Genomic DNA, 45,066 nt, shown 5'->3' with positions numbered 1-45,066 from the left:
CTCAATAAAAGCAACAACTATTTTCAATCTCAAACAGAATTCGGATCTAACTGCTATGAAAGAGTGACAGGACCTGCAAGTGTCCGGAACTTCAAAACACTTGAACTGATAGTTTAATAGCATACTTTGTATGAGTCTTGCGCTAAACACAACGATATGGCGATCATCTACTCTTAAGAAAGGGCAGTGTCCTCTGAGTAGGGTAGTCGCCATATCTTTACTCTGTAATTCGTCAAAATAAGGAGGAGTAAGAGTGAAGACAATCATGGTTATAGGGGCCGGACAAATGGGGGGAGGAATCGCCCAAGTTGCCGCCCAAGCCGGTTACTCTGTCATTGTAAATGACATTAAGGATGAATTTGTCGTGCGGGGTCTCGGTATCATCCAGAAAAACCTCAGCCGCAGTGTCGAAAAAGGAAAACTTACTGCTGAAGATCGAGAAGTTACTTTAGGTCGCATAACAAAATCGACATCCCTGCAAGACGCAGCAGCAGCCGACTTAGTTATCGAAGCAGCTGTGGAAAATATGGTCATAAAATCCAAAGTTTTCTCACAACTCGACGTTATTTGCCCAGAACACACAATACTTTCGAGCAATACATCATCATTACCCATCACTGAGATAGCAGCATTCACCAAACGTCCGGATCGAGTGATTGGCATGCACTTTATGAATCCCGTTCCAGTGATGAAGCTCGTTGAGGTTATTCGCGGCTTGGCCACCAGCGATGAAGTGTATAAAACGATTGAAAGTCTCAGCCTTAAAATGGGTAAAACACCAGTGGAAGTCAATGATGCCCCTGGATTTGTCGCTAACCGGATATTAATTCCCATGCTCAATGAAGCGGTATATACTCTATATGAGGGTATTGCCACGGTAGAAGCGATTGATAATGTTATGAAGTTAGGCATGAACCACCCTATGGGTCCGTTAGCATTAGCTGATCTGATCGGCTTGGACACCGTTCTATCTATTATGGAAGTCCTTCATGAAGGATTAGGTGACAAATATCGTCCGTGTCCTTTACTACGTAAGTACGTTAAAGCTGGTTGGCTCGGAAGAAAAACCGGTCGTGGTTTTTATAAATATGAATGAGACTAATCTCGTTAAATGATGGTTATATAAGCATGAGAACGAATGTCGTGCTGAACATAAACGTTTGCATATTCAGATAAATGCAGATTACCAGCATGGTCAAGCAAACTTTTCACTTGTAGCGGAAAGGTTTTCAACAATTTTCGATAAAACATGATATGGAATTTTTCAAGACGATGAAACATGCCTCTGATTCTTACGAATAATCAAGTAATCCGTATTGATAATGAAAGGATGAGGAGTACATGGACAAAATAAAAAAAATTATAAGGATATTTCACGAATATTTGCCTGCTAATATTAATGATTATACGCAATTGGATTATGCTACAACAACAGCCTTTGCCATTCACTCTATTTTTAATCAAAAACAGGTAGTTGCAGTTGCTGATGTGGAAAAATATTTACATTCCTGGAGAACAAATTGATCATAAACTGAAAGCTGGTGATAAGCTATTCCGGATTCAGTTATGCATTTGGCAATTTGTAACAAAAAACGGGTTAGTATTAAAAAGGACGCTTCACTATTTGGTTTTCCGTATATTGGAATAGCTTATCCTATTTTTAGCAACACCAGAAGCGTACTTGGTGGCTTGATTATTTGTGAGAACATTCAACATCATGAGGACTTAGCATTAACTTCTAAAAATCTAACACAAATTACAGGGCAAATTGTGGATACTGTAAAATCTTTGGAAAATGTAAATACTACATTGATAACATCTGGTAAAAAACTGTCAATCCAGTCAACAAGTGCATTGGAAAAAGTCAAATCAATCGATTAGATATTGCATTTTATAAAAGGAATATCTAATCAAACCAATATAATCGGGTTAAATGCATCAATTGAAGCAGCGAGAGTTGGGAAAGCGGAAGGGGATTCGCAGTTGTTTCTGGCGAAATCCGAAAACTAGCCACAGAAAGTTTAAATTCGGTAAATATTATCACGAATACTTTGAATAATATTCGCTCTTTCACTGAAAAAGTAAACTCTGAAGTGAATACATTAGGTAATGATGTTGCTTATCAAGCTGACGTTATAAATCAAATTAGTGTTATTACACAACAATTAAAATCAATTGCATTATTTTTGGTGAGCAGTCCTAGAAAATTACAAGTGATTAGATCACTATATTCTTAGAGGCGATCTTTTACTATTGCCTGAGGTAGTGAAAAAATTATTACTGAATACAGTCTTATCCATTACGGAGGTTCTCCATGAAGGTCTAGGCGATAAATATCGCCCCTGCCCGTTACTCCGTAAATACGATAAAGCGGGCTGGCTTGGTCGTAAATCTGGTCGTGGTTTTTATAACTACGAGGCCTAGACTAGACTCTGAGCGCATTCAATCATCTTGAATCAGGTCTAGGGCGGAATTCCTCTCTCAGGCAAAGAAAAGATAGTATAGTATTGTTAGTGATTCGCGATAACAAGGAGGTTAAAGAGTGGAGTATACCAATCTAATCGTAGAACAAAACGGTGCTATCGCCGCCCTAACCATCAATCGACCGAAAGCCTTAAATGCCTTAAATACAGACACGCTGACGGAACTGTCCACTGTGTTCAATAAGCTAGGGAGGGATTCCAGTGTTAAAGTGGTCATACTTACAGGTAGTGGAGAGAAAGCCTTTGTCGCAGGCGCAGACATAGCTCAAATGAAAAAATTAAATGCACTGGAAGGACGACGGTTCGGCCAATTAGGTCAAGCAACCTTTCGCAAGCTTGAACTTCTGCCTCAGCCCGTGATCGCCGCCATCAACGGATTCGCTTTAGGCGGTGGGTGCGAGTTAGCCATGTCCTGCGATCTTCGTTTAGCGAGTGAAACTGCAAAGTTTGGTCAACCAGAAGTAACCCTAGGACTTACGGCTGGATTTGGAGGCACTCAGCGTTTACCCCGCTTAGTCGGTACAGGACTCGCCAGCGAGCTGCTCTTTACAGGCGACATTATAGATGCCCAAGAAGCTTATCGGATTGGCTTGGTGAATCACGTCTATCCTTTAGACGCTTTTATGGAAGAAGCACTAAAGCTTGCGAACCGAATTGCAGGGCGTGCACCTGCAGCGGTACAGTTAAGCAAAAGTGCTATCCATCGTGGGATGAACATGGACCTTGATAGCGCGCAAGCCTACGAAGCAGAGGTTTTCGCACTGACATTTAGCACACAGGATCAAACAGAGGGCTGTTCAGCCTTTTTAGAACGACGTAAACCTGTTTTTGAAGGTCGCTAATATGAAGCAGAGTTACTTTTCGCAAAGAGTCGATCAAGACGCTTTGTTAAATCGGGCAAGCGTATTAGAATTTGAGTTTATTTGAGAGCATTGAATAATTGTGAAGGAGATGGATATAATGAGAGACGTTGTCATCGTGAGTGCGGTGCGTACACCTGTCGGTTCTTTTTTAGGTTCATTAGGTCAAATACACGCCGCAGAGTTAGGTGCACTGGTCATCAAAGAAGCTATGAAGAGAGCAGGGATTACCCCTGACCAGGTTGACGAGGTTATTATGGGTAACGTATTACAGAGTGGTCAGGGGCAAAATCCAGCACGTCAAGCGTCCATAAAGGCCGGAATTCCTCAGGAAGTTCCATCCTGGACGGTTAATAAACTATGCGGATCAGGAATTAAATCAATTGTTTGTGCTGCGCAGACCATTATGGTCGGGGATGCTGATATTGTGATTGCTGGTGGTATGGAAAGTATGACCATGGCCCCTTATATACTTCCCAAAGCACGTGCCGGATATAGGATGGGTAATGATACCATTGTCGATTCCATGATTTTGGATGGATTAACAGATGCTTTCTCCAACATTCACATGGGTGTGACGGCTGAAAACATTGCGGAGCAGTTTGGTATCTCCCGTGAGGAACAAGATAATTATTCAGTGATGAGTCAAAATCGTGCGGAGGCTGCCATCAAAGCTGGAACGTTTAATGAAGAAATAGTCCCTGTATCCATTCCCCAACGTAAAGGAGATCCAGTTGTTGTTTCCCAGGATGAATTTCCCCGTTTTGGCGCAACCTATGAGGCCCTTGCCAAGCTACGGCCCGCTTTTAAAAAGGATGGAACCGTTACTGCTGGAAATGCTTCAGGGATTAATGACGGCGCTGGCGCTGTGGTTGTCATGGCGAAAGAAAAAGCTGAGGAACTGGGCTTAACTTCTCTTGCTACTATAGTATCTTGGGCTTCAGCTGGCGTAGATCCGAAAATTATGGGAACAGGCCCCATCCCAGCAAGCCGTAAAGCCTTAGAAAAAGCAGGGTTAAAAATCGAAGATATCGATCTCATAGAAGCCAACGAAGCGTTTGCTTCACAAACTTTGAGAGTGGGGAAAGAGTTACACCTCGATAGAGATAAGACAAATGTTAACGGTGGGGCGATTGCCCTGGGTCACCCCATTGGTGCTTCTGGAACGCGAATACTCGTGTCATTGCTGTATGAAATGAAGCGTAGGAATGCCCATCGTGGGTTAGCAACACTATGTATCGGCGGAGGACAAGGAATCGCGTTGATTGTGAAACAATAAAAAACCGAGAGTGAACTCGAACACAAATTTCCGATCTGAAGTATAATTTAGTTAGTTATACCTCAGCTGAATTGATGTGATTCGGATTTAAATGCTGATTTTAGATTCGCCTCCGCCAATACAATAGGAGATTATGACAGTCTATATCATCGGAGGAGAAGGTGTCATCAACGCCACCGTAGAAAGCCAAGTCGCTCAGATAACTTCGTTAGACAAATAGAATATTGTGAAAATTGCTGGAGCAGACCGCTATGAAACCTCTCTGGCCGTAGCAAAATACTTCAACTTATCCGGGCAAAGTGTCTGTATAGCCACAGGAAATAATTTCCCAGATGCCCTGGCAGGAAGTGTCTATGCAGAAAATCACAATGCCTCGATTATTCTAGCGGACGGCAGCTTATCCGATCAGGTCATGAATTATCTCAAGGCCAAAATGACCGGAGCTACCTTATTCGGCGGAGAGGCTGTTGTTAGTAAAGACATTGAGCAGCAGCTTGGACAATTGATCGGAAAATAGAAAAGAGTAGACTATCAGTGACAACTTTGTAAGTACGCTAACAAACAAGTACATCCATTGTGATTAGATTTTATTTTAATCACAATGGGTGATTTTTGTACAAGCATAGGATGGGCAAGAAGCAAGCTTCAAAGATGCGTTAGTCAGTTAACTTTTAGCTTTGGTACTGGCGGAGATGAGAATTGGACATACAGGGTTTTCAACAGTGTCAGTTCGCCTCCGCCATTGAAAACCCTAACTCTAATTCATCTTTGTTTTCAGGATGATTTACAATAACTGAATCTATATATTTTTGAAGGACCTGCTTTTTATCTTCGGCATTATCGGAGAAAAGAAGGTCCTTTTTTAATCTTTAGGATTTTAATAATCATCGATTTGTCAAAGGGGCTGTATGTCATGACTCAACTTTGGAGGCTTACCAGGTATTGCCCTGAGTGTAGACGTACTTAATTAGGCGTAGGAGGGCGTTTCTATATTTGAGACTATTTTGCGGTTGTTCAGCCGGAGGTAGCAGCAACGGAAAAGCTAAAAAACAGTTTATATTTTTTTACGGTCCTAAAAATTTCTTTATTTTTTCTTTATGGTTTAGACTTCTATTTTTACACTGTTTTAATGGGTATTAGGTTTATAATTAGCCTGCATTCCAAGTAAAAATTTTCAAGAAGGGTAAGATAAGGATCAGCTAATTTCGTTAGCTTTATGAAAGGGGATCAACATGTTTCGTCTTAAAAACATCATCATAGGCAAACCGTTGCATAATTCATCACTTGCCCATGAGAAATTGACTAAAATTAAAGCATTAGCGGTGTATTCCTCGGATGCACTATCTTCAGTAGCCTATGCTTCGGAAGAAATACTCTGGGTTTTAGCACCGATAGGGGCTTTTGCCCTATCCTTTTCGCTTCCCATCGCTGGAGTAATTCTATTGCTTTTAGCTGCGCTCATTTTGTCCTATCGCAAAACTATTTCCGCCTATCCTTCAGGTGGAGGAGCCTATATTGTTGCTAAAGACAATTTGGGTCAGATCCCTGGGTTGGTGGCTGGGTCTTCTCTCGTGATTGACTATATACTGACGGTCGCAGTGAGTATTGCGGCAGGTGTAGCCGCTATTACTTCGGCGTTCCCCAGTCTTCTCCCTCATACGGTAGCTTTATGTTTGGTTTTCGTTTTAGTGTTAATGATTGTAAATCTTAGAGGCATTAAAGAAGCGGCTACTGTCTTTACTTTGCCCACGTACATTTTTATTTTTTCTCTTCTTACTTTAATCGCAATAGGTATTTATAAACGCACATTTGGGCTACCGATTCCCTCGGCTCCGATTAACCTTGTGTTGGGTTCAGCCCCTCAAACCTATATTACCCTCTGGATTCTATCAAAAGCATTTTCTTCAGGATGTACAGCCTTAACAGGGGTCGAGGCAATAAGTAACGGTGTCCCCAATTTTAAAGAACCCCGTTCACGAAATGCCGCCATGACCCTTGCAGCCATGGGAATCATTATTGTTTTCCTGTTCGGTGGAGCAACTTTTTTAGCTCAGACTCTCCACGTGACACCGAATCCTGACGAGACGGTCATATCACAAATTGCTCGTCTCTTAACGGGTAGAGGGTGGTTTTACTACTTATTACAGGCAAGTACCGCTGCTATTCTTATCCTCGCAGCAAACACGAGTTATAACGATTTCCCTTTAGTCTTTAGCCTCATTGCCAAAGATGGATATGTGCCACGCCAGTTTTCTGCTCGTGGCGACAAATTGGTCTTTTCCAATGGTATTGTCGCTTTATCGATTTTTTCTGCAGTACTGCTCGTTGTTTTTCACGGGGATACACATGCTCTAATTCCTCTCTATGCTATAGGAGTTTTTTTATCATTTACGTTATCCCAGGTTGGGATGGTGATTCACTGGTACAAATCAAAGGAGGCGGGCTGGCGAACAAATATTATGGTCAACGGATTTGGTGCAACATTGAGCGGAATTGTACTCCTAGTTTTAGCAACAACAAAGTTTGTTCATGGTGCTTGGATAGTAATAGTTTTGATACCGCTCTTGGTTTTGACACTTCTGAAAATTCACAAGCACTATTTAGATATCGCTAAAAAATTAAGAGTCGATGATGACCATATTTGCGAACATCCTGAGCATATTAAGGTGATTGTTCCCGTTGCAACGTTCACTAGAGTCGTTGTGAATACTATAGAATATGCTACATCAATTAGTAATGACGTTACTGCAGTGCATATCGTACTCGATGAAGAAAAATCCGAAAAGTTAAGAGCAAGATGGGATAAATATTATCCGAATATCCCTTTAGTGATGACGATTAGTCCTTATCGTGCCTTTCTGGCACCTCTTTTGGATTACTTGGACGGTATAGAAAAATCGATGAAACCTCATGAATTGATCATGGTACTGATCCCGGAATTTATTACACATAAATGGTGGCAGTATTTTCTGCATAACCAATCCGGTTGGATCCTCAAATCAGTGTTGTTTTTCAATAAAAGTTTTGTCATTGCCAGTGTGCCCTACCATTTAAGTGAGCCACAGAAGAAAGTCGTGGCTGAAAAATAGTGACATTGATTTACATCTGGAATGGACATGGCAAAATTCACATGGATTATGAAAATGCAGATACAATAAACTACGAAGGGTAAATGTGTTAAGCTTAAATATGGCTTTAGATATGCAATAAATCGGGTGAGGTTTGAATGGTAAAAGAAAATCGAATAGATCCTGATGAACTGATGGCCAGTCTTGAGAAAGAGGGCTACGGGAAACTTACAATTTTCTTAGGGGCAGCCGCAGGGGTCGGTAAAACTTATGCTATGTTAGAAGCAGCCAAGGACAAATTGTCGGAAGGCCTAGATGTGGTTGTGGGGATCGTAGAAACTCATGAAAGAGCAGATACTGAACTGATGCGTGCAGGGTTACCAACTGTTCCGACGAGACATCAGGAATATAAGGGCAAGGTTTTTGGCGAAATGGACTTAGATGCTATCCTTGCTCGTTGCCCTCAAATTGTCTTGGTCGATGAATTAGCCCACACCAATGTAACCGGTTCTCGGCACAAAAAACGTTACATGGATGTTAAAGAATTATTGGCAGCGGGCATTAACGTTTATACCACCTTGAATATCCAACACTTAGAGTCCTTAAACGATATCATAGCTCAGATTACAGGGGTTACTGTTCGGGAGACTGTTCCTGACCAGATTCTAGAAACTGCGTCCCAAATTAAGCTCATCGATATACCACCTGAAGAGTTAATCCAAAGACTTAAAGAAGGTAAAGATGCAGGACTAAGCCAGACATCGAACGCAGAAAGGGGAAAGGAAAGAGGGAGCGGTTCTCAACGACGGCGTTCATTCTCAGTTATCCCTTATTTTGCGTCTCTTTTAATGATGATAGTGATGACTTTGATCATTACCCCTATAAGTGCCTTTCTAGGAATCGCTAATATTTCAATGCTTTATCTTCTACCTGTTTTATTAAGTGCGGCTCGATGGGGAAGATTACCGGCTGTGGTTACTGCCACAATGGGAGTGATAACCTTTGATTTCTTTTTCGTGCCACCTATTTTTACGTTTACAGTTGCAGATTTACGTTATCTACTGAGTTTTACGATCTTTATGTTGGTGGGATTGATGACCGGGACTTTATCCGCTCGGTTAAAAGAGCAAATCAATTATTCACGACAGCGGGAGAATAGAGTTTCGGCACTTTATGCCCTAAGTCGAGATATTGCTGCAGTCGATAAATTGGATGACGTCTTAGAGAGTATTGTCAGTAATATCGCGGGTACCCTAGAGGGGCAAGTTGTGTTGCTTTTGCCCAATGAAAAAGGTAAATTGGTATTAAAAAATGGTTTTAGATCGAATAGCTTCATAAATAATAGTGAACTAGCAGTGGCTAGCTGGGTCTTTGATAAAGGACAAAAAGCGGGTAAAGGAACGGAAACTTTAGGTACCGCTGCAGCACTATATTTGCCTCTGAGTACAGAACAGGGAGTTCAAGGGGTTTTAGGAATTTGTTTTAATGCCCAAGAAGCGCAAAATGATCCTGAACGTCTTCGTTTATTTAGAAGCCTTTATTGGGTTAGCGGCTATGGCTATCAATAGGATCAAATTAGCAGAACAAGCAAGACAAACCCATACGTTAATAGAGTCTGAGCGGCTACGCACAGCGCTCTTTAATTCACTTTCACACGATTTGCGTACCCCTCTGGCCTCGATTATTGGTGCAGTCACAGGGCTGATCGAGGATCAAAATGCCGTATACAGTCCAGAAGCTCAACAGGATTTATTACAAACAATTTTGCATGGCGCTGAACGAATGAATCGGTTTGTCAATAATCTGTTAGATATGGCAAGGTTAGAAAGTGGCATGCTAAAATTAAATAAAGATTGGTGCGATCTTCAAGATATCATCGGTGTCGCTGTTAATAATCTCGGAGAGGCCTTAACGAGCCGTCCCTTGGACATAAACGTCCAGCCAGAATTGCCTTTGGTACGGGCAGACTTTATTTTAATTGAGCAAGTACTTATTAACTTATTGGACAATGCGCTCAAGTACTCCGAACAGGATAGCAAAATAGTGGTATCTACCCAGAAACGAGGAAAGCAGGTTGAGACCGCAGTCGCTAATCGGGGTCAAGGTATCCCGGAGACGGATTTGAGTAAGGTCTTCGATAAATTTTATCGCCTCAATTCCCCCCTTCAGGTGAGTGGAACGGGGCTGGGGTTAGCGATTTGCAAAGGGATCATAGAAGCACATGGTGGTGAAATATGGGCCGAGAATAATAAACTCGGTGGAGTTACTATAACGTTTACAATACCTTTATCTAGTAAATCTCTAGGGAGAGTTCCTGTTATGAATGAAGGAGTATAAGATGGAAAACAAGGGGCCACGGATTTTAATTATCGATGATGAAACACAAATTCGGCGGTTTTTGAGGGTGACCTTGACTGGGCATGGGTATGTTGTGAAAGATGTTGGGACGGGTAAAGAAGGCCTTGATGTGGTAGCTAAGTTCAGCCCGGATTTGGTTGTTTTAGATTTAGGCTTACCTGATATTGACGGACTAGACGTTGTTCGCCAATTACGGGAATGGTCCAAAGTGCCCGTCATTATTCTTTCAGTCAAAGAACATGAGACAGATAAGATTGCAGCTCTAGACGCCGGAGCAGATGACTATGTGACAAAACCCTTTGGTATGGGTGAATTGTTAGCCCGTATTCGAGCGGCAATGCGTCATATTGCAGGAGCCGATGAACAGCCTGTTTTGCAATTTGATGATTTGATCATTGATTTAATACATCGTCGAATCACAGTAGATGATAACGAAATCAAACTTACCCTCACTGAATATGAAATAGTAAAAAATCTAGCGATTAATGCGGGTAAGGTTATTACCCACAGGGCGTTACTTCGTACTGTTTGGGGCCCGTCTTATGAAAATGAAGTACAGTACTTACGAGTTTATATTGGTCAGATTAGGCGCAAGCTGGAGCGCGATCCATCTCGCCCAAGGCATATGATTACTGAACCAGGGGTAGGGTACCGTTTGCTCTAGAAGTGATCTCTAGTTTTAATGGCCTTTAGCGTTGCATCAACGTCTTTAATTAAGTAGTTCATAAATCCCGATTATAATAAGTACCGCTCCTGAAATCACCTGGGACAAATGTTCAAATCGATCGGAAGCAGTTTTCCAACCGATCAAGTATCCTATGCTAATTGAAATCATACTAAAGATAAAAACTGAAATACCTGATGAAAGAGGGTCCATTCCTGTAAGTCCAGCTCCAACCCCAGTAGCAATACAGTTAAACGATAAAGTTAAACCTAAAACCATCGCCTCCTTAGTTGAGATAAAACCATTCGCGTCAAAATCAGCGACAGAAGGTTCTTTAGTAATTTGGACAACACAACTCAAAGCCTTGATTGGAACAGAGTAAGTCTTCATAACTGGAATGGCGGCTGGTAAACTATTGCTTGTTGATGTCTTATGTACCATTACCCAAATTCCTATGGCAACAATCATTAACGCCCCTAGCTCACCCGCTACAGCAATATATCGGCTAAGAAGATGTCCTGTTAAGACGGAAATGGCTGTAACTATGCCTGATAATAAGGCTATGGAAAAATTAGAAAAAAAAGGAACACGGATTTTTTGAACTCCATAACTAATACCCACTCCAAGGTTATCCAGGTTTGCGGCAAGACCCAAAAAGAGTGCTGAAACTATATGCATTAGTGCCTCCTCCTTGAACAATAGTAATTCTGGTTTTCGACCCATACTATTCAAGGAACGAGGCACTTGTTAATCTGAGTTATTTAGCTTGCAAGTGGAAGCAGTAATACAAATGGATGGTCTGCTAGAGCATTATCAGATTTAGCCAATAAACTTTAGCAGTATTCACTACTTATCCTTCCAGTTCTTATCCTTAAACTTAGACGGTCCATCACGTTGAGAAGGGCGATGGGGATGCACTATCAGAAATCAATTAAAGCGGTTTCTTAACCAAACCAATATCGGTGATTTTTGAATTAACAACGATATTCACTTCAGCCTTTGGGAATTCCTCCGCCCAATTTCCTTTTATTTTTTGCCATTCCTGCGGAAATTTCCGATTTAACTCAGTCCCAAACCCTAAAATATCGGTATCGTATTTTTCTTGGGCTTTATCAACAATGCTCCTGATTTCTTTTTCTATTACCTCACACTGACTCTTCTTTAACTCCATAAGCTTCTCTGGATTGCCCAAATCTGGTAGACACGCCTGCTCAGCCAAACGAGATTCCACATTGACAGTAATCGTAAATTTCAATTTGCCATCGCTTATATCCGATTCGATTTTCCGGTCAGCCCTTTTAATTTCCATGGAAATTTTTTTATTTTCCTCATCCGGGCAGGGAATGGTAATTATCCCCGATTTAACTTTACCTTGGCTCCACAAATATCCTCTAGTTTCTATAGGATTCAGCCTTCCGATGAGCTTATCTCTCTTGAAGACCGCAGCACCGTTAAGAAGCAAGGTTTTTTTAGGATTATTAGGGTCGAGTTCAATGTTACTGAGGACAGCCCCTGGCGAATCGTAAGCTAGCTGCTTCATAATGTCGAGTAGTGTGGTAGCTACTGTTTTTGATGATGCACCAAAATCTTTAAGCATCATATCAAGCTGTTTTGCCGACAGACTCTCCAAAGTGGATTTAGCTTCAAGGATATCGGCTGCTTCTCCCGGAGTGACTAATACCCAAGTAAGTGGACGCATTTCGGCGTCCCGGTTGAAAAGATCGAGAACCGGAAGGATTCCCTCCCTGGCTATCTCATTACCAAGAATGATAGCAGTATTGTGCGGATAATACAATTTGCGCCCAGACTTTAATATAAGATTTCTTACGGCATCAAAGACGGTACCTCCAGTGCTACTCATAATAACACTGGACCTTTCGCCTCCAGAACTGCCTCCATTACTTGATGCCTGGGAATCAGAGGTGCGTGCAATTTGAACGGAAAATTTGATTTCATTATTTTCTCCTTTGTCAAGAGCAACCAGCGTAACTATTGCGCGTCCCTCTAATTCCTTGCGGTCCCAACAACCGGTTATAAACAAAGGAATCCCTAAGATTAAAAATAAATAGATTACCCTTTTTCTTTTTTGCATGGTTTAACCTCATTTTTTCTTTGGGGATGGCCTGGTTGAGCGTCCTCTAATAGAATTCCAGGTTCCTAAAAGCCGGGGACGGGTATTCAATGCCCAAGTAGGAGCTTTAACTAGGACATCCTGCAAATCGTCTAGATTTCCTGGAGCCAGAGGGGACAGGTAGGGGATCCCAAAGGAGCGTAGTTTTATTAAATGAATGAAGAGGAACAGACTCCCCATCAAGAGGCCGAATATACCCAGAAATGAAGCACAAGTCATGAGAAAGAGGCGACTAAGTGGAATAACATCCCCTAAAGATGGGATGACGAAACTGGCGATACCGGTTAAGGCTACAAAGATAATGACTGTATTACTGACCAAGTTCGCCTTTGATGCAGCTTCACCAATTACTAAGCCCCCGACAATACTAACCGCTTGCCCGATCGGACGAGGCATGCGAACTCCGGCCTCCCGTAATATTTCAAAGATCATTCCCATGCTAAAAACCTCTATGTATGCAGGGAAAGGTACCCCTTCTCTAGATTTGGCCATGCTAATTAACAAGGGTGTCGGAATTAAGTCCGGATGAAAACTCTGGGTAGCAATATACACTGCCGGAAGGAAAAGAGCAATTACTATGGAAGCAATCCTAAGCCAGCGAACAATAGTAACAAAATATGGCCGAGAATAATAATCCTCTGAGCTTTGCAAAGCTTCGACCAAGAGATAAGGAACTGTCAAGGCAATAGGAGTTCCATCTACTAAGATGCCAATGCGTCCTTCTAGTAGCTTCGCGGCTAGAATATCCGGTTTTTCCGTATTACCAATCGTGGGAAAGATTGAGACTGGCGCATCCTCAATCAATTGTTCGATATACCCGCTTTCGAAAATTCCGTCGATATCAATTCTTTGTAGACGGTTTCTTACTTCATTGACTAATTTTTCGTTGACAACTCCGCTTAAATAGGCAAAACAGACTGTTGTTCTCGTTCGAGTCCCCAGATTCAGTTGTTCTAAAATTAGATTTTCATTAATAATTTTCCGCCGTAATAAAGAGAGGTTTACCCCCAGACTTTCAGTAAAGCCTTCCCGGGGTCCCCGCACAACAGATTCGGTAGCTGGTTCTTCTATCGCACGACCTTCGAACCCTTTACTATCGAAAGTCAAGGCTGAATTAAAACCGTCAAGGAGCAAAGCCGTATTTCCTCTTAAGATGCTGTCAATAATATCTTGAAGCTGGCTAAATTCCTGCACTCTGTTATTGGGCACTGCATAATCCCTGATGAAAGTGAGCAAGTTATGCTGATTAAGCTCCTGCCATGGTTCTTCCCTTGTGAAATCAAACATTAAGGGTTTTAAGATAGTTGCATTCATCGATTCAACTTTAACTAGACCGTCGATATAGATTAGGGCCGCGCTCTTATTGGGGTCAAAACCAACCTTAAATTCACGAAAAACGATATCTACACTACCCTGAAACCGCTCTTTCAGAACGGTAAGATTGGTTGTCAAGAGCGAAGTAAGTTTATTCATTTCAGTTTCAGGTTTATTAGAGGGAGGACGGTTATCATTCTCTCTTTTCGGTTGGCCGAAAGCTGGTAATTTCTTTAGTTCTCTTAGTTTTTTTAGTTTCGTTAACAATTTTGCGCTACCCCTTTCCCCAAATTCATGTCTTCTTTATTCCGTGACGAATTAAGCTGACAATAAGCAACATCATGATCAGGAAATCTTCGATAAATATAGCCAAGTAAGGGAAAATTGACTCCGTAAACTGATTCATTTCCGTAATATTGCTAAATACAAACACCGATAGGATTAGCATGATAACTCCGAAATATGGCGTCAAAGTCTGATACCTTTGTATTTTGAAAATCTGAGCTAGTCCCAGAACGCTTGAATAATAGAGTATGACCAGGCCTACAAAAGCACCAGCAATCTGAAATATGATTACTAAAGTTTCAATGCGCTCAAAAAAGTCACCAACTTTAATGATCTGAGCAAGGCGAAAAACTGGATATATTTGTTGGTTGCTATAACTTGTACCGAAAATAGTGATTAGGGACATCAATGTCATAATTGTCAGAACGGTCACACCGCCGATAGCAATCAATTTTGCTTTAAGACTTTCTTTAGGGTTGTTATGATACGCCATAAATATCCCCATTGTGATGCAGATCCCATACCAACTAATGGGTTGAAGGCTAGACTTTAGTAATTCCCAAACGTTATGTTGAAAAACTGGTCGCAAATTTCCTAGTTCGACCCGATTCAGGCTAAATGTCAAAATGATCATTAAAGGAATAAGCATGAGTGGAGCAATGACTTCGCTCAGCCTTGCAACTACCTCTAACCCGGCATTGACTGCATAGAGACTAACCAAAAGCAGAATAAAATTGATGACTAGTTCTGGAGTGTCTGTCAAGAGTACTGTATCAACAAATTCACTGACGGTTTTTAAGATTATCAGTGTCATGTACCCAAAAAACAGGACATATAAAAGGCCTGTAATCTTGCCCAGCCATGGGCCCAGAATTGTCTCGCTGTATTGAATCATCGTTTGCTGAGGATACCTCATACCGAGGATAAAGTAAATTATAGCAAGCAAAGCATCTAAAACTAACGTTATAAGCATTACTTGCCAAACGTCTTGTTTACTCTGTTCAATCAAAATTCGAGGTAAACCAAACATAATTGTACTTAACAAAAGAGAAAATAGCATTAAGGTAAATTGTCTGGTTGATATTTTCCCGTTTTCTAACATTTTATACTCCCATATTTTATCAGGTAGAGGATTATTTTATTGTAACCTTTCTGAATTTTTCTATGTAGGTAGGGCTATTAACAATTAATCAGTTAATTGGCCCTTACGCATGGCATGGAAATCATCATCTTGGTCTCCGCAAAACGGGGAAGCAAGAGAACCGTCCCTCCGCTTCCCTCAATAGATTCGTTTCACCCCGGTAACTTCGGCGCTCAAAGAATCCAATGCGACAAGGTCATCGGCGTTAAGCTCTTTCAACGATGTCTTTCCGAGAGAACGCATTCCTTCTTCCATTTCTAAAACCATAGATGTTATTGTGTTGACCACACTTGTGGCAGCCTGATCGATATCAAGTTTAGTTTTGGCAGGGGAATCGTAAAACACCAATGTAGTGGGAGGTTCCCAAGGTATCACTTTACTGACTTGGTTATGGGTTAGGGAAAGAAGGGGGACTGTCGCCATATAGATGGCATCCGCACCTAAAGCAATAGCCTTGAGACACTCCCCAGGAGTAAAATATCCCCCGGCCACGATCAAACTTACCCGGTCACGTACACCTTGCTTATCTAAAAAACGCACGGCGCGAATCAAAGCGAAGAGACTGGGAATGCCAAAATCATCTTGTTTAATCGGGGTTGTCGCGTGGGAGCCGCCTTGCGCACCATCAATAATGATAGCATCAAAACCCAAATGGATCGCGGCCGCCAAGTCGTCCTCCAGATGTCCGGTTGCCATAAGTTTTAACGCAATAGGGATACCGTTTGAACGTTTACGTAGACTTTTCATGAAACTAGGCCAATCGCTTTGTTTTTGAATGCCAGGAGGTGCTGGAAAGGATATGGCCGGTTCATCAGGGGCTAATCCTGAAAGCTCTTGCGCACGACCTTGAAATTCTACGGCCTCTACACTAACAGCACCCATGTCTGCTCCTTGCCCCATTTGAACTTCCAACATATCGGCAGAGTCAATTTGTTCCTGAGTTCTTGCCCCCCATGCCCAACGTGAAATTTGCAAGGTGTATTTTCCTGCTTCCGTGCGTTCTTCTGGTAAAAAAGGACCTTCTCCGGAACACGTGGATGTTTGCAGGGTTTTGGCTGCTCTGGCCAAAGCCCTTTTGGCTTCCTCACTAAGTGCAATACCATAGGCCATCGCCCCAATCATGATGGGAATATTGATGACCATCGGCTTGTCAGCTTTTGGACCAATTGTTACCTGCATGTTCAGCTGGGCACTTTCAGGCAAAGAGAGCCTCGTCATTAAGTGGGGAGCAAACATAAGGTTGTCGAACCCGGGAAAATGCTTAGGAGAACCGAGAGGCCGTGTGATGATTTTCCCACTCTGCGCTCGAAAACCGTTTTCCAGGATGTTTAACACCGAAATACGTTTTCCGGCTGGCCACACTTCCATAAGGTTCTGAGTGTATTTGTCCGAAAGTAATTTGCCGACAAAATCGCTGATCTGCTGGCCCACAAGATAACGTAAAACTGGTTTGATGATAAGTATGAGTACTAGGAACAACTGAAGGGCTAGCAATAGTATTAAGAGAAACAACCAGAACGAGCTCGTTATCGTAATCTGCATTTCTTGACCTCATAACGTTAAGTTTCGTGGCGTTGCTATTTCTTAGATTTCGTTGCCTGCCAGGCCTTAAAGATATGCCAAAACAGTAATAGGTCGCCGAGAGTATACATCGCCCCACCCATTGCTCGAATAATCAAATACGGGTTAAGGAGCAAACTCACCTCCATAAAGTCCATACCTAAGATTCGCCAGAGATAAGTCTCCATAAAACCGGCTACTAGCAGGGCCGAGGACATTGTGATCAGCCCACTGTTAAGTAAAATTACAGCCAGTACTCCGCCCCGATAGCCTTTGAGGGTGGGTTCACTACCCCGGCTTAGGACGTAATAACACCCCGCCAAAACCGCAAAACCGAGGGTGCCAAATAAGGCCAAATGGGCATGACCGGATGTAATATACGTCCCATGCATGTAAAGATTGATCCAGGGTATGGAAATAAACAGGCCTAAAAGGGATGCACCGGTTATATGATAAAACACACTGCTGAGCAGCAACCATAAGGTAAGTTTCTCCCTCTTACTCCTAATTTTACTGGATTTTAAACCTTTATAGGTCATATGAACCAACATGCCTACGGGAATAACCTCCACTAGGCCGAGCAACGAACCAAGGACTAACCAGATAGAGGGAAAACCGATCCAGTAATAATGATGCCCGGTGCCGTACAAGCCTCCGACGACAGCCAAAACGGCCTCCAGATAAAGCCACTTTTCAACTTGAGCACGAGGGGCTAGACCTGAAACAATGTAGAAGGTAGCAATGAAACCGGCGGATGTTAGTTCAAAGGCCATTTCCTCCCATAAGTGAACGACCCAGAACTTGGTTGCTTCATCGGTGATCGGATTGCTATAGGTTATGGTGTTCGGCAGCAATAGTAGCAGCAGAAAGATAATTCCCACCGTCATTGTCGCGGCAGCAGGTGTTATATTCCTCTTATCCGTCAGCAAAGTTCGGATAAGGTTATAGGAGGCAAGGGCCAGAGCTAAACAGATGCCAACATAAAAGATGGGCAATCCTTCAAGAAATTCTCGACCATTACCAATCCGCAGAGCCAGGGTTCCAAAGATAGATAAGCTAAATAACATCGCAATCCCATACTGCCAGCGGGCCAGACGGGGGGAATAGATCTCCCTATTGAGTTCAGCAGTGGTAAAAAAGTAAACCATACCCATGGTGCCGATGAGGGGCCAAAGGTCAGCCAGAGCAAGATGGATTGATCTACCGTACTCAAAGGGGATCGGTGAAGGTAAATCGGGTATCACCAAATCCATTGCACCCAGCAAAGCCACCACACTTTGCAGGGCAAATAAACTTACGGCTGAAAAACAATACCTACGGCTGATCTTTTGGGCGATAAATTGCCGTTTTTGACCCACGGATTTTTCGACCTTACCTCTAAAGGAAAATAACTTAAATAGCTTCATGAGTCCTTCTCCACTTTTTCTCGCTGGGGAGGCCACCCTAAAGTCGGTATGGTGTGAACAAACTCCAGGTAGTGCACTAAATTCTCTGCATCTGCTTCATCGAGTGCTGGGTGATGGGTATATTTGTTGGGGCGCATCACTGGCGGCTGCACAAGATAGTTAATGAGGTATGATGGAGTCTCCTTAGCTGTGATATGAGTTAAATCGTCCCCTACATACCCGCCATTTCCAAATAGGGTGTGGCAACTCACGCAATTATGCCTTTGCCAGACGAGTTTGCCGGCTACGGCCTGTTCAGGTATGGGAGACGGAAGCCTTGCTGATATCAGTGTAACCCCCACAAATAATCCAAAGGATAAGGCACTTAGCAACAACAAAGTTCGCAACTTCAAGAGGTTCCCTTCCAATTCTGCTCAAATATATTTATGGTAGTGTTTACCAAAGCTATAAAACTATACAGCTAAACAGCTATAATGAAGAGTTCGATTAATTAACGATTGGGTATCCTCCTGAAAAGAATAACGCTCTTTAATATTGACAAACTATTCTTATCAATTTATTCTCTCTTGATCATATACACCCCATCCCATCCCTGTATTACTTATACCCACATCTTGATTCTACAAAAGTAGGGTTTAAAGAAGGATTTTCGCACCGGAATCAGGAATAAGTCATCTTCAGCAGAAGTGGGTAAGAGATGAGAAAATTAACGAATCATACGGGGAAGGAGATGAAACATGGAAATTGTAGTTGGGGTTACAGGGGCAACGGGAACGATTTACGCAATGAATTTATTGAGGGCCTTAAAAGATACAGGTAAGGTGAATACTCATCTTATTATGAGTGACTGGGCTAAGGAAAATTTGGAGATAGAAACGAATTATTCCTTAGAGGATATAGAAAGTTTAGCTACTGTAGTCTATGATAATAAGAACTTAGGGGCAAAAACATCGAGCGGATCCTTTATTACGGATGGAATGGTTATTGTGCCTTGTAGTATGAAAACTCTGAGTTCAATAGCTCATGGATATGATGATAATCTCATTTCAAGAACAGCGGGTGTAATGATCAAAGAAGGAAGAAAACTAATATTGAGTCCTAGAGAGACTCCTCTAAGCCCAATCCATATTGAAAATATGCTAAAGTTATCAAGAATTGGGGTTAGAATGGTTCCGCCAATGCCGGCTTTTTATAATCACCCTCAGAGTATAGAAGACTTGATAAATCATCATGTTATGAAAATACTGGACCAATTTGGAATTGATTATGATAGAGTTAAGCGGTGGAGTGGGGGAAAATAAAATGGTTTCCGATAAAAATCGCATTCTCATCATGACTGCTGTGTCAGCAGAAAAGGATGCTGTGCTGCGTGGGCTACATGCTAATCAAACTATAGACGTCTTGGTAGCGGGTGTGGGTCCCGTGGCGGCCGCAGCGAACACAGCGAAGGTATTGGCAACAAGTAAATACAGATTGGTGATAAGTACGGGTATCGGTGGGGGCTTTTCTGGTAGAGCTGAGGTCGGTACCCTCGTGGTAGCAGATGAAATTGTTGCTGCTGACCTGGGAGTGGAGACTCTGGAAGGGTTTAGTAGTTTTGATGAGTTGGGCTTTGGCTCCACCAAGGTTCAAGTTGATCTTAGCCTCGTCAATCGAGTGACCGGGGCCTTGCATGAAGCGAAGCTGCCAGTCAGTACCGGCCCAATAATCACGGTATCCACGGCGACCGGTACGGCTGTCAGTGCTGCAGAAAGGTCCGGACGGGTGCCGGGAGTTGCCGCTGAGGCGATGGAGGGGTATGGGGTTGCCCTAGCAGCCCATATTCATGGAGTACCTGCTTTGGAGATCCGCGCCATCTCAAACCAGGTCGGCCCACGGGATAAGAATGCATGGCGCATTAAAGAGGCTTTGGACGTTTTGGAAAAAGCTTTCTCAGTATTGGAGGAGTTACTATGAAAATCGCCTTCTCACCTTGTCCTAATGACACCTTTATTTTTCATGCTTGGGTACACGGACTCATACCAGGGGCACCGAAGCTTGACGTTACTTACGCAGATATAGATATCACGAATAGTTTGGCAGCCGGCTCGAACGGACCGGATGTGGTGAAAATTTCATACGCAGCACTACCTTGGGTGCTGTCAGAGTACGCGTTGCTACCCTGTGGGGGTGCGTTGGGTAGAGGTTGTGGGCCACTTGTATTGACATCAAATGAAGCAGCTGCGGATAAGGGACCAGCGGTACTGGCTGGACGACGGGTGGCTGTACCGAGTGAACGCTCCACCGCCTACTTACTGTTTAGGTTGTGGGCAGCTCAACAGGTTCCAGGGGGCGTTGGTGAAATTGTGGTGATGCCCTTCCAAGAGATTATGCCCGCGGTACGCGATGGGGCAATCGACGCCGGGCTGGTAATCCACGAGGCACGTTTCACTTACCCTGAGTATGGTCTAAGGCTCCTGGCCGATTTAGGAAGCTGGTGGGAGTCTGACACCCATTTGCCGATTCCACTGGGCGCGATTATTGCTCGTCGGTCAATGGATTTGGAGGCTATCGCGACTTGGATTCGGGCGTCACTCCAATATGCGTGGGCACATCCGAAGGCGTCCCAGGACTACGTGCTCCAACACGCCCAAGAGTTGTCCACTGAGGTAGCGAACGCTCATATCAATCTTTATGTAAATGAGTTTTCTGAGAATTTAGGTGAAAAAGGGTATGAGGCAATTACTGCCTTACTTAGTCGGGCCATGCAAGAAGGGATCGTACCAAAGTTTGATTTGGCAGCACTGAAACGATAGGGGAAGCGAGGGGACGGTTCTCTTGCTTCCTTTTAAGGAAGCAAGAGAGCCGTCCCCATGCTTCCCCCCTAGTTTATTAGGGAAGACTCGTCGCTCTGAAGCTGAGAAAGTTTGTTTTTAAACCATTCAGTATGTAAGTTTTCGTCGATAAAGTTGTACTCAAGTTGCTTAATCAGTTCGCTATGCCCGTGCTCTTTTTGTTTGAGGGTATTGATCAGTTCCTTATAGTCCTTCATGGCTTTGTTCTCGATCATGATGTTGATTTTAAGCACGTCCTCTAACCCTGTGAGGCTAATTATCTTGCCAGCTATACTCCCGATCAAAGGAGAGAGAACATCCCCTAAAGGGCTAGGATTTGCTCCAAGTTCTTTAATCATATGAGCTATATTATCGACATGTTGCTGTTCAATGTAGGAGACGCGCTCAAAGACTAAACCTGAGTAACGTTTATTAAAGGATGAGCTTTGAGAAGTATAGAAATCGACCTGATTAAGCTCTAGACTGTAAAACCAGTTAAGACGAGTAATTAATTTCTCCTTATCCATTCTCTATAACATCTCCTTCGAAAAAAGTCTAATAATAGTGTGGGTTTTCTGAAATTCTTTATGTATTCGAAACTGGCAAATTATCCTTCTTGGCATGATAATTGCAATGAGTCAATAGAATTAGGGGCTTATTCACAACAGAAGATGGAGGAAGAAAGACATGAAAATGTATAGCGAAAAACATCAATGGGTAGAGCTTGAAGGGGAAACTGCTCGCATGGGGATTACGGAATATGCGGCGAAGCAATTAGGGGATATCGTCTTCGTGGAACTTCCGACGATAGGGGATCAAGTCACAGGCGGGGATTCTATAGCACTGGTCGAGTCGGTTAAGTCCTCTTCAGAAATCTATACACCGGTAAGTGGGGAAATTCTGAGAGTCAATGAACAGCTGACTGATACCCCAGAACAGTTGAACGGTGATCCCGAAGGGGAAGCTTGGATTGCTGAACTCAAAGTAGCGAATGCCGAGGAACTAGATGAGTTGATGACCGAGAAAGAATATTTAGCTAGCCTTTCTAACTGAGGCGGAACTAGTCCTGAGCATAACTGAAAGTGTCACAGGGCTAGTTTTTATTTTGTCTTAATTTTTGCCATCGGATAGATCGAGGATTATAATTAGAGGAAATTAAAGTGTTCAATTTGAATTAGAGGAGAAGTTATGAAAGTTAAGCAAGTTATGCTAGCGAATCCTCGGACCCTTCACTGTAGTAAAACATTACTAGATGCCAGTCATTTATACAGGCAAACTAAGGTTAACTGCGCTCCAATTGTGGATGATGAGGGCAATGTTGTGGGGATCCTAACGGTCTTTCGCTTGATCGAAGCGATTGAAGAGGGTGCGACCTTTGATACTAGGGTTGACCAAATCATGGATACTAATCTGCAAATTATTGATGAAGATACCTGCTTTAAAGATATTTGTGAACAGACGATAGATAGGCTGTTGATTTTTAATAAGAAGCAAAAACTTACAGGAGTATTAACTCGGATTGATCTGATTAATAAGGTCCATGGAGCACTGGAAAATACCGAGCACAAATTGGCCGAAGCCTTTGAGAGCAACCAGGAGTTGAGGAGCATTATTGAAGCTTCCTATGACGGCATCATTGTGGTCGATAGCCAGGGCCTGATTCAGATCGTCAACAAAAGTTTCTTTCGGGTACAGGGCTTTCACGACGACCCAACGGGAGATTCCGTAGAACAGCTCCTCATCGTTTGTCGTGATCTAGTCATTCAGGTGTATCGGCAGGTTATGGCAGAAGGAAAAGTTGCTTTTGCCAGATACAAAGGAAAAGACCTGACTGAATTAGGGATTACAGGAAGCCCCGTTCTAGATGAACAAAATCACCCGGAAAGGGTGGTTATCAGCATCCGAGACTTTACTGAGTTGAATCAATTAAAACTTCAAACTGCGCGTTTTTCACAAGAACTGAAATCACTTAGGGCTAAGGAACAGAAAGATTTGATCTACCATAGTTCGGCAATGGAACGGGTAGTCAACGAAGCTTTGCAGGTATCTGGGGTGGATTCCACAGTTCTGATTACCGGTGAGTCCGGGGTAGGTAAAGAGGTTATAGCCAGAACCATTCACAGAAACAGTCCCAGGGCAGAGGGACCATTTATCCAAATAAATGGTGGAGCGATACCAGAGAACCTACTAGAATCTGAGTTGTTTGGGTATGAGAAGGGAGCTTTTACCGGGGCTAACAAGGAAGGAAAACCCGGTATGATGGAACTAGCCAACGGAGGAACTCTACTGTTGGATGAGGTGGGCGACATGCCCTTGAACCTTCAGGTGAAATTATTACGAGCGCTCCAGGAACAGGAAATTTACCGGATCGGTGGGCGTGTTGCCATTAAGCTTAACATTCGAATTTTGGCAGCCACTAATAAAAACTTGGAGAACTTGGTAGCAGAAAAAAAGTTTCGAGAAGATTTGTACTATCGTCTCAATGTTGTGCCCATTGAAATACCGCCGTTACGGGAGCGAAAAAGCGACATTCTACCCCTGGCGAAGCATTTTTTGGATAAGGTTAACAACAAGTATCAGTTACAAAAATACTTTTCCTATGAGGTCTGCAAACTCTTCGAAGAGTATAACTGGCCTGGAAATATCAGAGAACTTGCTAACTTAGTGGAACGATTGGTGATCATGTCCGAACAGGATGCCATTTTCCCAGACCAGTTGCCTCCCTCTTTATTTGCCAAATTTTCTGCAAGCCCGATTCGAGTGGCTATTGACCAGCTCATTCCTTTAAAGGAGGCCCGTGAGATTGTTGAAACCGAGTTAATCGTAAAGGCCTTGAAGGAGTATCCCAGTTTGCGTCGGGCGGGGGAAGTCCTTGGGGTAGCCCATACGACCTTATTGCGTAAAGCCAGGTCCTTGGGGATCCCTTATAACGACTAAAAAAGCGGTGCAAAAATGCACGAAGTGGTGCAAAAGAGGAACGAGACTCGCGCGAACTAGTGTAAGCGGGAACTTTCACGATAATATCATAAATAAACTTGTTGCATGGTGCATAATGGCACCGTGCTTTTTTGTACCAATCAGAAAGTATAAGGTTCGGGTGGCATCAGTGCAACTAAGGCGGCCGCCTTCGCAAGGCTTGGCGCTAGCCAAGTTTTCTTTATGCTTTTTTCGGAGGTAAGAAATAATGGCATAGGAGTTGCATTAGTATTCACAAGAACAAGGATGCGCATTCTTTATAAAGGTGGTGGAGTCATACGTTTTTAATTTAAAATCCCTCATTTCGGAAATATTATCTTAGCAATCATGAGGAGGAAGGTTTATGAGCTCATATGGTGCGTGGATTATCGGTTTGGCCCTTGTCTATACCACAATCTTAATTATTTTGGGCAATATTGTTAAAAAGAAAGCCACGAGCGGAGAGAGTTACTGGGTGGGTGGGCGTAATTTTAAGCCTTGGATGGTTTTTGTATGTATTACAGGCTTGTTTTCTGGTTCATCGTTTATTTCAATTATGGAGTTATCGTATCTTAAAGGGATATCCGCAGGTTGGTATGGGATTGCAGAAATGGTTCATGTTCTAATTATCGCAGTGGTGTTAATTGGAACGTTCCGTAGACGCATGATGGTAACAGTCAGTGGTATGATTGGGGACACCTTTGGGCGGCTATCAATGGGGATTGCCGGGGCAATTACTGCTTTTACTTTTCCGATGTGGTCAGTAGCTACAGCATTGTCTTTTGCTTCAGCAGTCAGTGCCTTTACTAATATCCCCATTACCATCTCGGTTGCCTTTGCGGCAGTACTACTACTGATTTATCTACAGGCCGGTGGTATGTGGTCAGTGGTGATGACACAGACAGCCAACACGATTATGTTCTTTATCATGTTTATCATCGGTGGGATAGCCGTATTTATAAATCCTGGAATTGAGGGACTAAAGCATCTGGCAGTGATTAATCCGAGTATGTATAGTCCCACAAATGTAGGGCTGCAGGTGATTATTTCTTGGTTTGCTACGTTTATTATTAACGTATTGCTCGCTCAAGCTGCTTTTCAAATGGCATTATCCTGTCGCACTCCGGAAGAGGGGCGAAAGGGTATGTTGATGGCCTTTAGCGCAAATTTCTTGTTTGTCTTCTTTGGAGTTCTTTTCGGATTGGCTGCGCAAGTCGTGTTGCCAGGAGGGGCTCATGGTATGGTTATGATTCCAAAATATCTGGCAACGGTTTTACCTGCTCCGCTTGTTGGGTTGTTCTTCCTCGGTATTTGGGCCTGTGCCTTGGGGTGGGGAGCTTCGTGTCAGTTTTCGGGTGCTACCAGTTTAGGACGTGACGTAACTGGTGCCATTAATCCGTCGCTTAGCGACAATCAAAAAGTAACCTATACCAAGTGGTCCTTAGTTGTGCTGACTCTAATCATGATTGTGCTTGCTTTTCTGCGCAGTGACCAAGCTGCCTGGTGGAATGTATTTGCCTGGACCCTGCGAAATGGTGCAACCTTCGCCCCTGTAGTTGCGGCACTATTTTGGCCACTGGGGACAAAACGGGCAGCTGCCGCTTCTCTAGTCCTAGGCTTCATCTCCGGTTTAAGCTGGTATGCCCTGGGACATTGGGATCCCGTTAAATTTTATTACAACATTCACCCTGTATTCTTCGGAATGTCAGTCAATATGTTGGCCATGGTGTTAGTCACTCTCATAGAACAGGCAGGAAAGTACAAAGTCGGTGGCTCGCTTACAACCGTTCGTAAGAAGGCAGCGTTGATTGGGGCTCTCGTGGGAGCGTTGGCACTCTTATCCATCGCTATTGGATTCAATTGGTTATATACCAAGGGACTATTTGGGCTGGCGTTTTTCTTGGTTGTCTTAGGGGCTTTCATTATGACGCTTTCTCTTACGACAAAGGTGGAAGAGGGAATAGAAACCTCCGAAGAAAGTTGTGTAGCAAAGTAATTTATAAAAGGGAGAGGTAATTTATGTCACAAGTAAACGTTACTTGGGAAGGAAATATGAAATTTGTAGGTGCTGATAATAATGGATTTAAGGTCCCTATGGATGCGTCCGATATTTACGGTGGGAAAAACGAAGGCACAAGACCCATGGATTTAATGCTTATGTCTCTTGGTGGTTGCACAGGTATTGAGGTTGGCCATATTCTTAATAAAATGAGAGTGGCATATGAACGTTTAGACGTTGAAGTTAATGGAAATAGGGTGAAAGAACACCCCATGGTTTTTAGCGATATCCAGATGATATATCGGTTAAGTGGGGAGAGCATTCCGATCGAAAAGGTGACGAAAGCCATACAAATGGCTGAGCAAGTCTACTGTTCGGCGGCGAATATGATGAACAAAGTAGCAGAGATTACCTGTTCCATAGAGATTAATGGCACGGCCTACAAGTATGAACCGATTAGTCCAACCAAATAAATGAGGGATGAGCAGGAGGATTAGTCAGATAAATGACGAGCGAGATGTTTGATGTAATTGTTATTGGCGGCGGACCCGGCGGATATACCGCCGCCGCCAAAGCGAGCGCCCTAGGTGGTAAGGTAGCGCTTGTTGAAAAGGAAGCCTTAGGGGGGACCTGTCTGAATCAGGGATGTATCCCCACCAAGACCTTGTTAAAATCTACCGAAGTGCTCGAGATTGTTAAAAAGGCCAAGGAGTTCGGGGTGGAAACCGGCCAAGAAGAAGTGTCTTTGGAAAAAATGTTGGACCGAAAAAAGGCGATTATAAAACGTCTTAACACTGGTGTGGAATTCCTCATGAAGAGCCACAAGATTTCAATTTTCAAGGGAGCAGGAAGAATTACTGGACAAGGTGAAGTAACAATTTCCACCTTGTCCGGGCAGCTTATTCTCCGAACACGAAACATCATTATTGCCACAGGGTCCAAGCCGGCCGTGATCCCGGGCCTAGAACCTGATGAGCAATGGATTATGGATAGTGACCATGCGTTAAGCTTAGAAAGCATACCCTCCAGCCTCTTAATCATTGGCGGGGGAGCGATCGGTGTAGAATTCGCTAGTATTTATCAAAAACTTGGTGCCAAGGTTACCCTTGTTGAGGCAAGGGACAGGATTTTGCCTTTCGCCGATGAAGAGGTAAGTGGCGATTTGAAAAAAATGATGACCAGGGAAAAAATCGCGATTTTAACTGAAGCAAAGGTGGCTGAAATTAATAAATCTGAAGAGGGCCTCTTGGTGAATGTAGAGACACCGCAAGGGATCAAAAAGATTCAGGTGGACAAAGTTCTGGTGGCTGTGGGACGGCGTCCGGATTGCGAAAACCTAGGCTTGGAGGAAATAGGGATTCGAATGGAAGGGGAGAAAATTGCGGTTAACTCCAAAATGGAAACAAATATTCAGCATATTTATGCTATCGGGGATGTAATAGGGGGTATTTTACTAGCTCATGTTGCTTCTGCAGAAGGATCAGCGGCTGCTGTAAATGCCATGGGCGGTCAAAAACAAATGAACTATAGCGTTGTGCCCAGCTGTATTTATACTACACCGGAGCTAGCTACCGTTGGTATTACTGAAGAACAGGCTAAAAACGAGGGGATTAAGATCGTTGTTGGGAAGTCCCAGTTCATTAGTAGCGGTAAGGCTCTGGCCATGGGGGAAAATAAGGGGTTGGTTAAAATTGTTGCTGAGGCTTGTAGCGGCAAAATACTCGGAGTGCATATCCTTGGCCCTCAGGCCACAAGCCTTATTTCCGAGGGAGCACTGGCCATTAAGTTAGGGGCTACGGTGGAAGATATCGCGGACACCATTCATGCTCATCCGTCTCTCCCGGAAACCTTGATGGAAGCAGCGGAGCAAGCGGTAAAACTAATTTATAGTGGGAAATAACGAGGCTCGCCTCTACTCTACACGAACTTGCGTCTGCCTTGTTGTGGACGCGGACTTAAGCGAAGGTTCTCGCATTTTAGGGCGAGAACCTTCGCTTTAATTTCTTGCGGCATAACAGGCTGTTACTTGTTGTCCTGTCTAATTGCCTATTTCCCGGTCCACATATCGGTGACATAGCTATTAAAATAGCCATATGGAAGATAGAAATAACCTTTTTCTCCCCAGTTCTCGCCCCATGAATTTCGGCAAATTACGAAGCCTTGGCCTTTAAACTTAGCATCGTCATAACCCACAGCCAAGACAGCGTGGCCCCCTAAGAATTGCTCCCAGCGTTTCGGAAGGGGAACAATCCCGCTCTTTGCCACTTGGTCGGATTCAAAACTTTGGTAGACCTTAATACCAATAACGACTGGATAGCCTTCAGCTAAGGCGGTCTTGAGTGTGGTCAAGTTTGTCACTCTGTGATATTCGGAGATTTTAAACTCTGATGCATCCATGGAAGCCTTCTCAGGCGGTGTTTGCGTGAACTTTCGGATGTCATAAGGCCAATCTGCCTCCGGAGCGCACCCCATCTGTTGCAGGACTTTCATGCCGTCGCGTATAAGAGCTCCGGCATCTTCATTTACTGTGCCTTCTATAGTTCGCTCTTCCCAATAAAGCCACAAGCGGCTTAGCAAGGTAAGTTTACCTGCTCCGATCTCCCAGTATTCTCGTAAACCACTGGCAATTGCATTGGCAGTGCAACTTCCCAACTCTCCTTGGTCAACTACCTGTGAACAACCGGACCGGAGGTCTACACTCTTCGGTAGGACTAGTTTGGTTTTATAGAGAGTAGCCCGAAAAACTCTGTCACGTAGATCTTCAGTGTCAGGTTTTAGTTTGTAGACTCTTTTGGCCATTTTTCTCCCTCGCTATTCATCTTTGATTGAGTAGCGTCGAACCTCCAGCTCCTAAAGGGTCTCGACGCCAAGCCAGTATAATGTATTGTACGAATGGTCGTCCCCATTTGTGCATGGAAGTGGTAGAGGGTTAGCTAGCGATAAAATACGGTGTGACTTTTCTCACACCAAACCAATCCTCATAATCACAGTAACATACTCAGAATTGCTTTAAACTAACCTTAGTCGCAGTTGAGTTAAGCAAAAAATATTTAAATAAAATTTAGGAGGAAATTTGAAATGAGCATGTTTTGTTATCAATGTCAGGAAACCGCTAAAGGTTCGGGTTGTACACTTAGAGGGGTCTGCGGAAAAACCGAAAATGTTGCTAATTTGCAAGACCTTCTGATCTACACCTTAAAAGGGATCTCCATTTATGCTGTTCAAGCCCGTGAGCTGAACATTGTCCGCCCGGAAATCGATAAATTCATTATGGAAAGTCTCTTCAGTACGATTACAAATGCCAATTTCGATAAAAATCGTTTTGTGGAACGAATTCAAGAAGGCCTCACCCTCCGTGAAGAACTCAAGCAAGAAATCATTAAAGCTGGCGGAGCAATTCCAGCAGTCTTAAATGATGCCGCAACTTGGACTGCGTCTGCAGATGAATTCGAAAAGAAAGCTGAACTTGTTGGCGTATTAAAGACCGAAAACGAAGATGTTCGTTCACTCAGAGAATTACTGACTTATGGCTTAAAAGGGATTGCTGCTTATGCCGAACACGCCTATACTCTAACCTATAAAGAAGATGGGATCTTTGCGTTCATTGAAAAAGCACTGGCAGCTACTCTTGATGATACGCTCTCAGCTGATGCCCTCGTTGCCCTAGTCTTAGAAGCAGGGAAATACGGTGTCGATGTTATGGCCCTTTTGGATAAAGCCAACACCACGACCTACGGCAACCCTGAACTCACCAAAGTAAACATCGGGGTCAGAAACAACCCTGCCATTCTTATCAGCGGTCATGATTTGAAAGATCTTGAAGAATTACTCATCCAAACCCAAGGAACCGGCGTCGATGTCTATACCCACGGCGAGATGCTCCCGGCTCACTATTATCCTGCCTTTAAGAAATACGAAAACTTTGTGGGGAACTACGGTAATGCTTGGTACAAACAAGACAAAGAATTCGACTCTTTCAATGGACCTATTTTCTTGACCACCAACTGCCTTGTTCCTCCGAAAGATTCCTATAAAGATCGCCTTTACACCACCGGTGTTGTCGGCTTTGAAGGGATTAAACACATCGCTGACCGAGCAGATGGAAAGGCTAAGGATTTCTCAGCCCTCATCGAACATGCCAAGAAATGTCCGGCACCGACTGAAATCGAAACTGGCGAAATTGTCGGGGGATTCGCCCACAATCAAGTCCTAGCGCTTGCTGACAAAGTCGTGGATGCTGTGAAGACGGGAGCCATTAAACGCTTCTTCGTCATGGCTGGGTGCGATGGCCGCATGAAGAGTCGTGACTACTACACTAATTTTGCGGAAGCATTGCCTAAAGACACCGTGATCCTCACGGCAGGGTGTGCAAAATACAAATATAATAAACTTAACTTAGGGGATATCGGTGGTATTCCGAGAGTTCTCGATGCTGGACAATGTAATGACTCCTATTCTTTAGCAGTCATCGCCTTGAAACTCAAAGAAGTGTTCGGTCTCGACGATGTCAACCAACTCCCAATCTCCTATAACATTGCTTGGTACGAGCAAAAAGCAGTTATCGTTTTACTAGCCCTACTGTACCTGGGCGTAAAAAACATTCACTTAGGACCGACACTTCCGGCTTTCTTATCCCCTAATGTAGCGAAAGTCTTAGTGGAAAACTTCGGTATTGCTGGCATCACCAACGTTGAAGACGACCTCAAAATCTTCATGGCGTAATAATTAGCACAAATTAATTTAATACTCGAACCTTTAAAAAGGGACTGCCTTTCATTGAAAAAGGCAGTCCCTTTTTGCGTGCAAGTTTGTGCAAGTTTGGGGACGGTTCTTGGCTTGCATGCAAGCCGAGAACCGTCCCCAAACTTGCACTATTCGACCCGAAGTTGAGTAGCGCCTTGAGGATCTGTTTGGTCCAAAGAAAAAAATCCAAGCTTTATTGTACTTTCGTGTTTAAATTTAGAGAAAAAGATGAAAGTTTTGGTACACTTACTAAATCGAAGGGAGGAATACCGTGACGAGCGTCGAAAATAGTTCATTGTGAGAATAGATACATTTAGATTGCTGAGGAGTGTCGTCATGTCAGATGGGACAAGTTCAACTCAAGATTGGGAGCAGGCGATAAAACAAATCAAAGCTGTGATAGCTGCTCGAATCAATGTTAATAGTCATGGGGAAATCGAAGAAGTTCATATTCTGGCAGGTTCAGGACGAGCTCCTAAGCAGATTGTCAGGGATGTGGAGTCAATCCTAGCGGCTCAATTTGATTTACAAATTGATCATAAGAAGATCAGTGTAGCCCAATTAGGAGATGATGAGGAAGGAACCTCTGCCATCGTAGAGTCAACGCGACCCAAGTTGGTGGGAGTGACACTTAGAACCGTTAATGGGATGGCTGAAGTTAGGGTCGAATTGTTAACGGGAGACAAGCTTATGGAAGGGTTGGCTCAAGGCCCATCCTCAACTCACAACAAGTTGCGCTTATTCGTAGATGCAACAATAAAAGCACTTTCTCCTCTCACCTTGGATAAATTTCTTTTTGTCACAGAGGATGTTGTAATTACTCAATTAGCAAAGCATCAGATTGCTTTAGTTTCCATAACCATGATCGCCCCCACGGGTGAACAACCCCTTACCGGATGTGCTTTGGTCAGAAACGATGATCGGGAAGCTGTCGTTAAGGCAACCCTCGATGCCGTTAATCGGAAACTACGGTTTCTCAGAAACGATTAATCTGCTAACTTTGGCCGACTTACTAAACAATTAGATTTTGAAGTGCTCCCGGTTTAATTCCCTACATAGCGAAGCGGAAAAAACAGCGGAACGGAATAAGAGCGAAGCGGTTAAACTGTCCCTTGGATAAATAAAAATCAAGGAGGTTTACCGCAAATGAGCAAATTATTCAAAGCTATTACAGTTCTCGTAACTCTCGTTCTTGCAGGTGGAGCAACCTGGAGAATCTAGTTGTAAAGTAGTTGGCCAATATTTATAAGAGGTGGCTAATGGAAGGTTTACCGAAGAAATTTAAACCGTTTTTTACACTAGTAACTGTCTGTGGCGCAATAGTTTTGGTATGGAATATCATCCATACGGATTGGGATACGGCACAGCTGATTAATCTTTTAGTCTTTGGGACGCTTGCGATTGCCAGTGAATCCTTACCCGTTGCCCTACCGAAAGGGGGGTATGTAACGGTTAGTTATTGTATTTTCCTTTCTTCACTGATCTTGTTCCCTATAGGAGTGACGCTAACGGCAATGGCTTTGTCGGGCCTGATTATTTTTGGTAAGGTCGCTTCAGAGCAACCTCTTTTTAAGCGAGTGTTTAATGCGTCCCAATATGTCTTGTCCTTAGCTGCAGGATATGGGGTTATGAATTTTTTCAATTCTTCTTCGTCTCAATCAGATTTTAAACTCTTTATATTGTATATAATTGCGGCAACTGTTTACATGGCAATTAACACCATAATTGTGGTTATTGCATTAGGATTTATTTTATGTAAATCGCCGTGGTCAATATGGGTCAGTAATTTGCGTTGGGGCATGCCCAATTTTATTGCACTCGTTCCCCTTGGATTTTTATTGGCTTTGCTCTACAGAAATTGGGGTCCACTGGGACTTCTCCTACTCTTTATACCACTCTTAGCTTCTCGCCATTCTTTCCAACTCTATATGGACATGCGAGAAAATTATCTCAGCACGGTTGAAGCTTTGGTCCAGGCACTGGAAGCGAAGGACACGTACACAAGTGGACATTCTGCTAGAGTCGGGAAATTGGCAGTAGCTATAGGAGAAGCAATCAAAATGAGTGAAGACAAGATAGAGTCTCTTAAATATGCCGCCGTGTTGCATGATGTGGGCAAGATTGGGGTCAGCGAAGTAATCCTGAATAAAGAGGAGAAACTGCTGGATTCGGAGTGGGAAGCCATTCGCAGCCATCCGGTCATTGGTCAAACGATTATCAAAGGGATTAAATTTATGTTTGATATAGGACAAGTGGTCCGTCATCACCACGAGCGCTATGATGGGACGGGGTATCCGGATCGAATAAAAGGGGAAGAAATTCCTTTGGAATCCCGGATCATTGCTGTGGCAGATACGTATGATGCGATTACGTCCGATCGGAGTTACCGCAAAGGCAGTACACATGAGGAGGCCCTGGTTGAGTTGAAAAGAGTCGCTGGATCACAATTAGATCCGGCGTTGGTGGAAGTTTTCTGCAAAGTGGTTACCAGTGAATCGGCATCCCGAATGGTCAGTGCTGAGCAAGTGCAAATTGCTTAAGCGAATTTTTGGAAGCATAAGAGGTGAAGTATGCTCATAGAAACCTTGATTTTTGCTTTATTCATAAGCCTTTTACGCGGGGGAAAATTGAGCCGCTTAGGAGAACTCGCCCTGCGAGAATTTTGGTTGGTCCCTTTGGCTTTATTGATACAAAGTGGCGTCTATTGGGCCGCTGTTAGAGGAATCGGATTAGGTCCCAGTTGGCTTAGTCCAGCGCTTGATACAGTGTCCTATTTTTTATTGTTATTTTTTACCCTGAGGAATAGATCACTGCCCGGAATACGCTGGATTACCTTGGGGATTTTACTTAATACTATTGTAATCTTCCTGAACGGAGGATTAATGCCCGTGGATCCCTCCTTTCTTCCGGAGACCATCCGTGTAGCTCTCCTAGCAGGCCAGGGAACTCATGGCTTGATGACATCGACGACCCACCTGAGCTTTTTAGCAGATCGGTTTTATCTAGATATTCCGGGACTGCAAAAACAAGTGTTCAGCGTCGGGGATATCGTGATCGATATCGGCTGTTTTTTTCTAGTTTATAAAACAATGAGAAATCGTGACAACATTGCCATAGAAGTAAAAGGGAGTGAGGTATGAACCTCACTCCTTACAATGAATGAAAAGGAACTATTCGGCTTGCAAAAGATCTCGTATCACTTCCCCGGCTATCAGCAGTCCAACAACGGATGGAACAAAGGAAATGCTTCCAGGTATTTGGCGCTTTTCAATACTGATTTCATCATCGCTCGAACAGAGGCAGTCATTTTGAGAATCGGCTTTCATGGAGAGTGGGGTGAGTGGAAGGTCTGGGCAAGACACGACTTTAATCCCTGTTGTGATACCTTCTTTGCGTAGCAATTTGCGCATTGCCTTAGCCAGTGGATCTCCGCTGGTCTTGGAAATGTCGGTTACTCTATAATTCTCCGCTGTAAGACGGTTTCCGGCTCCCATACTTGAGATCAAGGGAATTTTACGGAGCGAACATTCTTTGGCTAAATTTACTTTGCTAGAAACGGTATCGATGGCATCGACAACGTAGTCTAACTTTCGATCCAGTAGTCGATCGGCATTCGTGGCGGAGCAGAATTCCCGAATGGTTTCGACCATGGCTTCGGGATTGATCTCCAAAATTCGGCGTTTCATGACCTCAACTTTGGCTTCGCCGATCGTGGAGTGGAGAGCATGGATTTGGCGGTTAAGATTAGTAATACTAATTTCGTCAAAGTCAACTAAAATTAAATGACCGACAGCAGCACGGGCCAGTGCTTCCACGGTGTATGAGCCGACCCCCCCGACTCCAAAAATCATGACAGTGCTCTGGCGAAGCGTTTCTAACCCATTGGTTCCTATTAGAAGTTCAGTTCTCGAGAATTCGTGTTGCATTATTTCCTCCACCAATAGATTTTGTTTATTTTATTTTATCACACCCAAAGAGCAAAGGCTAAGCAGTGGAAAGAAGCTGCCTCTTCTTAGAAATCACATTTCTATTTTGAGACAGCCCCTTTTTTAGCAGAAAATCACTAAATTTTCCTACGTTGCGTAAAGCTGGTGTGGAGCAATTGATGTGCCTTTTCTCCGTAAGGCTCGCCGATGAAATCTTTATACAGAGCGATGACTGCCGGGTTTTCGTGCGATTTTCTCAAGGGCTTGGAGCGGTCCTCTTGATAAATGGCGTTAGCTCGCGCTTCAAGGATTTCCAGGTTGCCATGGTGATAAGGTTGTCCGCCGCCCCCAATGCAGCCCCCGGGACAGGCCATGATCTCGATGGCATCATAATGGGCATCGCCGGACTGTATCTTTTCTAGGATGGTACGAGCATTACCTAAGCCGTGTGTGACCGCAATTCGAAAATCGCGCCCACTTATCGGGATGACTGCTTCCTTAATCCCGTCCATTCCTCGTAGAGCTTCAAATTCCACTTTCTCCAGCGGTTGACCGGTTATCCACTCATAAGCAGTTCGCAGGGCAGCTTCGATCACACCGCCAGTTGTACCAAAAACCACGGCAGCACCCGTGGATTCCCCTAAGGGGTGGTCAAATTCTTCGTCTTTAAGGTGATCGAAATGAATGCCAGCCTCCCGAATCATACGTGAAAGTTCTCGGGTGGTGATGACGATGTCCACATCCGGGGTGACCGGGTCTTGCCCCAGTTCTGGGCGAGCTGCTTCGTATTTTTTGGCAATGCAAGGCATGATTGAGACAACGGTAATTTTCTTAGGATCGATCCCATAGGTCTCTGCATAATAGCTTTTAGACAAAACTCCTAACATTTGATGGGGGGATTTGCAGGTTGAGGGGATGTCCAATAAATCCGGAAATTGATGTTCAAAGAATTTGACCCAAGCAGGACAACAACTGGTGAGAATAGGTAGACGTCCGCCGTGTTCAATACGGTGAATCAGCTCGGTGGCTTCCTCCATAATCGTCACGTCAGCCCCGAACTCCGTATCGAAGACACGGTCAAACCCAAGTCTCCGGAGAGCGGCAACCATTTTGCCAGTGACAATCGTCCCTGGTTCTAGCCCGAACCCTTCCCCGAGGGCGACCCGTACGGCGGGTGCCGTTTCGACAATAACGTAGCGGTTTGTATCGTTAAGGGCTTTCCAAACCTTGTCGACTTGATCCAGTTCCATCAAAGCACCAGTTGGACATACCGCAACACATTGTCCACAGAATGTACAAGAGGTGTCGTGTTGAGGTAAATCGAAGGCTGTTTTAACCACCGTTTCGAAACCGCGCCCCACGGCAGAGTAAACGCCAACCGTTTGAACATCGTTGCACATCGTTTCACAGCGTCGGCAACGAATACATTTGTTAGGATCTCGGACAATGGCTAAACTGGATTTATCGATTTCAAACTCAGATTCTTCCCCTTCATAGGTGATATTCCGCACGCCTAGATCTGCAGCAAGAGATTGGAGGTCACAATCCAGGTTTTTAGTACAGGTTAAACACGATTTCGGATGGTCAGAAAGTAGGAGTTCAACCATGGTTCGTCTGGCCTGGATGGCACGTAGCGTATCCGTTTTAACGACCATGCCACTGACTACTGGGGTTGAACAGGAGGGGGCCAAATTACGTCGACCCTCAACTTCGACCACGCACACTCGGCAGGAAGCGATGTGATTATTGAGGCGCATCTCATGAAGATTGAGGTAGCACAAGGTTGGAATGTCAATGTTTATCGTTCGGGCTGCGTCGAGAATTGACATTCCTTCTGGTACGGTAAGGGGTATATCGTTAATAGTCAGTTGAATATCCATCCGGAGTTCCTCCTTTAGGGATGCCTTATAAGGATACCTTATTGGCGAATGATGGCGCCAAATCGACATTTCTCCATGCATGCACCACATTTTAGGCAGCGTTCTTCATCGATAATGTGACGCTCCTTAGCTGAGCCTGTGATGCAACCTGCGGGGCAGTGTTTTGTGCAAAGAGTACACCCTTTGCATTTGTCGGTGATGTGATACTTTAGCAAGCTCTTACAAACTCCAGCCGGACAGGTTTTATCGACAATATGGGCAAGATATTCGTCTCGGAAATATTCAATTGTGGAAAGGATGGGATTAGGGGCACTTTGCCCAAGTCCACACAGGGAAGTGTCTTTAATGATCTTGCCTAGTTTTTCCAGTTGATCCAAATCATCAAGTGTCCCCTTGCCTTCCGTGATTTTGGAGAGAATCTCATGAAGACGTTTGGTACCAACTCGGCAGGCAGTGCAACGGCCACAAGACTCGTCCACCGTGAATTCGAGGAAGAACTTGGCGATATTGACCATACAATCACTTTCATCCATGACAATAAGTCCCCCGGAGCCCATCATGGAGCCAATAGCAATTAAGGATTCATAATCAATAGGGGTATCCAAATACTGGGTTGGTATACATCCGCCAGATGGGCCTCCGGTTTGCGCGGCTTTAAAGGCTTTATGGTGTTTGATTCCCCCACCAATCTCAAAGATAATTTGTCGGAGGGTCGTTCCCATGGGGACTTCGACAAGTCCTACATTGTTAACTTTTCCAGCCAAGGCAAACACCTTGGTTCCTTTGCTTTTTTCCGTACCAATTCCGGCATACCAGTCGGCTCCCTTTAAAATTATGGGGGGGATGTTTGCCAATGTTTCCACGTTATTGACACAGGTTGGCTTGCCCCATAACCCTTTTTGGGCAGGGAAGGGGGGTTTGACGGAAGGCTCCCCCCGAGTTCCTTCAATTGAATGAATAAGGGCTGTCTCTTCTCCACAGACAAAAGCCCCTGCCCCGTATTTAATCTCAACATCAAAACAAAAATCACTGCCTAAAATTCCTTTGCCAAGTAAACCGTATTCTCGAGCTTGCTTAATAGCGATTTCCAAGCGATGAATGGCTAATGGATATTCCGCCCGGATATAGATAAATCCTTGTGATGAGCCGATGGTAGCGCCTGCGATGAGCATGGCTTCTAGAACACTATGGGGATCCCCTTCCAAGATGGAACGGTCCATAAAGGCACCTGGATCTCCTTCGTCGGCATTACAAATGATATACCGCTGATCGGCTTTGCTTTTATGCGTTAGTTCCCACTTTAGTCCTGTGGGAAATCCTCCGCCACCTCGTCCCCGCAGACCACTTTTCTTTAGTACGTCAATAACCAAATCAGGATTCATTTCAAAAAGAACCTTAGATAAAGCTTGATACCCATCAGCAGCAATATATTCACGGATATCTTCAGGTGCTATGTAGCTACAGTTGCGCAGGGCAATGCGCAACTGGCTATGGTAAAAGGGTAGGTCGGAAGCAATCCGCTTTTCCGTGTTCGGATCCGTAAAGAGAAGACGTTCGACCAGTTTTCCTTGAATGAAGTGCTCTTCGATAATTTCGGATACATCATTGGTGGAAACTTCCAGATAGAGAATCTTGTCGGGGTGAATCTCAACAATCGGCCCCTTTTCACAGAAACCAAAACATCCTGTTTGGAGAACTTGAATCTGATCGGACAATCCTCGTTGCTTAAGCTCCTTTTCAAAGAGTTTAGCAATTTGAGGACTGCTCGAGGCATGGCATCCGGTTCCCCCACAGATCATAATGTGTCGTTTAAGACCTTGAGCATCCTTGGTTGTGACAGGGTCAAGTACGCGGCGTGTTTCGAGAAGAACGCGGCTTTGAGCTTTTAAGTCATTAAGTGCATCGGCGTTTATGAGTATCATATTGGCTTCCCTTCCTTTAGTAAATAGATTACATTTTCATACCTCCCTGTGAATCGGTAGGTTCATGAATGTTTTCCGGGCGGTATTTTTCCAGAACCTGTTTTATTTCCTCCGCTTCGTTAAGGCGCCCATGGACTTCTCCGTCTACCATCATGACTGGAGCCAGGCCACAGGCTCCAATACAGCGCAGAGAATCTAAGGAAAAGAGATTATCCGAAGTAATTTGTCCTGTTTTAATCCCTAGCTGCTTTTCAAGTTCTGCTTGTAATTTCTCCGCTCCCCGCACAAAACAGGCAGTGCCCATGCAAACATTGGCTACGTGTTTTCCCCGGGGTTTCATGGTAAAAAAGGAGTAGAAACTCACAACGCCATAAACCTTGGCGGAAGGGATGTCGAGTTTTTGGGCGATATGCCACTGCACCTTGTCAGGTAGGTAGCCAAAGAGTTCCTGAGCCTGATGAAGGATCGCTATGAGATTTTCTTTTTTGTAGGGGAGACTGTCAATATAGTCATCCAGTTGGCGATAGGGATCAGTGATCAATGCTTTGTCACACATGGGAATCCTCCTTCAATTGAGAGCTGTGTTTATACTTCCCACTTTTCCGAGATTTACGTATAAAAGGAACAGAATTATTCAGTATCGATTTTTTCGCTCAACAGGGGACTGCCTTGTTGTAATGGCATATATACGAAGGATCATTAAGGCTAGGCAGAATAATTCGACAAATAACGCTCTTGACGTTTACGTCAACTGGTGTCAGAATATTGCTAACATTATAGTTCGAACTAGAAAGGAAGTGTATTTATTGCCCGAAGAACAACCATTCATGAGCATTTCGAATTTGGCCCAAGAACTGTTAATTACTCCAAGGACCATCCGGTATTACGAGGAAGTAGGTTTGCTTACCCCACTGCATCATGAAAAAATGAGCCAAAGATTATACGGACCGCGGGAGAAAGCTCGTTTAACGTTAATCCTTCGAGGTAAGAGGCTGGGGTTTTCTCTGACCGAAATTAAGGAAATGCTTGATCTTTATGATATTGACCGCACAGAGGGGCTCCAACTGGAGAGAACCGTTGCCTATGGAGAAAAACGCTTGCAGGAGCTTGACGAGAAGATCCAAGAACTCACCCTGCTAAAAGGGGAATTAATGGACTACCATCAACAATTTACCGAGTTATTAAGGAAACGAAACGAGGAGGAAAACGATGTTTAATTTTCTTTTGACAGACTCCCAAAAAGAACTGCAAAATGAAGCGATCTCCTTTGTTAAAGAGAAGGTTTCCAAGCAATTAATTCTCGATATGGATGCCGAGAAAGTAATTTATCCAGTCGAATACATCAAAGACCTCGGGGAAGCTAACCTTTTAGGCTTGCGCTTCTCTTCTGAATATGGCGGCCGGGGCCTTAACTGGGTCGATGAGATCGGGGTCCTGGAGGAGATCGGAATTTTAGGAACAAGCCTAGCCTGCCTTTACTCGCTACCTTCCATTGTCGGGGAGGCGCTTTCTCGCTTCGGATCGGAAGAGTTAAAACGGCGCTATCTAAAACCTACCTTAGAGGGAAAAATCTACACAGCCGAAGCACTGACTGAACCTCGAGGAGGGTCTGATTTCTTTGGGGCCACTACGGTAGCTGTGCGAGACGGAGACGATTACATTCTCAACGGGCAAAAGCGCTTTGTGGTAGGTGCTGAAGGGGCCGATTATTTTATGGTGTATGCCAAGACCAACCCGGAGGGCAAATCTCATGAAAGTATGAGCGCTTTCATCGTCGATCGGGGACCAGGCGTAGAAGTAGGGCATGTTTACGGACTCATGGGAACCAGAGGCGGCGGAGCTGGGCGCGTTGTTTTCAAGGATGTGCGTATTCCTAAAGAAAACCTCTTAGGTAAGGAAAACGGAGCCGCTGAAATCTTCTATCAGATGATGATCCCGGAAAGAATGACGAGTGCGGCTGGAGCATTAGGTATGGCCCGGGCCGCGCTGGAAGTAGCAGCAGATTACAGTACTAAGCGCAAGGCATTTAATCAGACAATCAAGGATTTCCAAGCAGTGAGCTTTAAAGTGGCGGACTCCATCACACGGCTGGATGCAGCCCGCGCCTTGGTCTACACAACCGCTCGAGCCATTGACTCTGGCGTGCCAGCAGCCCAGGGGAGGCGCTTAGTTTCTGAGGCCAAGAAATTTGCCACCGAAACGGCCTGGTTCGTCGTCAATGAAGCGATGCAGATCATGGGAGGCATTGGTTACACGAATATATTTCCAGTGGAAAGGCTCTTACGGGATGTTCGCTTGATCATGATTTGGACAGGTACCAACGAAGTGATGGATCTGATCATTCAGCACGAATACTATAAGGAATTGCAAAAACAGACGCCGAACCATCGGAGGATCGAAGAGGATGCTCTTAACGCGCATTTGACCGAAGAGAAGGTCTATGAATAGTAGGCAATGAAGAGATAAAAGACTCAGGCTCAGGACTCGAACCTGAGTCTTTTGCGTCAATTTGGAAGGTTTAAGTCAAGTGAAAAGAAGGAGATAAATACTAATTGACATAAACTATTTATGGGAATTATAATAAGGACGGTAATAGATCCTTAATCTTAGCAGGAGAGAGGAGAGTTGCGATACAGACGCTCCACCGTTACGCTCGGCAGACCAAACTAGAGGAAAAACTGCTAATGCAAGTAAGCGGGATCCCGCCAAATTCGACATCCGCTGGCCAAGGATGGCCGAGTGTCGCCGGAACCATGGATGGTGGCAGGCGACCTTGTCTCAGTTGGCGCGGGAGACGTCCTGTATCCCGCCCCGCCGATGAAAGAACAGTTTTTCCTAAGTTTGGTCTACGCAGCTTACGGAGTGAACGGTGTAAATAAAATCCGCTTGAACAGCTGTATTGCAGAAGTTAGGAGTGATAACCCGTGATCGAAGAAAAAGAAGTTGCTCTCATGGAAGAGACAGACCTTCTATTTAGGAGGGTTTGGAAAAAGTATCAATATTACCTGATGCCTAAAGAGAGCGAATTATCCATGCATCAAATGATGTTTCTGAAATATTTGCAACGTAGAGAAACCTGTACACCCTCTGATATTGCACAACAGTTAGGGATTACGTTGGGGGCAGTCACTGGATTTGTGGATCGCCTTTATAAGTTAGGGTTCATTACACGAACTCGTAGCGAGGAAGATCGTCGAGTGGTCCTTATCCAACTCTCTCCTCAAGGAATTGAGCCCTTAAATGCTTTTGAAAAGGAAAGAGAAACAAAGTTTGTCCGGATCTTTAAAAAACTAGATGCCCTTCAAGTGGCGGAACTTAATAAAGCCTTAGAACAGTTGAACGCTGTGCTGGATAGTTTAGCAGCAGATAAGGAGTGACTCTTTATTGGAATCCTTTGTTAATCCAAACGTTAGAACAGAATATGAAGAAATAGGAGTTTTTTAAATGCGGAAAAAACTGATGGGTCCAATGGTAATCTTACTAATTATTCAGTTTCTAGTCATGGTGGGATTTGGGATCGTGATTCCCATCCTTCCATTCTTTGTAACTAAGCTAGGCGGGGGAGCACTTTCACTAGGAATCTTTATGTCTGCCTATTCCATCATGCAGTTTTTTTTCGCACCCGTTTGGGGTAGGCTGTCCGATCGTATAGGTAGACGACCGGTTATTCTTATCGGACTGAGCGGGTATGGTCTAACCTTTCTAATGTTCGGGGTGGTGAACAATCTATATTTGCTGATTGGAATTCGTGCTCTTTCGGGAATGGTCTCCTCAGCGACACTACCAACGGCCATGGCCTATTTAGCGGATATTACGGAAGGTGAGGAACGTTCGAAGGGGATGGGGTTGATTGGAGCAGCGATGGGGCTTGGCATGATCTTCGGTCCAGCCCTAGGCGGCTTGCTCGGTCACTACAGTTTTTCTTTGCCTTTCTTTGTGGCGGGAGGGTTGGCTTTATTGCTTATGCCGTTCACTTGGGCATTTCTGCCAGAATCCCTGAAGCAACCAATCTCAGCCCTTTCGGGCCGTAAAAGGCCTAGGCTTACTTTAGCCGTATTGCAAGACCCCTTGTTTGCACTTTTTGCCTTTAATTTTGTCTTGAGCTTTACCATGTCCATGTTTGAGAGTACCTTTGCCTTACTGGCAGCAGCGAAGGTGGGCTTCGGTCCTCGGGACATGGGGATCACATTTGCCATTTTGGGTATCTTCGCAGTCATTGTCCAAGGTGGACTTATTGGCAAATTAGTCAAGAAGTTTGGAGATGCTAAGCTCGTGAACACCGGGGCGGTCTTATGTGCGGTGGGTCTTTTACTCATCATTCTATCGGCAGATTATAAGAACATCATTTTTTTAGTAGCGTCCACTGTGGTCTTTATGGTGGGGAATTCCTTGATGGTGCCAACCAGCTCTAGTCTCGTTACTAAACAAAGCACGCAAGGACAAGGCGCCTCCCTAGGCCTCTTTCAATCCTTTGCAAGTTTAGGGAGAATTTTGGGTCCTGTGACCGGCGGAGCCCTTTTCGGAATAGGTATGGGCTTACCTTATGTTACCGGAGCGGCCCTGTTAGTGCTGATCGTTTTACTCTTTGGCAGTAAAATTAAAGTAAATGCACACCCGCCACTGGTACAAGAATAGAAAATGGACTAAAATAGGATGAATGAACGTGCAAGGAAAATGCAGGTGGAATAAAAATGGCAAAAGAAAAAAATAATACCCAGAGTGCTAACCTCACCCTAGGGGGCATTACCCTTGGATTTTTGTTAAGTTACCCTTTTCATACTGGTTTTGTGGGCGGACTCATCTCCAGTGGATGTAGTGCTGGGATGATCGGGGGGCTTGCTGATTGGTTCGCAGTAACCGCGCTTTTTCGACGCCCCTTGGGAATTCGGCCCAGTAAAGTAATTCGGACAGAGATAATTCCTCAGAATCGGGAACGAATTTTCGCTGCCCTGGCAGATATGGTACAGCATGAATTACTTTCGCAAGATGTCCTCCGCCGAAAACTGTCCGAATGGGATTTTTCCAGTGTATTAATTAGAATATTTACTGAACAGGACGTTCGGAAGACTGTGAATCTCACACTAACCAATCTCGCTGAGGATATGGTCTCCCAGCTTGAACCGGATGAGTTAAAGAGATGCGCGTCGGTCGTGTTACACAAAAACTTGGAGAGTATCAACATTTCCCAAATTCTTGCTGAGCTTATCCAATTCTCGTCGGAACACGGAGATGTTGACCGGGTGTTGACTGCTATTTGCCGGGCAATTCATGAATTTGTGGATCAACCTTCAGTAAGTGTTGCACTCCAGGACATGATGGAAGCAGCCTTGGCAAGGTATGGCGGAGACAATCCCACGCGAAAATTGGTCGGAAAATTTCTTCCCTCACCCTCTGTTCTAGCGCAAGGGCTCCAAGGAAAGATCATGGCTGCATTACAGGATGGTACGGTTGAGCGGTGGTTGAAGGATTCATTGCTCCGCTTTGTGTTGGACCTTAGGACAAAGTCTTCGCTTCAAGAACGTGTCAACCTTTTTATCCTAGAGGCTTTAGATGAGGGCTTGGAAAACCTGGAGTTAAAGGGAAGCAGGGAAAATCCGCTGGCTTTTAGCGAGCGATTTCTTGCTAAGATAACGAACAATTGGGACAGTTACTTAGGAAAATTTGAGCAAAATCTTGAACTGAGGTTGAAAGTGGATGAAGGGGTTAAAGGTTTCCTCGAAAAACAGATCGGCTATCATCATAACACAATTGGACGAATGGTCCGTGAAGGGTTAGAACCCCTGACCAATGACATGCTCGTAGAGCTGATTGAGGACAAAGCTGGTAACGACCTGCAGATGATTCGGATTAATGGGTCTGTAGTAGGCGGTCTGGTTGGAATGATCATCTACGTGTTAGGGGTGGTGTTCCGATGAATTATAAAAGAAAGGCAAATATTACATTAGCCGCTGTTTTTGGTCTTTTCCTGGTTGCGGCGCTGTTAGAGCATTTCAACCCTAATATCTTTGGAATTAGGCTAATATACTTTGTTTCGGAAGCAGCCTTAGTGGGTGGAATCGCCGATTGGTTTGCGGTAACGGCGATTTTCAAGAAGCCGTTGGGCTGGGGCTATCATACTGCCCTGATCCCTCGTAACCGGGAAAAGGTCATTGAAGCAGTGGCGTCCATGGTGCAAAAAGAGCTCCTGCGCGTGGATGTGATTCGCAAGAAGATTGAGGGAATCCCTTTTTCTGATGCCCTTCTTAACTACGTGGAGAAGCAAGGCGGATCGGTTTATCT

41 protein-coding genes and 3 pseudogenes (1 of these 44 cut by a window edge) are annotated in these 45,066 nt (G+C 44.2%); 31 read left to right on the top strand and 13 right to left on the bottom strand.

What is annotated here, in order from left to right:
- The first annotated feature begins 253 nt into the window (after positions 1–253).
- From DSOL_RS11330 to DSOL_RS11280, 12 genes and pseudogenes are all read left to right on the top strand, one after another.
- Positions 254–1,096, top strand: coding sequence for a 3-hydroxybutyryl-CoA dehydrogenase (locus DSOL_RS11330; protein WP_075364962.1), 843 nt, complete (start codon positions 254–256; stop codon positions 1,094–1,096).
- Positions 1,097–1,341: 245 nt separating this feature from the next.
- A complete protein-coding gene (locus DSOL_RS11325; RefSeq protein ID WP_075364961.1) occupies positions 1,342–1,524 on the top strand; it encodes a hypothetical protein in 183 nt (60 codons plus the stop codon).
- Between the two features lie 42 nt (positions 1,525–1,566).
- Entirely contained in the window at positions 1,567–1,881 is a 315-nt protein-coding gene (locus tag DSOL_RS11320) for a hypothetical protein (RefSeq protein WP_075364960.1), read from the top strand.
- Positions 1,882–2,016, top strand: a pseudogene (locus DSOL_RS29740) (methyl-accepting chemotaxis protein); the annotation flags it as partial.
- A 264-nt stretch (positions 2,017–2,280) separates the two neighbouring features.
- Positions 2,281–2,424: pseudogene (locus DSOL_RS11315) on the top strand (3-hydroxyacyl-CoA dehydrogenase family protein); the annotation flags it as partial.
- Between the two features lie 118 nt (positions 2,425–2,542).
- Positions 2,543–3,325: a short-chain-enoyl-CoA hydratase gene (locus tag DSOL_RS11310; protein ID WP_075364959.1), complete on the top strand. Its 783-nt coding sequence runs from the start codon at positions 2,543–2,545 to the stop codon at positions 3,323–3,325.
- A 118-nt stretch (positions 3,326–3,443) separates the two neighbouring features.
- Entirely contained in the window at positions 3,444–4,622 is a 1,179-nt protein-coding gene (locus DSOL_RS11305) for an acetyl-CoA C-acetyltransferase (RefSeq protein WP_075364958.1), read from the top strand.
- 139 nt (positions 4,623–4,761) lie between these two features.
- A pseudogene (locus DSOL_RS11300) lies at positions 4,762–5,139 on the top strand (cell wall-binding repeat-containing protein); the annotation flags it as partial.
- Between the two features lie 715 nt (positions 5,140–5,854).
- On the top strand, positions 5,855–7,711 hold the full coding sequence (locus DSOL_RS11295) for an APC family permease (RefSeq protein ID WP_075364957.1): 1,857 nt from the start codon (positions 5,855–5,857) through the stop codon (positions 7,709–7,711).
- A gap of 137 nt (positions 7,712–7,848) precedes the next feature.
- Positions 7,849–9,258 (top strand): DUF4118 domain-containing protein, encoded by a 1,410-nt coding sequence (locus tag DSOL_RS29735; protein ID WP_345788378.1) that lies wholly within the window; start codon positions 7,849–7,851, stop codon positions 9,256–9,258.
- Positions 9,176–10,027: a sensor histidine kinase gene (locus DSOL_RS29730; RefSeq protein WP_345788377.1), complete on the top strand. Its 852-nt coding sequence runs from the start codon at positions 9,176–9,178 to the stop codon at positions 10,025–10,027. Before DSOL_RS29735 ends, DSOL_RS29730 begins: the two co-directional genes overlap by 83 nt.
- 1 nt (position 10,028) lies before the next feature.
- Positions 10,029–10,712, top strand: coding sequence for a response regulator (locus tag DSOL_RS11280; protein ID WP_075364956.1), 684 nt, complete (start codon positions 10,029–10,031; stop codon positions 10,710–10,712).
- A 45-nt stretch (positions 10,713–10,757) separates the two neighbouring features.
- Here DSOL_RS11280 and ytaF read toward each other — a convergent pair whose 3' ends face one another.
- The 7 genes from ytaF to DSOL_RS11245 form a co-directional block, all read right to left on the bottom strand.
- Positions 10,758–11,390 carry a sporulation membrane protein YtaF gene (gene ytaF / locus DSOL_RS11275; protein WP_075364955.1) on the bottom strand — a complete coding sequence of 211 codons (633 nt, stop codon included), beginning with the start codon at positions 11,388–11,390 and terminating at the stop codon, positions 10,758–10,760.
- Between the two features lie 253 nt (positions 11,391–11,643).
- Positions 11,644–12,804, bottom strand: coding sequence for a Ger(x)C family spore germination protein (locus DSOL_RS11270; RefSeq protein WP_075364954.1), 1,161 nt, complete (start codon positions 12,802–12,804; stop codon positions 11,644–11,646).
- Between the two features lie 9 nt (positions 12,805–12,813).
- Positions 12,814–14,424, bottom strand: a complete 1,611-nt coding sequence (locus tag DSOL_RS11265) for a spore germination protein (protein WP_075364953.1) — start codon at positions 14,422–14,424, stop codon at positions 12,814–12,816.
- Between the two features lie 25 nt (positions 14,425–14,449).
- Entirely contained in the window at positions 14,450–15,544 is a 1,095-nt protein-coding gene (locus DSOL_RS11260) for a GerAB/ArcD/ProY family transporter (RefSeq protein WP_075364952.1), read from the bottom strand.
- A gap of 177 nt (positions 15,545–15,721) precedes the next feature.
- Complete coding sequence (locus DSOL_RS11255; RefSeq protein WP_075364951.1) at positions 15,722–17,125, bottom strand: FMN-binding glutamate synthase family protein; 1,404 nt, start codon at positions 17,123–17,125, stop codon at positions 15,722–15,724.
- Between the two features lie 35 nt (positions 17,126–17,160).
- Positions 17,161–18,549 (bottom strand): cbb3-type cytochrome c oxidase subunit I, encoded by a 1,389-nt coding sequence (locus DSOL_RS11250; protein WP_075364950.1) that lies wholly within the window; start codon positions 18,547–18,549, stop codon positions 17,161–17,163.
- The gene (locus tag DSOL_RS11245; protein ID WP_075364949.1) at positions 18,546–18,941 is read right to left on the bottom strand and encodes a c-type cytochrome; all 396 of its coding nucleotides are present in this window, start codon (positions 18,939–18,941) and stop codon (positions 18,546–18,548) included. The genes DSOL_RS11250 and DSOL_RS11245 overlap by 4 nt, the downstream gene beginning before the upstream one ends.
- 345 nt (positions 18,942–19,286) lie before the next feature.
- Between DSOL_RS11245 and DSOL_RS11240 the strand changes: the two genes are divergently transcribed.
- Genes DSOL_RS11240 through DSOL_RS11230 form a run of 3 tightly spaced genes read left to right on the top strand, consistent with a single transcriptional unit; the run spans position 19,287 to position 21,344 of the window.
- Positions 19,287–19,850, top strand: coding sequence for a UbiX family flavin prenyltransferase (locus DSOL_RS11240; RefSeq protein ID WP_075364948.1), 564 nt, complete (start codon positions 19,287–19,289; stop codon positions 19,848–19,850).
- A gap of 1 nt (position 19,851) precedes the next feature.
- A complete protein-coding gene (locus DSOL_RS11235) occupies positions 19,852–20,505 on the top strand; it encodes a futalosine hydrolase (protein WP_075364947.1) in 654 nt (217 codons plus the stop codon).
- On the top strand, positions 20,502–21,344 hold the full coding sequence (locus DSOL_RS11230) for a 1,4-dihydroxy-6-naphtoate synthase (protein ID WP_075364946.1): 843 nt from the start codon (positions 20,502–20,504) through the stop codon (positions 21,342–21,344). Before DSOL_RS11235 ends, DSOL_RS11230 begins: the two co-directional genes overlap by 4 nt.
- Before the next feature lie 68 nt (positions 21,345–21,412).
- Here the strand turns inward: DSOL_RS11230 and DSOL_RS11225 are convergent, their stop codons facing one another.
- Positions 21,413–21,889, bottom strand: coding sequence for a demethoxyubiquinone hydroxylase family protein (locus tag DSOL_RS11225; RefSeq protein WP_075364945.1), 477 nt, complete (start codon positions 21,887–21,889; stop codon positions 21,413–21,415).
- A 160-nt stretch (positions 21,890–22,049) separates the two neighbouring features.
- Here DSOL_RS11225 and gcvH point away from each other — a divergent pair, with 160 nt between their 5' ends.
- The 5 genes from gcvH (at position 22,050) to lpdA (ending at position 28,216) form a co-directional block, all read left to right on the top strand.
- Positions 22,050–22,415, top strand: a complete 366-nt coding sequence (gene gcvH / locus DSOL_RS11220; protein ID WP_075364944.1) for a glycine cleavage system protein GcvH — start codon at positions 22,050–22,052, stop codon at positions 22,413–22,415.
- A gap of 135 nt (positions 22,416–22,550) precedes the next feature.
- Positions 22,551–24,299, top strand: coding sequence for a sigma 54-interacting transcriptional regulator (locus DSOL_RS11215; RefSeq protein WP_075364943.1), 1,749 nt, complete (start codon positions 22,551–22,553; stop codon positions 24,297–24,299).
- A 382-nt stretch (positions 24,300–24,681) separates the two neighbouring features.
- On the top strand, positions 24,682–26,313 hold the full coding sequence (locus DSOL_RS11210; RefSeq protein WP_075364942.1) for a sodium:solute symporter family protein: 1,632 nt from the start codon (positions 24,682–24,684) through the stop codon (positions 26,311–26,313).
- Between the two features lie 23 nt (positions 26,314–26,336).
- Positions 26,337–26,789: an OsmC family protein gene (locus tag DSOL_RS11205; RefSeq protein ID WP_075364941.1), complete on the top strand. Its 453-nt coding sequence runs from the start codon at positions 26,337–26,339 to the stop codon at positions 26,787–26,789.
- Between the two features lie 32 nt (positions 26,790–26,821).
- A complete protein-coding gene (gene lpdA / locus DSOL_RS11200) occupies positions 26,822–28,216 on the top strand; it encodes a dihydrolipoyl dehydrogenase (RefSeq protein WP_075364940.1) in 1,395 nt (464 codons plus the stop codon).
- Positions 28,217–28,362: 146 nt separating this feature from the next.
- Here lpdA and DSOL_RS11195 read toward each other — a convergent pair whose 3' ends face one another.
- Positions 28,363–29,115 carry a C1 family peptidase gene (locus tag DSOL_RS11195; RefSeq protein WP_075364939.1) on the bottom strand — a complete coding sequence of 251 codons (753 nt, stop codon included), beginning with the start codon at positions 29,113–29,115 and terminating at the stop codon, positions 28,363–28,365.
- Between the two features lie 279 nt (positions 29,116–29,394).
- On the opposite strand from DSOL_RS11195, the gene hcp reads away from it, so the two are divergent.
- From hcp to DSOL_RS11175, 4 genes are all read left to right on the top strand, one after another.
- A complete protein-coding gene (gene hcp / locus DSOL_RS11190) occupies positions 29,395–31,038 on the top strand; it encodes a hydroxylamine reductase (RefSeq protein WP_075364938.1) in 1,644 nt (547 codons plus the stop codon).
- 357 nt (positions 31,039–31,395) lie between these two features.
- Positions 31,396–32,049 carry a hypothetical protein gene (locus tag DSOL_RS11185; RefSeq protein ID WP_075364937.1) on the top strand — a complete coding sequence of 218 codons (654 nt, stop codon included), beginning with the start codon at positions 31,396–31,398 and terminating at the stop codon, positions 32,047–32,049.
- Between the two features lie 269 nt (positions 32,050–32,318).
- Positions 32,319–33,599 (top strand): HD-GYP domain-containing protein, encoded by a 1,281-nt coding sequence (locus DSOL_RS11180; RefSeq protein ID WP_075364936.1) that lies wholly within the window; start codon positions 32,319–32,321, stop codon positions 33,597–33,599.
- A gap of 30 nt (positions 33,600–33,629) precedes the next feature.
- The gene (locus tag DSOL_RS11175) at positions 33,630–34,199 is read left to right on the top strand and encodes a DUF5317 domain-containing protein (RefSeq protein WP_075364935.1); all 570 of its coding nucleotides are present in this window, start codon (positions 33,630–33,632) and stop codon (positions 34,197–34,199) included.
- 30 nt (positions 34,200–34,229) lie between these two features.
- Here DSOL_RS11175 and DSOL_RS11170 read toward each other — a convergent pair whose 3' ends face one another.
- From DSOL_RS11170 to DSOL_RS11155, 4 genes are all read right to left on the bottom strand, one after another.
- A complete protein-coding gene (locus tag DSOL_RS11170) occupies positions 34,230–34,985 on the bottom strand; it encodes a tRNA threonylcarbamoyladenosine dehydratase (protein WP_075364934.1) in 756 nt (251 codons plus the stop codon).
- 137 nt (positions 34,986–35,122) lie between these two features.
- Positions 35,123–36,865, bottom strand: a complete 1,743-nt coding sequence (locus DSOL_RS11165) for an NADH-dependent [FeFe] hydrogenase, group A6 (protein WP_075364933.1) — start codon at positions 36,863–36,865, stop codon at positions 35,123–35,125.
- A 38-nt stretch (positions 36,866–36,903) separates the two neighbouring features.
- Positions 36,904–38,787 (bottom strand): NADH-quinone oxidoreductase subunit NuoF, encoded by a 1,884-nt coding sequence (locus tag DSOL_RS11160; RefSeq protein WP_075364932.1) that lies wholly within the window; start codon positions 38,785–38,787, stop codon positions 36,904–36,906.
- Between the two features lie 28 nt (positions 38,788–38,815).
- Positions 38,816–39,343, bottom strand: coding sequence for an NADH-quinone oxidoreductase subunit NuoE family protein (locus DSOL_RS11155; RefSeq protein ID WP_075364931.1), 528 nt, complete (start codon positions 39,341–39,343; stop codon positions 38,816–38,818).
- Positions 39,344–39,464: 121 nt separating this feature from the next.
- Here DSOL_RS11155 and DSOL_RS11150 point away from each other — a divergent pair, with 121 nt between their 5' ends.
- The 7 genes from DSOL_RS11150 to DSOL_RS11120 all read left to right on the top strand — a co-directional run.
- Complete coding sequence (locus tag DSOL_RS11150; protein WP_083642483.1) at positions 39,465–40,004, top strand: MerR family transcriptional regulator; 540 nt, start codon at positions 39,465–39,467, stop codon at positions 40,002–40,004.
- Positions 39,997–41,235: an acyl-CoA dehydrogenase family protein gene (locus DSOL_RS11145; RefSeq protein ID WP_075364930.1), complete on the top strand. Its 1,239-nt coding sequence runs from the start codon at positions 39,997–39,999 to the stop codon at positions 41,233–41,235. The genes DSOL_RS11150 and DSOL_RS11145 overlap by 8 nt, the downstream gene beginning before the upstream one ends.
- Before the next feature lie 291 nt (positions 41,236–41,526).
- Positions 41,527–41,715, top strand: a complete 189-nt coding sequence (locus DSOL_RS11140) for a hypothetical protein (RefSeq protein WP_075364929.1) — start codon at positions 41,527–41,529, stop codon at positions 41,713–41,715.
- A complete protein-coding gene (locus DSOL_RS11135; RefSeq protein ID WP_075364928.1) occupies positions 41,712–42,164 on the top strand; it encodes a MarR family winged helix-turn-helix transcriptional regulator in 453 nt (150 codons plus the stop codon). Before DSOL_RS11140 ends, DSOL_RS11135 begins: the two co-directional genes overlap by 4 nt.
- Before the next feature lie 67 nt (positions 42,165–42,231).
- The gene (locus DSOL_RS11130; RefSeq protein ID WP_075364927.1) at positions 42,232–43,422 is read left to right on the top strand and encodes an MFS transporter; all 1,191 of its coding nucleotides are present in this window, start codon (positions 42,232–42,234) and stop codon (positions 43,420–43,422) included.
- Between the two features lie 56 nt (positions 43,423–43,478).
- Positions 43,479–44,702 (top strand): DUF445 domain-containing protein, encoded by a 1,224-nt coding sequence (locus tag DSOL_RS11125; protein WP_075364926.1) that lies wholly within the window; start codon positions 43,479–43,481, stop codon positions 44,700–44,702.
- A protein-coding gene (locus DSOL_RS11120) for a DUF445 domain-containing protein (protein WP_075364925.1) crosses the window boundary here: on the top strand, positions 44,699–45,066 show its 5' end (the start). Its footprint extends 955 nt past the window's final position; the window shows 368 of its 1,323 coding nt (coding positions 1–368); it begins with the start codon at positions 44,699–44,701; the stop codon falls past the right edge of the window. The genes DSOL_RS11125 and DSOL_RS11120 overlap by 4 nt, the downstream gene beginning before the upstream one ends.

Origin of the sequence: Desulfosporosinus metallidurans (assembly GCF_001936615.1) — a bacterium.
In the GTDB taxonomy this organism is placed as follows: domain Bacteria; phylum Bacillota; class Desulfitobacteriia; order Desulfitobacteriales; family Desulfitobacteriaceae; genus Desulfosporosinus; species Desulfosporosinus metallidurans.
This window is presented reverse-complemented; position numbering and strand designations above follow the sequence as displayed.

Bases quoted from the DNA above. Each gene is read 5' to 3' on its own strand.
- DSOL_RS11325 (WP_075364961.1), top strand. From the start codon at position 1,342: ATGGACAAAATAAAAAAAATTATAAGGATATTTCACGAATATTTGCCT.
- DSOL_RS11320 (WP_075364960.1), top strand. From the start codon at position 1,567: ATGCATTTGGCAATTTGTAACAAAAAACGGGTTAGTATTAAAAAGGAC.
- DSOL_RS11305 (WP_075364958.1), top strand. From the start codon at position 3,444: ATGAGAGACGTTGTCATCGTGAGTGCGGTGCGTACACCTGTCGGTTCT.
- DSOL_RS11295 (WP_075364957.1), top strand. From the start codon at position 5,855: ATGTTTCGTCTTAAAAACATCATCATAGGCAAACCGTTGCATAATTCA.
- DSOL_RS29735 (WP_345788378.1), top strand. From the start codon at position 7,849: ATGGTAAAAGAAAATCGAATAGATCCTGATGAACTGATGGCCAGTCTT.
- DSOL_RS29730 (WP_345788377.1), top strand. From the start codon at position 9,176: ATGCCCAAGAAGCGCAAAATGATCCTGAACGTCTTCGTTTATTTAGAA.
- DSOL_RS11280 (WP_075364956.1), top strand. From the start codon at position 10,029: ATGGAAAACAAGGGGCCACGGATTTTAATTATCGATGATGAAACACAA.
- ytaF (WP_075364955.1), bottom strand. From the start codon at position 11,390: ATGCATATAGTTTCAGCACTCTTTTTGGGTCTTGCCGCAAACCTGGAT.
- DSOL_RS11270 (WP_075364954.1), bottom strand. From the start codon at position 12,804: ATGCAAAAAAGAAAAAGGGTAATCTATTTATTTTTAATCTTAGGGATT.
- DSOL_RS11260 (WP_075364952.1), bottom strand. From the start codon at position 15,544: ATGTTAGAAAACGGGAAAATATCAACCAGACAATTTACCTTAATGCTA.
- DSOL_RS11255 (WP_075364951.1), bottom strand. From the start codon at position 17,125: ATGCAGATTACGATAACGAGCTCGTTCTGGTTGTTTCTCTTAATACTA.
- DSOL_RS11250 (WP_075364950.1), bottom strand. From the start codon at position 18,549: ATGAAGCTATTTAAGTTATTTTCCTTTAGAGGTAAGGTCGAAAAATCC.
- DSOL_RS11240 (WP_075364948.1), top strand. From the start codon at position 19,287: ATGGAAATTGTAGTTGGGGTTACAGGGGCAACGGGAACGATTTACGCA.
- DSOL_RS11235 (WP_075364947.1), top strand. From the start codon at position 19,852: ATGGTTTCCGATAAAAATCGCATTCTCATCATGACTGCTGTGTCAGCA.
- DSOL_RS11230 (WP_075364946.1), top strand. From the start codon at position 20,502: ATGAAAATCGCCTTCTCACCTTGTCCTAATGACACCTTTATTTTTCAT.
- DSOL_RS11225 (WP_075364945.1), bottom strand. From the start codon at position 21,889: ATGGATAAGGAGAAATTAATTACTCGTCTTAACTGGTTTTACAGTCTA.
- gcvH (WP_075364944.1), top strand. From the start codon at position 22,050: ATGAAAATGTATAGCGAAAAACATCAATGGGTAGAGCTTGAAGGGGAA.
- DSOL_RS11215 (WP_075364943.1), top strand. From the start codon at position 22,551: ATGAAAGTTAAGCAAGTTATGCTAGCGAATCCTCGGACCCTTCACTGT.
- DSOL_RS11210 (WP_075364942.1), top strand. From the start codon at position 24,682: ATGAGCTCATATGGTGCGTGGATTATCGGTTTGGCCCTTGTCTATACC.
- DSOL_RS11205 (WP_075364941.1), top strand. From the start codon at position 26,337: ATGTCACAAGTAAACGTTACTTGGGAAGGAAATATGAAATTTGTAGGT.
- lpdA (WP_075364940.1), top strand. From the start codon at position 26,822: ATGACGAGCGAGATGTTTGATGTAATTGTTATTGGCGGCGGACCCGGC.
- DSOL_RS11195 (WP_075364939.1), bottom strand. From the start codon at position 29,115: ATGGCCAAAAGAGTCTACAAACTAAAACCTGACACTGAAGATCTACGT.
- hcp (WP_075364938.1), top strand. From the start codon at position 29,395: ATGAGCATGTTTTGTTATCAATGTCAGGAAACCGCTAAAGGTTCGGGT.
- DSOL_RS11185 (WP_075364937.1), top strand. From the start codon at position 31,396: ATGTCAGATGGGACAAGTTCAACTCAAGATTGGGAGCAGGCGATAAAA.
- DSOL_RS11180 (WP_075364936.1), top strand. From the start codon at position 32,319: ATGGAAGGTTTACCGAAGAAATTTAAACCGTTTTTTACACTAGTAACT.
- DSOL_RS11175 (WP_075364935.1), top strand. From the start codon at position 33,630: ATGCTCATAGAAACCTTGATTTTTGCTTTATTCATAAGCCTTTTACGC.
- DSOL_RS11170 (WP_075364934.1), bottom strand. From the start codon at position 34,985: ATGCAACACGAATTCTCGAGAACTGAACTTCTAATAGGAACCAATGGG.
- DSOL_RS11165 (WP_075364933.1), bottom strand. From the start codon at position 36,865: ATGGATATTCAACTGACTATTAACGATATACCCCTTACCGTACCAGAA.
- DSOL_RS11160 (WP_075364932.1), bottom strand. From the start codon at position 38,787: ATGATACTCATAAACGCCGATGCACTTAATGACTTAAAAGCTCAAAGC.
- DSOL_RS11155 (WP_075364931.1), bottom strand. From the start codon at position 39,343: ATGTGTGACAAAGCATTGATCACTGATCCCTATCGCCAACTGGATGAC.
- DSOL_RS11150 (WP_083642483.1), top strand. From the start codon at position 39,465: ATGGCATATATACGAAGGATCATTAAGGCTAGGCAGAATAATTCGACA.
- DSOL_RS11145 (WP_075364930.1), top strand. From the start codon at position 39,997: ATGTTTAATTTTCTTTTGACAGACTCCCAAAAAGAACTGCAAAATGAA.
- DSOL_RS11130 (WP_075364927.1), top strand. From the start codon at position 42,232: ATGCGGAAAAAACTGATGGGTCCAATGGTAATCTTACTAATTATTCAG.
- DSOL_RS11125 (WP_075364926.1), top strand. From the start codon at position 43,479: ATGGCAAAAGAAAAAAATAATACCCAGAGTGCTAACCTCACCCTAGGG.